General features: G+C 67.0%; 49 protein-coding genes, 2 tRNA genes and 1 other RNA gene (1 of these 52 running past the window's edge). 35 read left to right on the forward strand and 17 right to left on the reverse strand.

All coding sequences use genetic code 11. From position 1 onward, the window contains the following. Window positions 1–80 precede the first annotated feature (80 nt). Window positions 81–647, reverse strand: coding sequence for a dihydrofolate reductase family protein (locus tag ACP7AR_RS00005; RefSeq protein WP_426181113.1), 567 nt, complete (start codon window positions 645–647; stop codon window positions 81–83). Window positions 648–747: 100 nt separating this feature from the next. Then, window positions 748–1365 (reverse strand): LysE/ArgO family amino acid transporter, encoded by a 618-nt coding sequence (locus ACP7AR_RS00010; RefSeq protein ID WP_426181116.1) that lies wholly within the window; start codon window positions 1363–1365, stop codon window positions 748–750. 70 nt (window positions 1366–1435) lie between these two features. Between ACP7AR_RS00010 and ACP7AR_RS00015 the strand changes: the two genes are divergently transcribed. Then, window positions 1436–2323, forward strand: a complete 888-nt coding sequence (locus ACP7AR_RS00015) for a LysR family transcriptional regulator ArgP (protein WP_426181119.1) — start codon at window positions 1436–1438, stop codon at window positions 2321–2323. A 25-nt stretch (window positions 2324–2348) separates the two neighbouring features. On the opposite strand, the gene ACP7AR_RS00020 is transcribed toward ACP7AR_RS00015, so the two are convergent. Further along, entirely contained in the window at window positions 2349–3029 is a 681-nt protein-coding gene (locus tag ACP7AR_RS00020; protein ID WP_426181122.1) for a YqaJ viral recombinase family protein, read from the reverse strand. A gap of 88 nt (window positions 3030–3117) precedes the next feature. Then, the gene (locus tag ACP7AR_RS00025; RefSeq protein WP_426181125.1) at window positions 3118–4482 is read right to left on the reverse strand and encodes a glucose-6-phosphate dehydrogenase; all 1365 of its coding nucleotides are present in this window, start codon (window positions 4480–4482) and stop codon (window positions 3118–3120) included. A gap of 76 nt (window positions 4483–4558) precedes the next feature. On the opposite strand from ACP7AR_RS00025, the gene ACP7AR_RS00030 reads away from it, so the two are divergent. From ACP7AR_RS00030 to rplL, 3 genes are all read left to right on the forward strand, one after another. Then, window positions 4559–6349, forward strand: a complete 1791-nt coding sequence (locus ACP7AR_RS00030; protein ID WP_426181128.1) for a glycoside hydrolase family 15 protein — start codon at window positions 4559–4561, stop codon at window positions 6347–6349. 254 nt (window positions 6350–6603) lie between these two features. Continuing rightward, entirely contained in the window at window positions 6604–7092 is a 489-nt protein-coding gene (gene rplJ / locus ACP7AR_RS00035; protein WP_259063949.1) for a 50S ribosomal protein L10, read from the forward strand. A 49-nt stretch (window positions 7093–7141) separates the two neighbouring features. Then, on the forward strand, window positions 7142–7522 hold the full coding sequence (gene rplL / locus ACP7AR_RS00040) for a 50S ribosomal protein L7/L12 (protein WP_426181131.1): 381 nt from the start codon (window positions 7142–7144) through the stop codon (window positions 7520–7522). Between the two features lie 55 nt (window positions 7523–7577). On the opposite strand, the gene ACP7AR_RS00045 is transcribed toward rplL, so the two are convergent. After that, complete coding sequence (locus tag ACP7AR_RS00045) at window positions 7578–8582, reverse strand: LacI family DNA-binding transcriptional regulator (protein ID WP_426181133.1); 1005 nt, start codon at window positions 8580–8582, stop codon at window positions 7578–7580. Between the two features lie 271 nt (window positions 8583–8853). Here ACP7AR_RS00045 and ACP7AR_RS00050 point away from each other — a divergent pair, with 271 nt between their 5' ends. The 8 genes from ACP7AR_RS00050 to ACP7AR_RS00085 all read left to right on the forward strand — a co-directional run bounded on the left by ACP7AR_RS00050 (window position 8854) and on the right by ACP7AR_RS00085 (window position 17757). Then, window positions 8854–10173 carry an ABC transporter substrate-binding protein gene (locus tag ACP7AR_RS00050; RefSeq protein ID WP_426181136.1) on the forward strand — a complete coding sequence of 440 codons (1320 nt, stop codon included), beginning with the start codon at window positions 8854–8856 and terminating at the stop codon, window positions 10171–10173. 103 nt (window positions 10174–10276) lie between these two features. Continuing rightward, window positions 10277–11416: a carbohydrate ABC transporter permease gene (locus ACP7AR_RS00055; RefSeq protein ID WP_426181139.1), complete on the forward strand. Its 1140-nt coding sequence runs from the start codon at window positions 10277–10279 to the stop codon at window positions 11414–11416. Further along, a complete protein-coding gene (locus ACP7AR_RS00060) occupies window positions 11413–12390 on the forward strand; it encodes a carbohydrate ABC transporter permease (protein ID WP_426181142.1) in 978 nt (325 codons plus the stop codon). The genes ACP7AR_RS00055 and ACP7AR_RS00060 overlap by 4 nt, the downstream gene beginning before the upstream one ends. Window positions 12391–12430: 40 nt before the next feature. Continuing rightward, entirely contained in the window at window positions 12431–13813 is a 1383-nt protein-coding gene (locus ACP7AR_RS00065) for a cystathionine beta-synthase (RefSeq protein ID WP_426181145.1), read from the forward strand. A 63-nt stretch (window positions 13814–13876) separates the two neighbouring features. Then, complete coding sequence (locus ACP7AR_RS00070) at window positions 13877–15031, forward strand: cystathionine gamma-synthase (RefSeq protein WP_426181147.1); 1155 nt, start codon at window positions 13877–13879, stop codon at window positions 15029–15031. A 196-nt stretch (window positions 15032–15227) separates the two neighbouring features. Further along, on the forward strand, window positions 15228–16457 hold the full coding sequence (locus ACP7AR_RS00075; RefSeq protein WP_426187551.1) for a multidrug effflux MFS transporter: 1230 nt from the start codon (window positions 15228–15230) through the stop codon (window positions 16455–16457). A gap of 33 nt (window positions 16458–16490) precedes the next feature. Then, window positions 16491–17144: a phosphatase PAP2 family protein gene (locus tag ACP7AR_RS00080; protein WP_426181150.1), complete on the forward strand. Its 654-nt coding sequence runs from the start codon at window positions 16491–16493 to the stop codon at window positions 17142–17144. Between the two features lie 10 nt (window positions 17145–17154). Then, the gene (locus ACP7AR_RS00085; RefSeq protein WP_426181152.1) at window positions 17155–17757 is read left to right on the forward strand and encodes a GNAT family N-acetyltransferase; all 603 of its coding nucleotides are present in this window, start codon (window positions 17155–17157) and stop codon (window positions 17755–17757) included. Window positions 17758–17875: 118 nt separating this feature from the next. On the opposite strand, the gene ACP7AR_RS00090 is transcribed toward ACP7AR_RS00085, so the two are convergent. After that, window positions 17876–17963, reverse strand: a tRNA-Ser gene (locus ACP7AR_RS00090). Window positions 17964–18074: 111 nt separating this feature from the next. Here ACP7AR_RS00090 and ACP7AR_RS00095 point away from each other — a divergent pair. Further along, entirely contained in the window at window positions 18075–18971 is an 897-nt protein-coding gene (locus ACP7AR_RS00095; protein WP_426181154.1) for a rhodanese-related sulfurtransferase, read from the forward strand. A gap of 54 nt (window positions 18972–19025) precedes the next feature. Here the strand turns inward: ACP7AR_RS00095 and ACP7AR_RS00100 are convergent, their stop codons facing one another. The 4 genes from ACP7AR_RS00100 to ACP7AR_RS00115 all read right to left on the reverse strand — a co-directional run bounded on the left by ACP7AR_RS00100 (window position 19026) and on the right by ACP7AR_RS00115 (window position 26454). Continuing rightward, window positions 19026–21260: a transglutaminaseTgpA domain-containing protein gene (locus ACP7AR_RS00100; RefSeq protein WP_426181156.1), complete on the reverse strand. Its 2235-nt coding sequence runs from the start codon at window positions 21258–21260 to the stop codon at window positions 19026–19028. Beyond that, window positions 21247–22458 (reverse strand): DUF58 domain-containing protein, encoded by a 1212-nt coding sequence (locus tag ACP7AR_RS00105; RefSeq protein ID WP_426181159.1) that lies wholly within the window; start codon window positions 22456–22458, stop codon window positions 21247–21249. The genes ACP7AR_RS00100 and ACP7AR_RS00105 overlap by 14 nt, the downstream gene beginning before the upstream one ends. Before the next feature lies 1 nt (window position 22459). Next, a complete protein-coding gene (locus tag ACP7AR_RS00110) occupies window positions 22460–23437 on the reverse strand; it encodes an AAA family ATPase (protein ID WP_426181162.1) in 978 nt (325 codons plus the stop codon). 95 nt (window positions 23438–23532) lie between these two features. Further along, window positions 23533–26454, reverse strand: coding sequence for a DEAD/DEAH box helicase family protein (locus tag ACP7AR_RS00115; RefSeq protein WP_426181164.1), 2922 nt, complete (start codon window positions 26452–26454; stop codon window positions 23533–23535). 82 nt (window positions 26455–26536) lie between these two features. On the opposite strand from ACP7AR_RS00115, the gene ffs reads away from it, so the two are divergent. The 10 genes from ffs (at window position 26537) to ACP7AR_RS00165 (ending at window position 38715) form a co-directional block, all read left to right on the forward strand. After that, an RNA gene (gene ffs, locus ACP7AR_RS00120) (signal recognition particle sRNA small type) lies at window positions 26537–26633 on the forward strand. Between the two features lie 62 nt (window positions 26634–26695). Further along, the gene (locus ACP7AR_RS00125) at window positions 26696–27307 is read left to right on the forward strand and encodes a rhomboid family intramembrane serine protease (protein ID WP_426181167.1); all 612 of its coding nucleotides are present in this window, start codon (window positions 26696–26698) and stop codon (window positions 27305–27307) included. Then, window positions 27304–28005, forward strand: coding sequence for a hypothetical protein (locus tag ACP7AR_RS00130; RefSeq protein ID WP_426181170.1), 702 nt, complete (start codon window positions 27304–27306; stop codon window positions 28003–28005). The genes ACP7AR_RS00125 and ACP7AR_RS00130 overlap by 4 nt, the downstream gene beginning before the upstream one ends. Before the next feature lie 9 nt (window positions 28006–28014). Beyond that, window positions 28015–30135: a phosphate acetyltransferase gene (pta, locus tag ACP7AR_RS00135; protein ID WP_426181173.1), complete on the forward strand. Its 2121-nt coding sequence runs from the start codon at window positions 28015–28017 to the stop codon at window positions 30133–30135. After that, window positions 30132–31352: an acetate/propionate family kinase gene (locus tag ACP7AR_RS00140; RefSeq protein ID WP_426181176.1), complete on the forward strand. Its 1221-nt coding sequence runs from the start codon at window positions 30132–30134 to the stop codon at window positions 31350–31352. The genes pta and ACP7AR_RS00140 overlap by 4 nt, the downstream gene beginning before the upstream one ends. Window positions 31353–31484: 132 nt before the next feature. Further along, complete coding sequence (locus tag ACP7AR_RS00145; protein WP_426181179.1) at window positions 31485–32246, forward strand: HAD family hydrolase; 762 nt, start codon at window positions 31485–31487, stop codon at window positions 32244–32246. Beyond that, the gene (locus ACP7AR_RS00150; protein WP_426181182.1) at window positions 32243–34726 is read left to right on the forward strand and encodes a glycoside hydrolase family 65 protein; all 2484 of its coding nucleotides are present in this window, start codon (window positions 32243–32245) and stop codon (window positions 34724–34726) included. Before ACP7AR_RS00145 ends, ACP7AR_RS00150 begins: the two co-directional genes overlap by 4 nt. A 41-nt stretch (window positions 34727–34767) precedes the next feature. Continuing rightward, window positions 34768–36996 (forward strand): DNA polymerase III subunit gamma and tau, encoded by a 2229-nt coding sequence (locus ACP7AR_RS00155; RefSeq protein WP_426181185.1) that lies wholly within the window; start codon window positions 34768–34770, stop codon window positions 36994–36996. Then, a complete protein-coding gene (gene recR / locus ACP7AR_RS00160) occupies window positions 36996–37589 on the forward strand; it encodes a recombination mediator RecR (RefSeq protein WP_426181188.1) in 594 nt (197 codons plus the stop codon). The genes ACP7AR_RS00155 and recR overlap by 1 nt, the downstream gene beginning before the upstream one ends. A 40-nt stretch (window positions 37590–37629) precedes the next feature. Beyond that, window positions 37630–38715 carry a DMT family transporter gene (locus tag ACP7AR_RS00165; RefSeq protein ID WP_426181191.1) on the forward strand — a complete coding sequence of 362 codons (1086 nt, stop codon included), beginning with the start codon at window positions 37630–37632 and terminating at the stop codon, window positions 38713–38715. Here the strand turns inward: ACP7AR_RS00165 and ACP7AR_RS00170 are convergent. Then, entirely contained in the window at window positions 38651–39145 is a 495-nt protein-coding gene (locus ACP7AR_RS00170; protein ID WP_426181194.1) for a DUF2871 family protein, read from the reverse strand. The genes ACP7AR_RS00165 and ACP7AR_RS00170 overlap by 65 nt on opposite strands. 95 nt (window positions 39146–39240) lie before the next feature. Between ACP7AR_RS00170 and ACP7AR_RS00175 the strand changes: the two genes are divergently transcribed. The 8 genes from ACP7AR_RS00175 (at window position 39241) to ACP7AR_RS00210 (ending at window position 48045) form a co-directional block, all read left to right on the forward strand. Further along, window positions 39241–40470 carry a sensor histidine kinase gene (locus tag ACP7AR_RS00175; protein WP_426181196.1) on the forward strand — a complete coding sequence of 410 codons (1230 nt, stop codon included), beginning with the start codon at window positions 39241–39243 and terminating at the stop codon, window positions 40468–40470. After that, window positions 40467–41084 (forward strand): response regulator, encoded by a 618-nt coding sequence (locus ACP7AR_RS00180; protein WP_426181199.1) that lies wholly within the window; start codon window positions 40467–40469, stop codon window positions 41082–41084. The genes ACP7AR_RS00175 and ACP7AR_RS00180 overlap by 4 nt, the downstream gene beginning before the upstream one ends. A 93-nt stretch (window positions 41085–41177) precedes the next feature. Continuing rightward, the gene (locus ACP7AR_RS00185) at window positions 41178–42464 is read left to right on the forward strand and encodes an aspartate kinase (RefSeq protein ID WP_426181201.1); all 1287 of its coding nucleotides are present in this window, start codon (window positions 41178–41180) and stop codon (window positions 42462–42464) included. 107 nt (window positions 42465–42571) lie between these two features. Continuing rightward, window positions 42572–43642, forward strand: coding sequence for an aspartate-semialdehyde dehydrogenase (locus ACP7AR_RS00190; protein WP_426181204.1), 1071 nt, complete (start codon window positions 42572–42574; stop codon window positions 43640–43642). 58 nt (window positions 43643–43700) lie between these two features. Further along, entirely contained in the window at window positions 43701–45173 is a 1473-nt protein-coding gene (locus tag ACP7AR_RS00195; protein ID WP_426181207.1) for a malate:quinone oxidoreductase, read from the forward strand. Window positions 45174–45182: 9 nt separating this feature from the next. After that, window positions 45183–45836: a thymidine kinase gene (locus ACP7AR_RS00200; protein ID WP_426181209.1), complete on the forward strand. Its 654-nt coding sequence runs from the start codon at window positions 45183–45185 to the stop codon at window positions 45834–45836. 210 nt (window positions 45837–46046) lie between these two features. Continuing rightward, window positions 46047–46769, forward strand: a complete 723-nt coding sequence (locus tag ACP7AR_RS00205; protein ID WP_426181212.1) for a FadR/GntR family transcriptional regulator — start codon at window positions 46047–46049, stop codon at window positions 46767–46769. 10 nt (window positions 46770–46779) lie between these two features. After that, window positions 46780–48045 (forward strand): alpha-hydroxy acid oxidase, encoded by a 1266-nt coding sequence (locus tag ACP7AR_RS00210; RefSeq protein WP_426181215.1) that lies wholly within the window; start codon window positions 46780–46782, stop codon window positions 48043–48045. Here ACP7AR_RS00210 and ACP7AR_RS00215 read toward each other — a convergent pair. The 5 genes from ACP7AR_RS00215 to ACP7AR_RS00235 form a co-directional block, all read right to left on the reverse strand. Further along, window positions 48034–48876 (reverse strand): DUF1295 domain-containing protein, encoded by an 843-nt coding sequence (locus ACP7AR_RS00215; RefSeq protein WP_426181218.1) that lies wholly within the window; start codon window positions 48874–48876, stop codon window positions 48034–48036. The genes ACP7AR_RS00210 and ACP7AR_RS00215 overlap by 12 nt on opposite strands. A gap of 34 nt (window positions 48877–48910) precedes the next feature. Beyond that, a complete protein-coding gene (locus tag ACP7AR_RS00220; RefSeq protein ID WP_426181221.1) occupies window positions 48911–49666 on the reverse strand; it encodes an HAD-IIB family hydrolase in 756 nt (251 codons plus the stop codon). Between the two features lie 90 nt (window positions 49667–49756). Beyond that, window positions 49757–49833: transfer RNA gene (locus ACP7AR_RS00225), tRNA-Pro, on the reverse strand. A 59-nt stretch (window positions 49834–49892) separates the two neighbouring features. Beyond that, on the reverse strand, window positions 49893–50834 hold the full coding sequence (locus ACP7AR_RS00230; protein WP_426181224.1) for a metallophosphoesterase: 942 nt from the start codon (window positions 50832–50834) through the stop codon (window positions 49893–49895). Then, the gene (locus ACP7AR_RS00235) at window positions 50834–53413 is read right to left on the reverse strand and encodes a transglycosylase domain-containing protein (RefSeq protein ID WP_426181227.1); all 2580 of its coding nucleotides are present in this window, start codon (window positions 53411–53413) and stop codon (window positions 50834–50836) included. The genes ACP7AR_RS00230 and ACP7AR_RS00235 overlap by 1 nt, the downstream gene beginning before the upstream one ends. A 79-nt stretch (window positions 53414–53492) precedes the next feature. On the opposite strand from ACP7AR_RS00235, the gene ACP7AR_RS00240 reads away from it, so the two are divergent. Next, window positions 53493–53717 (forward strand): hypothetical protein, encoded by a 225-nt coding sequence (locus tag ACP7AR_RS00240; protein ID WP_426181229.1) that lies wholly within the window; start codon window positions 53493–53495, stop codon window positions 53715–53717. Continuing rightward, window positions 53714–54172, forward strand: a complete 459-nt coding sequence (locus ACP7AR_RS00245; protein ID WP_426181232.1) for a RidA family protein — start codon at window positions 53714–53716, stop codon at window positions 54170–54172. The genes ACP7AR_RS00240 and ACP7AR_RS00245 overlap by 4 nt, the downstream gene beginning before the upstream one ends. A 55-nt stretch (window positions 54173–54227) precedes the next feature. On the opposite strand, the gene acs is transcribed toward ACP7AR_RS00245, so the two are convergent. Beyond that, the gene (gene acs, locus ACP7AR_RS00250) at window positions 54228–56195 is read right to left on the reverse strand and encodes an acetate--CoA ligase (protein ID WP_426181234.1); all 1968 of its coding nucleotides are present in this window, start codon (window positions 56193–56195) and stop codon (window positions 54228–54230) included. A 351-nt stretch (window positions 56196–56546) separates the two neighbouring features. On the opposite strand from acs, the gene ACP7AR_RS00255 reads away from it, so the two are divergent. Both ACP7AR_RS00255 and ACP7AR_RS00260 read left to right on the forward strand, forming a co-directional pair. After that, complete coding sequence (locus ACP7AR_RS00255; protein ID WP_426181237.1) at window positions 56547–57551, forward strand: TadA family conjugal transfer-associated ATPase; 1005 nt, start codon at window positions 56547–56549, stop codon at window positions 57549–57551. Continuing rightward, on the forward strand, window positions 57545–57671 hold the start of the coding sequence (locus ACP7AR_RS00260; protein WP_426181240.1) for a type II secretion system F family protein. The gene runs 791 nt beyond the window's last position; only the first 127 of its 918 coding nucleotides appear in the window; its start codon is at window positions 57545–57547; its stop codon lies beyond the right edge, outside the window. The genes ACP7AR_RS00255 and ACP7AR_RS00260 overlap by 7 nt, the downstream gene beginning before the upstream one ends.

A 57671-nucleotide genomic window follows, 5' to 3' on the forward strand; every position in this document is an offset into this window, starting at 1 on the left:
CCCTGTGGGAGAGTAGGACACCGCCGAACTTCTTCTAAACAAAATGGCCACCCAACGCAGGGTGGCCATTTTGCGTTAACTCACCTGCCCGGAGGGCCGTCCAACACCGTCGGAACGTACTCGAGCAATTGAGTGCGGTGGTCGAATGTGCGCGTCTCGACGAGCTCGAGACTCACATCGGGATAACCGTCGAAGATGCGGTCGCGACCGCTCGCCCCGGTGATCACCGGGAAGATCACGACCCGGAAGCGGTCGACGAGCCCCGCGCCCAGGAGCGAACGGCACAGCGCGATGCTGCCGATCGTTCTTAGCGGCCGGTCCGACTCCTCCTTGAGGCGGCGAACGTACTCGACAGCATCCGTGTCGACGAGAGTCGAGTTGGCCCACTTGAGCGGCGCCTTCAGCGACGCCGAGAAGACGTACTTCTTGATGTCGTTGAGCACGTCGGTTCCAGGCTCGCCGCCCGCGGTGAGCTCGGACATCACGCGATACGTCGTCGCTCCCATCAGCAGGGGATCATCCTTGGTCGGCTCCTGCTCGAGCCATTCGAGATACTCGGGGCTCTCCATCCCCCACCATCCGGGCCAGCCGACGGCAGCGCCGTAGCCGTCGAGGGAGCAGATGAAGTCGATCGTCAGAGTGTGCATGTCATCTCCTTCGCTTCGCGCAGGAGTCTAGAACTTCCCCGAGCCGCGCGGAACCCTCACCTCGGTGTGCGGGTACGACGAACCTCGTACAGGCGACGCATCAGGCGCCGAAGAGAGGCGCCACGAGGCTGACGGCGATGGCGATCATCACCGTTGCGATCACCGCATCCAGGATCCGCCACGCCCGAGGTGTGTTCAGCCAGCGGGCGAGGCCTCTGGCCCCGAACCCGAGCGCGGTGAACCAGACGATGCTGGCGAGGATCGCCCCAGCCGCGAAGAGCCATCGTGCGTCGCCGTGCGTCGCGGCGATCGAGCCGAGCATCAACACGGTGTCGAGGTAGACGTGGGGGTTCAGCCAGGTCAAGGCGAACGCGATCGCGATCGCGGTGACCAGTCGTCCCGACCGCTTCTCATCTCCCGACGGATGCAGGGTCTCATCGCCGCGCCATGCCCGTCGCGCCGCGAGCAGGCCATAGGTGAGCAGCACAGCCGCACCGAGGACTCGCGCGGCGTCGACCAGCCACGGCACAGTCTCCAGCAGGAAGCCGAGTCCGGCGACGCCCGTCGCGATCAGGACCGCATCTGACAGAGCGCAGATGACGACGACGACCAGGACGTGCTCGCGGCGGATGCCCTGGCGCAGGACGAACACATTCTGGGCGCCGATGGCGATGATGAGAGAGAGACCGAGGCCGAGGCCTGCGAAGAACGAGAGCACGTTCCGAGAGTAGAAGCGCGTCGGCATAAGCACCAGCGAAGTGTTCTAACGAAGCATTAGCATGGCTTACATGGCGGCAATCTCACCGGAGCTGGCGTCGACGATCGCCGCCATCGTGGACGGCGGAAGTCTCGACGCGGCCGCTCGCAGTCTGCACATCACGCCCTCGGCTGTCAGCCAGCGCCTGAAGAGTCTCGAACAGCAGCTCGGCCAGGTTCTCATCGTGCGGGCACGGCCGGCGAAGGCGACGGCTGCCGGCGAGTCTGTTGTGCGCATGGCTCGTCAGATCGCACTGCTCGAACACGACGCGCTGTCGGCGCTCGGCCTCGATGCAGCGGGAGAGCGCGTCAGCATCCCTCTCGCAGTCAATGCGGACTCGATGGCGACCTGGTTCCTCGCACCCCTCGCCCGGCTTGCGGATGCCCATGGAATCGACTTCGATCTGCACCGGGATGATCAGACCTTCACGGCCAGGCTGCTGGAATCAGGTGAGGTCATGGCCGCCGTGACGTCGGAGCAGACTCCCGTCGCCGGATGCACGGTCGCACCGCTCGGCGTCCTCCGCTACGAGGCGATGGCGACACCGGCGTTCATGCAGCGGTGGTTCCCCGATGGCGTCACGGCGGCTGCACTGCAGCATGCGCCGTTCGTCGACTTCGACCGGCGTGACACGCTTCAGCACACCTGGCTGCGTTCGCGTGGGCTGGATGAGCGGGGCGTTCCTCGCCACTACGTCCCTGCGTCGCACGACTATGCGCAGGCAGTTCTGCTCGGACTCGGGTGGGGCATGCTGCCCGGTTCGCAGGCAGTGGATGCGGCGGCATCCGGAGCTGCGCTCCCGCTGGGCGGCGATCCGATCCACGTGCCGCTGTACTGGCAGCAGTGGAACCTGCGATCGTCGTTGCTGGATTCGATCGCCGCGGAGGTCATCGCGGAGGCAGCTGCGGTGCTGGACTGACTGAGCGCCGCCCTGCGGCTGTGATTCAATCGGCCAGAGCGAGGGCGCGGAACGCGTCGCGTTCGCGGAGGGCATCTCGGCGGCTGGCGGCCTCTGTCAGCGCTGCGGAGGGCGGACGCTGCCCGGTGGTGCGGTGGTAGAGCTCGTCGATCAGGCGTGTCGCGAGTGAGACCAGCTGTCCGATCTCGCGGTCGTCGCGATCGATCCACACGCATCGCGGCTCGTCATGGATCGGACGGAAGCTGTCGTGCTCCTCCCAGACGAACAGGGTGCGCTCCGCGCCGAGCACGTGCTGCTGCCACCACACCTGGCGGAGATACGTGCGGGGGATGGTCCGCCAGTTCTTGTTCGTGGTCTTGATCTCGGCAAGCAGGATGCGGCCGTCGGCATCCTGCACGATGCCGTCCGGGGTGGCGAGGTGGCGATGCTCTGACTCTGCGCGGAACAGAGCAGAGGACGGACGGATGCCGTGCGTGCCGGCGACCCAGCTGGCGATCTCCGGCTCGCGGCGACGACCATGATCGGTGTACGCGTTGCCTCCGAAGTGGGCACCGCCTCCGAGCTTCGCATCGGCCGCGCGGATGATCGACTTCTCTCCGGAGAGTCCTGCGACGTCCGTTGCGGTGATTCCTCGGGTCCGTGCTCTGAGCCAGGCGACCCGGTCACGGGAGTCCGCGACGATACGAGCCTGAAGTTCCGGAGTCACCATTCGAGGCTACCCGCGACCACGGACGAGCGAGACCAGCCGCGCCGATCCGAGGCGGTCAGGATCATCCGTCTTCGGCGACTGGTCGTCAGTCGACTGCCGGCCAGTCGCCGGGACCGCTTGAGCCTACGACGTACTCGTCCAGCGGTACCTTGTCGGCCTTCCAGGCATCGAGCACCGGTTGCACGATGCGCCAGCATTCCTCGGCGGCATCGCCTCGCACGGCGAGCACAGGGTCGGCATCGAGGATGCAGGAGAGCACCTCGGCGTAGGCCCGGAGTGCGCCGGGACCGAGCTGCGCCGACATCGTCGTCCGCTCCAGCTCGAACGGGTCCGCTTCGCCGTTGACATTGAGCTCAAGGGAGATCTCGGCCGTGCCGAGCGAGAACCGCAGAACAGCACCCTCCGCGTCGCCGCGGAGGCCGACAGGGACGTGGCGCACCGGACGGAACCGCACGACGATCTCGCGCGAGGGGTCGCCGATGGCTTTTCCTGAGCGCAACGTGATCGGCACACCCGCCCAGCGGGCATTGCGCACCTCGAAGGTCGCCGCGCCCAGCGTCTCGGTGTTCCGCTTCGGGTCCACGCCCGGCTCATCCGCGTACGACGGGAACTCCCGCCCCTCCACACTGCCGGCGGTGTACCTCGCGCGCCGGGAGTTGTGCACCGGATCGTCATCCCACACCGAGGTCGCGCGCAGCACTGCCGTCGTCGCGGCACGGAAGTCGACTTCGTCCAGTGTCGCGGGCTCCTCCATCGCGAACACCGCCAGCACCTGAAGGAGGTGGCTCTGGACCATGTCGACGAACGCCCCGGCATGGTCGTAATATCCGGCGCGCCCTTCGAGGCCCAAGGACTCGTCATAAGTGATCGAAACCGATTCGATGTCCGCCGCCGACCACAGCGGCTCGAGCACCCGGTTCGCGAATCGCACTCCGAGCAGATTCAGCGTGGTCGAGCGGCCGAGGAAGTGATCGATCCGGAAGGCCTGACTCTCCGGCACCAGCAGGGCGAGACGTTCGTTGAGCGCCCGAGCGCTGTCCTCATCGACACCGAACGGCTTCTCCAGCGCCAGTACGACGCCTTCGGGCACGTCGATGGATGCCATGGCATCGCACGCGGCGGCGGCGACGGAGGGCGGCACTGCGAAGTACAGCGCGAGCGGCGCCTTTCTTCCGGCGAGCAGCTTCTCGAGGTCGTCTGCGGCAGTGATGTCGGCGAGGTGGTACTCGGTCTCCACGCGAGACATCGCCCCTTCGGCATCCGCAGACGCGAACGCGGTCTGCACGACGTCACGCCATCTGTCGTCGGACCATTCGTCCATGCCGGCGCCGATCAGATGGACCGTGCGCGTGGGCTCCGTGACCAACAACTGGCCCAGCGCCGGCAGCAGGAGCCTGGATGTCAGGTCGCCGGATGCTCCGAAGATCATGAGTGTCGTGTGCGCGGCCATACGGCCCACCGTAGTCGGCGCGAGGAGATCGCAACAGGCCTGGATCGTCGGCGCCGTCACTGCCACAATCAGACGGATGCCATCTCCGATCGAAGACTACGCACTGCTCAGTGATTGCCGCACGGCGGCTCTCGTCTCCCGCGATGGCAGCATCGACTGGCTCTGCCTGCCGCGTTTCGACTCGCCGTCGATCTTCGGCGCGCTGCTGGGAGATCCGACCCACGGATGCTGGACGCTTCGGCCGATCGACGAAGAGGCGACCATGAGCCGCCATTATCTGCCGGACACGTTCATGCTCGTCACGCGGTGGGAGAGCGCCGACGGCATAGCCGAGGTGCACGAGTTCATGCCGATGAGCAGACACCGCACCGACGTGGTGCGACGGGTGATCGGCGTCTCGGGGACCGTCGCAATGCGCACCGAGCTGCGGATGCACTTCGATTACGCACGCGCGCTGCCGTGGGTGAGGCAGGTCGGAACCGAAACCGCGCCCGCGCTGAGGGCGACGGCCGGGCCGGACGCCATCATCGTCCGCGGCGTCGCACTCTCCGCCTCCGATCACGTCCACATCGGACGGATGGCGGTCTCCGAAGGTGAGCGACATGAGCTGACACTGACATGGTTCCGCTCACACGAGAGCGCACCCGATCCGCTCGACATCGAAGCCGCAGCAGCGAGAACCCGCTCCTGGTGGCAGGGGTGGGCGAGTGGAATCGAGCACGACGGACCACACCGTGATGCGGTGGTCCGCTCACTCCTGGTGCTGCGTGCGCTCACGAACAGGGACACCGGAGGCATCGTCGCGGCCGCGACGACATCATTGCCGGAGGACTTCGGAGGATCGCGCAACTGGGACTACCGGTACGTGTGGCTGCGCGATGCCGCGTTGACCCTCGAAGTGCTCATCTCTCACGGCTTCCTGCATGAGGCCCAGCATTGGCGACTGTGGTTGCTGCGCGCCGTGGCCGGCGACCCGGCTGAGGTGCAGATCATGTACGGCATCGCGGGGGAGCGCGACCTCGCCGAGCGCGAGCTCGACTGCCTTCCCGGATACGAGGGCGCGTCGCCCGTGCGCGTCGGCAACGGCGCCGTCGATCAGTATCAGGGCGACGTGATCGGCGAGGTGCTCGTGGCTCTTGAGGCTGCGCGTATCGCCGGACTCGAGGAATCCGCGTTCTCCTGGCCGCTGCAGCGCGCGCTTCTCGAACGGGTCATCGCCGGGATCGATCGTCCGGACAACGGCATCTGGGAGATCAGAGGCGAGCAGCAGTGGTTCACGCACTCCCGTGTGATGATGTGGGCCGCGCTCGATCGCGGAGTCCGCGCTGTGCGCGAGCATTCCATGTCCGGCGACGCAGACCGGTGGGCCGAGATGCGTGACCGGCTGCGCACCGAGATCGATGAGCGCGGCGTCCACGCCGACGGCTACTTCGTGCAGCACTACGGATCCGACGAGGTCGATGCATCGCTGCTCGTTCTGCCGCAGGTCGGGTACTGCGCAGCGGATGACTCGAGGATGACCCGCACGGTGGCGCAGATGGAGCGCACTCTCCTTCGGGACGGACTGCTGATGCGCTATCGCACGACGAGCGGTGTGGACGGGCTCGAAGGGGGAGAGCATCCGTTCCTCGCATGCAGCTTCTGGCTCGTCGAACAGTATGCCGCGAGCGGTCGGGAGCGCGACGCCGAGGAGCTGATGTCGCGACTCGTGGCACTTGCGAACGATATCGGCCTGCTCTCCGAGGAGTACGACGTAGAGGGGGCCAGGCACGCCGGGAACACTCCTCAAGCACTGTCGCACCTCGCGCTGGTCCGTGCGGCAGACGCGCTCGCCGGGCACGCCGGCCGCGCCGCCGACCGTCACTGAGCAGCCGACGCCGCCCTCGATTTGGGGGACGAGGTCGGATGCCGTATTCTTGGAGCAACCGAAGACCGCCGGTCATCGTGATGTGCGAAAGCACAACATGATCGAAGCACTGCTCAGCAGGGGCCCGCGCAGGTGTCACGAACTGTTCTCAAAGCTCCGTGCGCTTGCGCCGGAGCTTTTTTGTTTGGCTTGTGGGGTGGTCGAGGTCGATGCCCCACCACCGTGCGGCATCTCGTACCCACCAAGGAGTGACCATGGCGCAGAAGGATGCATCGGTTGCCGAGCTCACGAAGTCATTCGAGAACTCGAACGCCGTCCTGCTGACCGAGTACCGCGGTCTGACGGTTGCCCAGCTCAAGGAGCTGCGCAACAGCATCCGTCAGGACGCTGAGTACGCCGTGGTGAAGAACACGCTGACCAAGATCGCCGCCAACAAGGCTGGGATCTCTGCGCTGGATGACGACCTCAAGGGTCCGTCGGCCGTCGCATTCGTGCACGGTGACTTCGTCGCCACCGCGAAGGCTCTTCGTGATTTCGCCAAGGCCAACCCGCTTCTCGTGATCAAGGGCGGCGTGTTCGAGGGCAACACCCTCACCGCTGACGAGGTCAACAAGTACGCCTCGCTCGAGAGCCGTGAGGTTCTGCTGGCGAAGGCTGCGGGCATGATGAAGGCGACGATGGGCAAGGCTGCCGCGACCATCGACGCGCTTCGCGAAAAGCTGGAGACCGCACAGGCCGCGTGAGCGACCGGCGATCTCGTTTCACAAACCCCATCAATCTAGGAGACACATCATGGCTAAGCTCACCACTGAGGAGCTGCTCGAGCAGTTCGCCGACCTGACCCTCGTCGAGCTCAGCGAGTTCGTCAAGGCGTTCGAGGAGAAGTTCGACGTCACCGCTGCTGCTCCCGTCGCCGTTGCCGGCGCCGGTGGCGCAGGCGCTGCTGAAGAGGTTGAGGAGAAGGACTCCTTCGACGTCATCCTCGAGGCTGCCGGCGACAAGAAGATCCAGGTCATCAAGGCCGTCCGCGAGCTCACCTCGCTCGGCCTCGGCGAGGCGAAGGCTGTCGTCGACGGCGCTCCCAAGGCCGTCCTCGAGGGCGCCAACAAGGAGACGGCCGAGAAGGCCAAGGAGACTCTCGAGGCTGCCGGCGCGACCGTCACCCTCAAGTAACAGCGTCTCAACGCGTGTGAAGAAGACTCCGGGCTCTGCCCGGGGTCTTCTTGCGTCAGCGCGGGGCAGCGGAAGAGTTGCGAACGACGAGGGCGGATGCCGCCACGATGTGCTCGACGTCTGCTGCAGGTCGCTCCAACTGGCGCAGCAGCAGGTCGACAGCCTGCCTCCCCTGCTCTCGCGGCTGCTGCCGGATGGTCGTCAGGGCGAACATCTCGGCGTGCTGATGGTCGTCGATTCCGACCACGCTCAACTCGGTGGGTACGGCGATGCCGAGCCGTCGTGCGGCGATGATCGCGCTGATCGCTGTCTCATCGCATACCCCAACCACAGCGGTGGGGCGAGTGCGCCGATTGCCCAGGAGATCGACCGCGCTCTGGTACCCGCTGGGCATGTCGCTCGCAGCGGGGCTCACACTGATACGGTCGCTGAGCCCGGCGGCATCCATCGCCTCGCGATAGCCCTTCAGGCGGAGAGTATCTCCGAATCCCGCACGAGAGTCGTCCTCGCCCGCGCCGATGAAGGCGATCGCCGTGTGGCCGAGGTCGATCAGGTGCTCCGTCGCGATACGAGCGGCGGCGGCGTCATCGATCGACACCGAGCTCGTACCCGGGTGATAAGGACCGATGGTCACCAGTGGGCGCTCGAGGCCGGACAGCCTGTCCAGCTCACGGCTTCGCGGTTGGATCCCTGCAGCGATGATGCCGTCGAATCTTCGCCGCGGAAGCACCACGTCGAAGATCCGATCTCGAGCGGCTGAGCCGTCGGGGACGCCGTAGAGGGCGAGGTCGTAGTCGTGTGCGAGCAGGGCGTCCTGCACGCCGGTGAGCAGTTCCGAGAAGTACCAGCGACCGATCGTCGGCACGACAGCGCCGATCGTCAGGGTGCGCCCTGTGGCGAGGCTCGTCGCAGAGGAATGAGCGACGTACGCGAGTTCGTGCGCGGCGCGTGACACCGACTCCCTGGTCTCGTCCGAGACGTAGCCGCGTCCGCTCAATGCGCGACTCGCGGTGGCCTTCGAGACGCCCGCACGCGCCGCGACGTCCGCGATCGTGCTCATGCATCCTCCTCGATGTCCGAACGCGAACCGCCGTGCGTCCGTGCACAGCGTAGTCCGACTCTCCTGCGAAGGGAACCGGTTCCAGGTCACGGGAGAGGGAGCGCTCCCATGTCCATCGGGCGAGTGCGTTCAAAGGTTGTCAGCTTGTGATCTGGGCCCATTGTGCCGGGGCCGGTCTGGCCAGTAGGTTTGGCCTGGAATCGGTTCCCGATCCGCTCGCTCTCGGGCAGGCGGCACGCATGGGGACGTGAACTCGAAGAGGAGAAGTCACATGGGACTGTCACAGCGTAATCGGCGTCTCGCGCCGCTGGCCCTGATCGGCGCGGCGGGTTTCGCGCTCGCGGGGTGTGGGGCTCCCGGCGCGCCCGAGGGGGGCGACGACGGCGGCGATGGGGGAAGCAGTACTGTCACGATCTACGGCACCATCGTCGACGCCGAGGCCGAACTCCTGCAGGAGTCGTGGGCCGACTGGGCTGAGGAGAACGGCATCGAGATCAAGTACGAGGGCAGCCAGGACTTCGAGACGCAGCTCGGTACTCGCGCACAGGGCGGCAATCCGCCCGATATCGCGATCTTCCCTCAGCCGGGTCTGTTCGCCGACTTCGCTTCGCGCGACTTCCTCAAGCCTGCGCCGGAGGAGGTCGAGAAGAACGCGAACGAGTACTGGACCGAAGATTGGGTCAACTACGGCACTTATGAGGACACCTTCTACGGTGCGCCGCTGATGGCCAACGTCAAGGGCTGGATCTGGTATTCCCCGACCAAGTTCGCCGAATGGGGCGTCGAGGTCCCTGAGACGCTGGGAGATCTGACGGCGTTGACCGAAACGATCCAAGCAGCCACCGGTACTCCGGCCTGGTGCGCCGGTTTCGAATCCGGCACGGCGACAGGCTGGCCGGGCACCGACTGGATCGAGGACTACGTGCTGCGACAGGCCGGCCCTGACGTCTACGACCAGTGGGTCACCAACGAGGTGCCATTCACCGACCCGCAGATCAAGACGGCGTTCGACTCGGTCGGCGAGATCCTCTTGAACCCGGCGAACGTCAACGCCGGCTTCGGCGACGTGCGCTCGATCAACTCGACGGCGTTCGGCGACGTCGCACCCAAGGTCGCGGACGGCTCGTGCGCACTCACGCACCAGGCGTCCTTCCTCTCTGGTTTCTACCCCGAGGGCACGGAGATCGCCGAGGACGGTGACGTCTGGGCCTTCATGCTTCCAGGCGAGAGCGCGGATGAGAAGGCCGTGACTGGTGCAGGCGAGATCGTCGGCGCATTCAGCGACAGCGAGGCCACGCAGAAGGTGCTCGCTTACCTGTCCAGCCCTGAGTGGGCGAACAGTCGCGTCAGCCTCGGCGGCGTCACGTCGGCGAACAACGGGCTCGAGCCCGACGCCGCGCAAGACCCGATCCTCCAGGAGACCATCAAGATCCTGCAGGACCCCGACACCACGTTCCGCTTCGATGCCAGCGACCTGATGCCGGGTGCTGTCGGAGCCGGCACGTTCTGGAAGGGCATGGTCGCGTGGGTCAATGGCACCTCCACCGATGAGGTCCTCGAGCAGATCGAGACGGGCTGGCCTGCGGGCTGACCCGATACGGGCGGGCCGCCATCTCAGGCGGCCCGCCCGCTCCCGGTCCATGCGACGGGGCATGAACCGTTGATGATCTGCATGCTGTTGTAAAGGGGACTCCGTGACCGCGATCGAATTCTTCGGATGGATCGGCTCGCTGCCGCCGGTCCTGCAGGCGGTGGCCGTCGTCATCGCCTTCGGGCTGGTGGTCACCATCATCCTGCTGCTTGTCGACGTCGCACCCCGCACGGGGACGATGTACACCATCATCCGTCTGGCCATGTGCCTGCTGATCCCGCTGGCGGTGATGTGGTTCTTCCGTTCCTACTACTGGGCTATGGGTGTCGCGGTCGTGGTGGGAGCGGTGTTCTTCCTCCTCGATTACCGGTCGAAGGCAGGCAAGGGATATCTCATCCAGCTCGTCGCCTTCATGGCACCGGCGTTCCTGCTCCTGTTGGTGGGCCTCGTCCTGCCGTCGTTGCAGACGATGGTGGCATCGTTCATGAACTCGTCCGGGAAAACATTCGTGGGACTGGCGAACTACACGTGGATCTTCGGGCAGCCAGACGGCATACGCGTCGTGGTCAACACGATCGTATGGGTGCTGATCGTGCCGACGGTGTCGACCATCGTCGGACTCGCTTACGCGGTCTTCATCGACCGCACCCGCGGGGAGAAGATCTACAAGGTCCTCGTCTTCATGCCGATGGCGATCTCCTTCGTCGGCGCCGGCATCATCTGGCGGTTCATGTACGAGTACCGCGGCCCGCAGTACGAACAGATCGGTCTGCTCAATCAGATTCTTGTCTGGTTCGGGGGAGAGCCGCAGCAGTTCCTGCTCAATCCGCCGTGGAACACCCTGTTCCTCATCGTCGTGCTGATCTGGGTGCAGACCGGTTTCGCGATGGTGATCCTCTCGGCCTCGATCAAGGGCGTGCCGATGGAGCTGCTGGAGGCGGCTGAGCTCGACGGAGCGAACGCCTGGCAGCGCTTCATCTCCGTCACCGTCCCCGCAATCCGCCCAGCGCTCATCGTCGTTCTGACGACGATCTCTATCGCGTCTTTGAAGGTCTTCGACATCGTCCGGACCATGACCGCCGGAAACTACGAGACGTCGGTGCTGGCGAATGAGATGTACACGCAGTTCTCGAAATTCGAGGCGGGCCGCAGCGCCGCGCTGGCCGTGATCCTGTTCATCCTCGTGCTGCCGATCGTCATCTACAACGCACGCCAGATTCAGAAGCAGCGGGAGATCCGATGAGCGACACGATGAAGTCCAACGCTGTGACGAGCTCCACACCTACCAGCACGCGTGCGATAACCACGGGGGGCAAACTCAACGCCTCGGCAGGCCGCACCCGCAAGAAACTGTCGCGGCCGTGGGCGTCAGCAGCGTCCATCATCATCGCGGTGCTGTGGACGATCCCGACTCTGGGGCTGTTCATCTCCTCGTTCCGTCCCCGGGATCAGATCCTCACCAGTGGATGGTGGGAGTTCTTCCTGAACCCGCAGGTCACCGGCGAGAACTACGTCGATGTGCTGCAGTCAGGCACGACCCAGTTGACGATGATCGAGTCGTTCGTCAACTCCATCGCGATCACCATCCCCGCCACGATCGTGCCGCTGATGATCGCTTCCATGGCCGCTTACGCGTTCGCATGGATCGACTTCAAGGGGCGCAACTTCCTCTTCATCTTCATCTTCGCTCTGCAGATCGTTCCCATCCAGATGGCGCTCGTCCCCCTGCTGAGCACCTTCTCGCGAGGTCTGAACCTGTTCGGATTGCAGCTGACACTGCCGCTCGGCGCATCCGGGGGGTACGCACAGGTCTGGCTCGCGCACTCCATGTTCGCGTTGCCGCTGGCGATCTACCTGCTCCACAACTTCATGTCGGAGATCCCTGGTGAGATCATCGAGGCCGCACGCGTCGACGGCGCATCTCGCGGGCAGATCTTCTTCCGGATCGTTCTTCCGTTGACGATGCCGGCCATCGCGTCGGTGGCGATCTTCCAGTTCCTATGGGTGTGGAATGACCTGCTCGTGGCTCTGGTGTTCGCCGACGGCGGCGCGGCTCCGATCACGAAGCTCCTGGCGGAGATCACGGGAACGCGAGGAAACGACTGGCACCTGCTCACGGCCGGTGCGTTCGTGTCGATCATCGTTCCGCTGATCGTGTTCTTCGCCCTGCAGCGGTACTTCGTGCGCGGTCTGCTGGCGGGTTCGACGAAGGGGTAACACAGCCCTGCGAACAAGGCAGTGGTCGTACCCTGGGAGCATGGACTACGCCGAGCACATCGCCGACCTCGTCGGCGACACGCCCCTCGTGAAACTGCAGAACGTCACCGAAGGCGTGTCGTGCACGGTTCTGGTCAAGCTCGAATACCTCAACCCCGGCGGTTCCTCGAAGGATCGCATCGCGAAGCGGATCATCGATGCGGCGGAGGCATCGGGTGAACTGCGCCCCGGCGGCACGATCGTCGAACCCACCAGCGGCAACACCGGCGTCGGACTGGCGCTGGTGGCGCAGCAGCGCGGGTACACGTGCGTGTTCGTGCTGCCGGACAAGGTCGGCGAGGACAAGATCGATGTGCTGCGCGCATATGGCGCCGAGATCGTGATGACGCCGACGTCGGTGCCGGCGGACAGCCCCGAGTCGTACTACAGCGTCAGCGACAGGCTCGTTCAGGAGATCGATGGGGCCTTCAAGCCGAATCAGTACGAGAACCCGAACGGCCCGCGCAGCCACTACGAGACCACCGGACCAGAGATCTGGCGCGACACGGACGGCCAGGTCACGCACTTCGTCGCGGGCATCGGCACGGGCGGCACGATCAGCGGCACCGGTCGGTTCCTGCGCGAGGTGTCAGACGATCGCGTGCGCATCGTCGGCGTCGACCCCGAAGGCAGCGTGTACTCGGGTGGTACCGGTCGTCCGTATCTCGTCGAGGGGGTGGGGGAGGACATCTGGCCGGGCTCATACGACCCCGCCGTGCCGCACGAGATCGTGGCGGTCGACGATGCCGAATCGTTCGCGATGACGCGTCGGCTCGCCCGTGAAGAGGGCATCCTCGTGGGCGGATCCAGTGGAATGGCCGTCGTCGGCGCGCTGCGCGTGGCCAGGACTCTGCCTGCGGATGCCGTGATGGTCGTGCTCCTGCCCGATGGCGGTCGCGGCTACCTCTCGAAGATATTCAATGACTCCTGGATGCGCTCGTACGGATTCAGCGACGTCGAAGAGGGCGAGACGGTGGCGGATGTGCTCGAGGCGCGCATCGCTCTGCGAAAGGGACCGCACGCCGTCCCCGACCTCGTGCACGCGCACCCCAGCGACACCGTGCTCGACGCGATCAGCATGATGACCGAGTTCGACGTGTCTCAGCTCGTCGTGCTCAGCGCGGAGCCGCCGGTGATGATGGGCGAGGTCGTCGGCACGGTCGATGAACGCGGCCTGCTGGATCTGCTCTTCCGTGGCGAGGCGAAGCCGACTGATGCCATCGGCGCTCATGTCGGCGCGCGAATGCCGCTCATCGGCATCCACGCCTCTGTCGACCAGGCGCGCGCAGCACTCGCCGATGCCGACGCGCTGCTGGTGACGATCGACGGCAGACCGCACACTCTGCTCACCCGCCAGGACCTGCTCGCCTACCTCGCACGCTGAGCCCCCCGGGTCACAACGCGTAACAGGAGCGGACGCCGAGGCGGGCGGACGTAGGCTGAGGGCATGTCCGACCACTCCTTCGCCACCCGTGCCATCCACGCAGGCCAAGCGCCCGACCCGCTGACCGGCGCGATCATCCCGCCGATCTATCAGGCCTCGACGCACGTGCAGGACGGCATCGGCGGCTTCCGTGAAGGATACGAGTACAACAGGGCGGGCAACCCGACCCGCAGCGCGCTGGAGACGCAGCTCGCCGCGCTCGAGGGCGGGGCGAGCGCACTGTCGTTCGCATCAGGGCTCGCGGCGGAGGACGCACTGCTGCGCGGCATCCTCAAACCAGGCGATCATGTGCTGCTCGGCAACGACGTCTACGGCGGCACGTACCGGCTGCTCACCAAGGTGCTCGCGCCCTGGGGCATCGAGACCACCACCGTCGAACTCGGCGATGCCGACTCGATCCGCCAGGCGTTGCGACCAGAGACCAAGATCGTCTGGCTCGAGACGCCAAGCAATCCGCTGCTCAAGATCGTCGACATCGCCGCGACCGCCGAGATCGCGCACGCGGCCGGCGCTGTCGTGGTCGTGGACAACACCTTCGCCTCACCGGCGCTGCAGCGCCCGCTCGCGCTCGGCGCCGACCTGGTCGTGCACTCGACCACGAAGTACCTCGGCGGTCACTCCGACGTGCTCGGCGGTGCCGTCGTGTTCGCCGACGACCGCTTCCACGACCAGGTGAAGTTCCAGCAGTTCGCGGTCGGCGCCGTCTCGGCACCACTGGATGCCTGGCTCACGACGCGCGGTATCAAGACCCTGGCGGTTCGGGTGCGCCAGCACAGCGAGAACGCCCAGGCCATCGCCGAGTGGGCGCAGGCACGCCCCGAGTTCGAGACCGTGTTCTACCCAGGACTCGCCTCGCACCCTGGCCACGAGATCGCCGCGCGGCAGATGAGCGGATTCGGCGGGATGCTGTCGCTCGCGCTCGCCGCGGGTCCAGACGCCGCGCGCGCCTTCGCCGAATCGACCGAGCTGTTCCAGCTTGCGGAGTCGCTCGGCGGCGTCGAGTCGTTGATCGGCTATCCGCCGGACATGACGCACGCCTCGGTGCGCGGCACCGCTCTCGCCGTGCCGGAGAACGTCGTGCGGTTGTCTGTCGGCATCGAGGACGTGTCTGACCTGATAGCAGACCTCGAGCAGGGGCTGGCTCGCCTGAGCATCTGAGCGACTCTCCGATACAGGGGAGGGACGCGAGTAGCATTGAGGGATCTTGAACGATTCATCGCCGTCTGACGTGCCCACTTCCGATCCCGAACGAACGCCGACCGGCAGCATCCGCGCCATCACCGGCACGATCCGCACCAGCACGCCCACTGGCGCGATCCGGGTGCTCGGCCCGAATCCGGCGACTGCGCCGATCATGCTGCATCCCGGTGATGCGATCTCGCATCGCCGCCGGGTGCTGTACATCATCCTTCTCGGTGCGCTCACGGCGCTCGGACCGTTCACGATCGACCTGTATCTGCCTGCGTTCCCGCTGCTGGAATCCGATTTCCAGACGACGTCGGCGGCGATTCAGCTCACGCTCACCGGCACGATGATCGGGTTCGCGGTCGGTCAGCTCGTCGTCGGTCCGCTGTCGGACAAGGTCGGCCGCCGTGTCCCGCTGGTCGCGGTGACAGCGCTGCACGTGCTGGCGAGCATCGCGGCAGCCGTCGCCCCCGATCTGCTGCTGCTCGGAGGTGCGCGTGTGGTCATGGGCATCGGTGCTGCTGCGGGCGGCGTGGTCGCGATGGCGGTGGTGCGCGACCTGTTCGGAGGTCGCCGACTCGTGGTCATGCTCTCCAGACTCGCCCTGGTCTCCGGCGTCGCACCCGTCGTCGCGCCCCTGATCGGATCGTGGCTGCTGGGAGTGATGCCGTGGCGGGGCATCTTCGTCGTCCTCGCCGCTTACGGTGCGGTCATGTTCCTGGCAGCACTGCTCTTCATCCCTGAGACGCTCCCGAAGGAGCGACGGCATGAACGCGGCAGCACGACGATGTGGCAGCGATACCGCAGCGTCCTCAGCGACCGTGTGTTCCTCGGCGTCCTCGTCATCGGCGGTATGACCTTCTCCGGCCTGTTCTCGTATCTCTCCGCCTCTCCGTTCCTGTTCCAGGAGACGCACGGACTCAACGCCCAGCAGTACGGCTGGCTCTTCGCCACCAACTCGGTCGGGGTCGTGCTCGGCGTGCAGGTCGCATCGCGGCTCGCCGCACGGTTCGGCCCGCAGTGGGTGCTCGCGTTCTCCACCGCGGTACTGCTGCTCAGCGGCGCAGCGATCATCGTCTGCGACCAACTCGGACTGGGGTTCTGGGGTACCGTCATCCCGCTGTTCGTGTTCATGACGGCCTGCGGATTCTCGTTCCCCTGCGTGCAGGTGCTCGCACTCGACCGGCACGGCAAGGCCGCCGGCACGGCTGCGTCGATCCTCGGCGCGAGCAACAACGGCATCGCAGCGATCATCTCACCGATCGTCGGACTCATCTCAGCGGGTTCCGCCATAACCGCGACCACGATGGCCTCTGTCATGGTCGGCTGCGCCGTCGTCGGCACGCTCGCACTGTGGCTGATCGTGCGTCCGCGCACGGTCGGGATGCTCACACCGTAGCCGTCCGGCCCCCGCATGAGTGAGAATGGGCGGATGACTCGACGACCGGTACTGCTCTGGTGGGGCATCGGCGCGCTGCTCGCTGCGCTGGCCCTCGGTGCGGCGATGACCGCGCCAGGCCCCGATATTCCCTCGGCGATCGACAGTGGCTGGAACCAGCTGATGACCGGCATCCAGAGCCCGGCCATGGTGCGGTTCGGGGAGTTCATGAACGTCGTCGGAGGCGGGTGGGTCGCGACCTATCTGGTTCCGCTTGCGGTCCTGGCAGTGCTTCTTCTCACGCGGCGCTTGCGCGCCGCCTTGTTCGTGGCTGTGTCGTTGCTGGCCAGCGTCGCGGTGGTGCAACTGCTCAAGCTCCTGTTCGGGCGCTCCAGGCCCGAAGGGATGCTCGTGCTCTCCGATTACGGTTCATTCCCCTCAGGGCATACGGCGAACGCCGCCACGATCGCGGTGATCGCCATCTTGCTGGTCCCGCGCCTGTGGGTGCTGCTGCTCGGTGTGCTCTGGGTGCTCACGATGGCGTTCTCGCGCACGCTGCTGTCTGTGCACTGGCTGACCGACACGATCGGCGGGATGCTGGTCGGCGCCGGCACTGTGCTGATCGTGGGTGCGATCATGCTGACGTGGGTGCGGTCGCCGAGCGGCGCGCTGTCGAAGCACACGACCGATGACCCCCTGACATCATGAGGAGCCGGCTGTGACCAGCATCCGTCCGTACCGCCCCGAGGATCGCTCGGCGATGTTCGACATCTGCCTGAAGACCGCGGATGCCGGCGGCGACGCCACCGGCATGTTCAGCGACGACGACCTCTGGGGGCTGTTGTTCGCAGTGCCGTACGTCGAGCGGCATCCGGATCTCGCGTGGATCGTCGAAGCCGACGACGGTCGCGCGATCGGCTACATCGTCGCGACGGATGACACCGACGCGTTCGAGAGATGGTTTCGCGACGAGTGGTGGCCGCAGTTCGCAGAGCGCTTCCCTCGCCGAGACGCACCGGAGAGTCCGGAGGAGAAGATGATCGAGTACGGGTATCGGCGCGGTCCGGGGCAGAATCCGCACACGGAACAGTACCCCGCGCATCTTCACATCGATCTGCTGCCTGAGACTCAAGGACAGGGCCTGGGGCGAAGGCTCATCGAGACGCTGTTCGCCGAGCTTCGCAGGCGCGGAGTGAAGGGGCTCCACCTCGGCATGAACCCTGCGAACGTGGGGGCGGCGGCCTTCTATGAACGACTCGGAATGGAGCGTCTGCCCTCTGATGAGGGTTCGCGAAGCTATGGGGAGCGCTTCACCGGCTGAGACGTTCGGCGGTGACGGCGGGACTCCGTCGGTGTCGCTACGCGACTCCTCCTCCCCGAATCCCCAGCACAAGATAAATGCCTGAGGGGCCCCGCTGGCGCGGGACCCCTCAGGCATTTGGCGGTGACGGCGGGATTCGAACCCGCGGTTGCTTGCACAACACACGCTTTCCAAGCGTGCTCCTTCGGCCGCTCGGACACGTCACCAGGGAACAACCTGAACAGTCTATCCGATCGCCGGAGCCGCCTGTGCCAGCCAGGATCGGCGCCATGAGCGGGAAACGGGACTCGGCGGGCAGACGCCGGTAAAATCGCAGGGTGGCCACACCTAAGATCGTCCTCTTCTACGCGTTCGCGCCGCTCGCCGATCCCGAGGCGATCCGCCTGTGGCAGCGCGACATCGGTGAGGCTCTGGGACTGCGCGGTCGGGTGATCATCTCGAAGGACGGCGTCAACGGCACACTCGGCGGCGACCTTCCGGCACTCAAGAAGTGGGTGCGCTCGTTCCGCTCCTACCCGGCCTTCAAGACTGCTGACATCAAATGGAGCGAGGGCACAGGACTCGATGACGCAGGGCTCAGCGTGGACTTCCCCAAGCTCAGCGTCAAGGTGCGCGACGAGATCGTGTCCTTCGGTGCACCGGGCGAGCTGCAGGTCGATGAGAACGGGGTCGTCGGCGGCGGCGAACGGCTGAGCCCTGACGAGCTGCATGAGCTCGTGCAGTCGCGCGACGATGTCGTGTTCTTCGACGGGCGCAACGCGCTTGAGGCCGAGATCGGTCGCTTTCGCGGCGCGATCGTGCCCGACACCGAGACGACCCGCGACTTCGTCGAGCTGCTCGACTCCGGCGCCTACGACGATCTCAAAGGCAAACCCGTCGTCACGTACTGCACCGGCGGGATCCGCTGCGAAGTGCTGTCCAGCCTGATGACCGCGCGCGGGTTCGGCGAGGTGTATCAGCTCGAGGGAGGCATCGTCCGCTACGGGGAGCGCTTCGGGGACGACGGTCTGTGGGAGGGTTCGCTCTACGTGTTCGACAAGCGAGGCTCGGTGGATTTCAGCGACCACACCGCCGTGATCGGCACGTGCGTCGGCTGCGGTGCTCAGACCAAGCGCACGGCGAACTGCCCGGATGCCGCCTGCCGTAGCCAGTTCGTCGTCTGCGAGGCGTGCGATGCCGTGCACTGCGCTGAGCATGCGGCCGCGATGGCCTGAAGTCCGCGATGCGCTTTTCCCGGCGGGACGGCCTCGACCACGAGGTGGTCTCGATCACGAATAGGCAGCGACACGCGACGTGTCGAGTGCGAACAGGGAGCGCGGCAGCAGGAACGCCACGGTGCGGGAGCGCGCGTCGACCTGATGATGCAGGTCGGCGCTGACCCGTGACAGCGCCGGAGTGAGGTCGCCCGCCCGCTCCGGGCGGGGCGCGTAGCTCGCGCGCTCCATGGCGTCCACCAGGGCGTGCACCGCCTCAGCGTCTGCGCCGCGCTCGATCAGCCCCAGGCCCCGTGCACGCGGCGAGTCCGCGTCCGAGACCGGCAGACCGAGATCGGTCAGCGTGGCGCGCAGCTCCCGCCACGCGATGACGGCATCGCCGTCGCGCGCACGTGAGCGGCGCCACATCCGCACGAACAGTCGGATCAGCGCCGGCAGCAACAGCACCAGCAGCACCCCGGCGGTCACGAGCATCACCGGCAGGGGGTCGAGCCGCTGCAGTGAACCGCCGCCGGCGGCAGAGGAGTCATCCAGTTCATCGTCCAGCTCCGCCCCGCTCGTCGGAGCCGTCGTGGGTGCCGCGCTCGGTGCCGGGGTCGTCGGACCGGTGGTCGAATCCCCCTCGACGGATGCGGGTTGGAACGCGGTCGGCACGCCGAGTGACGCCGTCGGCTCGAACGGCACCCAGCCGATGCCCTCGAAGCGCACCTCCGGCCAGGCATGGAGCTGGTCGCTGCTGACCACGTACACGAACTCGTCGCCGCGCTTCTCATCCGCGAGCCGACCGGGAAGGTAACCGACCACGATCCGTACAGGCAGATCGAGCGACTGCGCCATCAAGGCGAAGGCACCGGCGAAATGAATGCAGTAGCCCGATTGGACCTCGAGGAACTCTGCGACAGCGTCCACCCCCGTACCGTCGAAGCCGCCGTCGACCGGGGCATCCAGCGAGTAGGTGAAGCCGGAGCGGAACCACGCCTGCAGCGCGATCATACGGTCGTAGTCGTTCTCGGCGTCCGCTGTCACTTCGCGTGCTGTCTCGGTGATCACCCTGGGGAGGTCCTCCGACGGCGTCTCGTCATCTGGGCCCAGCTCGGTGGACGAGGCGCGGATCTGCTCCAGCGTCGGCTGCACGGTCGCCGCCGTCACGGTGTAGTCCTCGCCTGCCGCATCCCTCGTCTCGGACACCACGGTGCGGTTGCCCGGCATGATCTCCCAGCCCGTCGAGGTGCCGGCGACCTTCGTCGCCGGATACGGCACCGGCAGCCAGGAGCTTGAGACACCGACGACGCGGATCGAGGTGCGTCGTTCCGCCGCGGCGATGTCGTCCGCCCATTCACCGTCTCCGAAGCCGTCGGTGAGGGGCTGGGTGTCACCCTCATCCGCGTGCCACACGCGTCCGTCGAACCCCGACAGCGTCGCGATGCGCAGATACGGAGCGGCTGCGGCGGTGGTCGCCAGCGTGATGACGTCGGTGGGCGTCGGACGGCGCAAGTCGTCGCCGAGACGCAGCGACGGATTGAGCGCGACCGCCGTACCGGCGCCGACCCAGTTGGCCGAGACGGGCAGCACCGGCGTGACGACGAGGGCGCAGGCTATAGCCGCTGCTCCTACACCGAGTGCGACTCCGGCGGACGCTCGGCGTGCGCGGCGGCGGTCGTGACGGGTGCTGTGGCGCAGCAGGAACAGGGTGAGGACCGCCAGCAGCACGAACCACGGGATGTTGGCATCTCCGAGAGAGATGATCGTCGGCGTCGCACCGATCGCGGCGACCAGGATCACGGCGAGCAGCGCGAGACGCTGGGAGACCAGGTGATCGATGAGGATCGTGATCACCGCGAACCCGATCGCGATCATGGTGCGAAGCGGCAGGGTGTCGTCGAGCGGCGCAGTACCGAACTGCACCTGCTCGAGCGCGTCGGCGGTGAGCGGAGTCAGCGCGCGAATCGTCGATGCGGTCGGGATGATCCCGAGCGCCGCCGTCTGCGGCAGCAGTATCGAGGTGAGAGCGCACACCGCGACGACCACCTGAGCGAGCAGAGCCAGGGCGTCCCGTCCGCGACGGCGAGCGCCCAGATAGCGCACAACGGCGCCAGTGGCTGCGACGACGATGATGACGGCGACGCTCACGAACGACCAGGTGCCGGCCGCGATGACCGACGTGTAGGGCCACAGTGCGACGAATCCCGCGCAGGCGGAGAGCAGCGCGATCGCCAGCGAGCGCTCTCGACGCTCGGCGGCCGCGAGGGCCTCGGTCCATGGTGCACGGCGCGCCTCAGCGGGTGACATGACCGCCTCCCGTCGCCATACGTGCAGGGAGGGCGTCTTCCCATGCCCCGGCGATGTCCTCTGCGAGCGACGCCGAGGACCATCCCCATCGAGAAGCCGCTTCGCTCGCGCCGGGGAGCGGGTCTGTCATGAGCAGGATGGGGGCCGAGGCCCCGACATGGCGCAGCAGCGCTGCATCCTCTTCATCGATGCGTCCCGTGATCAGCACCAACGGCCCCGGAGGGGTGCCGTCGAACAGCGTGACGATGTCGCGCGCCTCACCCTGCGGCCTGACCATCGCGAGCGCAACGAGGAGTCCGTCCCGATCGTCCTCGTGACCGCGCAGTCGGCCGAGCACCGTTCCTGCCGAGTCGAGGACATCGACGCTGTAGCCTTCCTGCACGAGGTGAAGCGCCACCGATGCACAGGCGGAGACGGCGGCCTCGAAGGCAGGGTCGACGGACGGCCCCTGACGCTCCCACCGTCTGGCCGTGCGATCGAGCACCACGAGCGCATCCGGGCTGGATTCCTCTTCTTCCTGGCGCACCATGAGGTCTCCGCGATGGGCTGTGGCCCGCCAGTGGATGCGGCGCATCGAATCGCCGGACACATAGCGCCGAGGGGACAGATTGTCGCTGCCCTGCCCGAGTCTGGTCGTCGATGTGTGAGCGGTGCCGCCGGCTGCTCCGATGTTCGAGCTGAGCGGGGCGAGCGGCACGACCTCCGGAACGACGGTGACAGTACGGGTCTCGCCGAACTCCTGCACGCGTTGCGCGAATCCGAACGGGTCGACAGTGTGCAGCGACAGCGGGCCGACAGCCCACACGCCGCGGCGCACACCCGTGATCGCGTAGCGGATGCTGGTGCCGTTGTCGGTGGGGAACTCTCCCGTGGCGTCGCCGGACACCGCTGGAGGAAGGCGGTCGCGCCAGATGCCGTGCGGAATGCGCAGCGAGCGCAGATCGAAGCGCACCGCCACCTGGGATTCCTCACCGACGGTGAGCAGGTCGGTGGAGATGCGCCGCGTCACCGGACCGCCGCGCCGAGGGACGTGCACGACGAGCACGGCGAAGACGACGAGCAGGAACAGCAGCATCGCGACGTAGAGCAGGATGGGCGCCGCCACCAGATTCGCCGCGATCACGAACAGCAGACCGGCCAGGAGCGCGGCAACGCCCCTGCCAGTGAGAACGCGACGTCGAGGCACGGCGGGGCTCACGTCAGAATCTGGCTGCCAGCGGCACGCGCACGCGGTCCACGATCTGAGCGAGCGCGGCCTCCACCGGCTGCGCCCCTGCACGGTGCACCCCGCGGGCAGGGAGCAGGCGGTGGGCGAAGACCGGCACGATCAGAGCGGTGAGATCGTCAGGGATCACGAACTCGCGCCCGTCAAGGGCGGCCCAGACCTTGGCTGCGCGCACCAGCTGCAGCGTCGCTCGCGGGCTGGCTCCCAGATGCAGACTCGGGTCGGTACGGGTGGCCTGCGAGAGTGCGACGGCGTACTCCTCGACGGCGGGCGAGACGTGCACGGCGCGAGCGAAACCGATCAGGCGCCTGATCGCGAGTGCGTTCGCGACCGGGGTTATCGCGGAGAGCGGATTGACGCTGTCTCTTTGGCGCAGCATGAGGGCTTCTGCCGCGGCATCCGGATAGCCCATCGAGATGCGCATCATGAATCGGTCGCGCTGCGCCTCGGGAAGCGCGTAAGTGCCCTCCATCTCGAGCGGGTTCTGGGTCGCGACCACGAGGAACGGATCGGGGAGCGGGTGCGTGCGGCCGTCGACCGTGACCTGCCCCTCTTCCATCGCCTCCAACAGCGCGGACTGTGTCTTCGGGGACGAGCGGTTGATCTCGTCGGCGATCACGATCTGCGCGAACACCGCACCCGGCTTGAACTCGAACTCACGGTCGACGGGGTTGTACACCGAGACGCCGGTGACGTCGCCAGGCAGCAGATCAGGAGTGAACTGGATGCGACGCACCGTGGCGTCGACGCTCGCTGCGATCGCTCGGGCGAGCATCGTCTTGCCGACGCCGGGAACGTCCTCGATGAGAAGGTGCCCCTCGGCGAGCAGGCAGGCCAGCGCGCTACGGACCGCGTCGGGCTTTCCATCGATCACCTCGCCGACGGATTCCAGGATCGCGGACGTCTGCGTCCGGAACTGCTCGGCCGTGATCTCGGGTCCGGTGTCGTCCATGCGTTACCTCTCGCCCAGGCGCTTCTGTGCGCGTGAATTGATCGTAACCCTCGTGAGCGACGTCCGCGCCGACGGATTCCCCGTCCGCATCGGTGTCACCCCCAGATCCGCGTGCGCGGCGATGTCGGATCGAGTCGGCTCGGAGCGCTGCGGGCGATGCGGAGGAGGGCCGCCCCTTCGAGACCGTTCAGTTCGTGCAGTGAGCAGCTGCCGACGCAGCGCGCCCAGTGCTCGCTGAACCGCTCGGCGTCGGCCCGGCGCCGCCCGAGCATGCGTGGCACGGGAAGAAGAGTCCGGCCGGGGGAGAGACGGTCGGCGAGCCAGGCCGACGGGCCGAACCTCCCCGCGGCGCCCTGGTCGATGCGCAGGAGGAAACGCGGGGTGCGGACAGGCGAGAACAGCTCTTCCAGCGCATCGGCGACGATCCGTCGATCGGACTCGCTCCCGCCGACCTCGATGCGGACCCGCTCGGAGCCGCGCGCCTCGGTGCGCACGGTGATCGTGCTCTCATCGATCTCGCCGATCCTTCGTGCCTCGTGCAGACTGCGGGCGACGGCGACTGCCGCGCCGAGGTAGACGCCCTCAGGCCGTGCGCTGGTGCGCAACGATCGGACGAACGCCGGCGCGCTCAGCGCCGCGGCGATCAGCAGGCCGCCCGCCGATGCCACGGCGAGACCTGCGGCTGGGGCGATGGAGATGACGCCGGTCTCGCTCAGTATCGCCGTCATGGTGCCGACACCCAAGGCGCCGAGAACGAGCCTCATCGGTGCGCGTGCGACGAGGGTCGGTGCAGTGCGCAGAAGCGAGGACGCGCGCAGGCCGTTGCCCAGGGACACGGCTTCTCGCTCGCGGGGCACGTAGGGGTCACCGACCCGCCAGTGCGCGTGCGTCTGGGCTCGCGGCGGGAGAGGCGATGTGCTGAGCACGTTCAGCTCTTCGATCGTCGCGGTGCTGTCCTTGCGCAGCACGCGATCCAGCGCACCCGCCGCGTCGGTGGTCAGCGCGTGCTCGAGACCGGCGACGATGCGGGTGGAGTCGTCGGCGTCGAGTCCCCACAGATGGCTGTGCTTGCGTCGCACGCGGCGAGGCTCCGCGAGGTCATCGAGCGCCACATCGGCGGGGATCAGGCACGAGACGGACCAGTTATGGGCCACCTTCTGCGGCCAGGCAGGATCGAGGCGGAGGGTGCGGCCGCGCAGCTGCTGCGTCGCCGACGAGGTCGCGACCGCTGTCAGGTCGATGAGCGTGTTCACAGCGGGACAGTCCCAGCCCTCGCCGAGCAGACCCCGCGTTCCCACCAGCACCCGGACATCTCCGCGCCGGATCAGCTCGGACACGGCGGCGACGATCCGACCGCTGCCGATGCCTGGGACCCGAAGGGCACGAACCGCGCCGACACCGTCAGATATCTCGACCTGCGCGCCCAGCAGTGCGGTCAGCGCGGTTGCGAGTGCCGATGCGTCCGCCTCGCGCACGCGCAGGTGTTCCGCGGTGATCAGCACCGGCCGCATCGCGGCTGTCACAGGATCGTGCGCGAGCAGGTCGAACACGCGCAATGCGCCGGCCGCGTCATCGCCGGCCTGGCCGCGGTGATTTCCATGGACGACGAAGTCGGTCACGACCACCGCGCGGATTCGGTCGGCGTCGGCGCTCTTCACCTCCAGCCGAAGGATGTCGACGGCCGCATGATCCTTCGCCGCGGAATACGCCAGCGTCGTCTCGACGGGGTTGCGCCCGCGTCTGATTCCCCGATCGGTGAGGTGGTACCCGAAGTCGGAGAGAGAACGTCGCAGATACTCCCACTGCGCCCTGGCCTCGGGGCCTGCCAGCAGGCGGGTGTGCGCGAAGCGAGCGAGAACGGTGAGAAGGTCATCCGTCGTGCAGCGGTCGAACAGCGCGGTCGGCAGAGGGAGGGCGAGAGGATGTTGCGGCGCGATCTCGCGCAGCACCACAGCGCACGAGCGCGTGAGGGTGAAGTCCTCGGCGAGTGCGCGGTCGAGTCGGATCAGAGGATCCTCGTTCGCATCGTCCTGCCCACCGACACCGCCTGGTTGCATCTGAGCCTCGAGGAAGGAGATCCCGTCCGGTGGCGACAGCACCTGGAACATCAGTTCGTGCAACAGGGTTTCGTGACGGCGGATGAACGTCGCCTCGGCAGGGGTGGGCTCGGTGAACCACACGTGATCGCGATACGGCGCGAGGTGGCCCTCCTTGACGACGGCCGGCGTTGGCACCTCGTAGTCCACGTCGCCGAGCAGCTGGTCGTAGTTCTCGAACTCCGACTCGTCATCCGGTGACGGCAGTGTCGCGGTGAGCCCGATCAGCAGCACTGTGCCGCCGTTCTCACGGATGCGCCCGGCGAGGTAGGCGACCACGAGCGCCCAGTGATCGAGCAGATGGTGACACTCGTCCAGCACGATGGTCCGGATTCCGGCATCCACGATCGAATCCATCAGCGCGACCGCGTTCGGATGCAGGACGCTCGCCAGCTCATCCGGGCGCTGCCTGGCGAATCGCCCGCGCAGGCGACGCACCCGCCGGCGGATGCCGCTGCGATACGCCGACGCGTTGTCCACCGCGAGCTCTGCGAGCCAGGTGGCGGCGTCCGCCTCGCTGCGTCCGGCCGCGACCAGCTCATCGATCCAGGCGGAAAGGGCCAGATCCTCGAACGGTGAGCCGTCGCCGGTCACACTGAGCAGTTGATACGTGAGCACCGTGAGATCGGCCAGGTGAGCGGGGTCGTCGGAGACCGATTCCGGCTGCGGCGCCAGGTCGCGTGCGGCACGGATCCACTGTCGCCTGATCGTGTTCGTCGGGGTGAGCACGAGTGCACGGTGCCCCTCTCGCGCGGCGAGCAGCAGACCCAGCAGCGTCTTGCCGGAGCCCGGCGGTGCCACGACGTGCAACGGCCCGCTTCCCCCCGGAGCCAGACGGTCGAGCACCTCCGCCTGATATGTGCGCAGGGTCCCGGTGAAGCGCCACGACGCCAACGGGGCAGCATCTGAGGACAGACCCATATGCCCCCAGTCGCTCGAATGCCGTGGTGTCGAGCCTATCCGGCGTGTGTTCGTGTCTCCGCCGAACGCCGGGTAGACTGTTCGAGGCTCTCCGCGTGGCAGCATCCAGGCCAATTCCCCCAGGACGGAAACGTAGCAAGGGTAACCGGGCTCTGCTGGGTGCGCGGAGGGTCACTTCTTTTGCCTGAGCAAATTCTCGCATCGCGGCCTTCTGTTCAGCTTCGCCTGCGAGGATCGTGGTGTGAGCACCTCCGCCAGACCAGCGCGTTCCGCCGCCCTCGCGCGCTTCGCCTCGCCGCTCGCACTCGTGGCGCTGATATGGGCGATTCAGATCCTCGACGCCGTACTCCCCGGTTCATTCACCGGATTCGGACTGAGGTCCTGGGATCTCGGCAGCCTGCAGGGAATCGTGCTCGGGCCGCTCCTGCACTCCGGGTGGGCGCACCTGATCGGCAACACGTTGCCGTTGCTCGTACTCGGCTGCCTCATCGCCATCGAAGGCGCCGGCCGATTCTGGATGGTCACCGCAGTCTCCGCCGTCGTCGGCGGTATCGGCACCTGGCTGTTCAACGCGCCGGGCACTCTCACGGTCGGTGCGTCAGTGCTCGTGTTCGGCTACTTCGCGTACGTCATCGTGCGGGTCTTCTCGCCACGACCGATCGCACACCGCATCGCGTACGCCCTCATCGCTCTGATCGTGCTCGTGCTCTACGGCGGATCGATGCTCGCCGGCATCGTGGGTGTCGGCCCCGGCGTGTCATGGCAGGCGCACCTGTTCGGGGCGATCGGCGGTGGCATGGCCGCGGTCGCCGGAGCGCGTCGCCCACGCGGTCAGGAAGCGCGCGGCGCGTGAACGCCCGTTCGCAGGGCGCCGCCGTAGCCAAGAGGCGTCGTACGGCCGTGAGGAAGAAGGCGAAGCAGCGCGCGACGAGGCGCCGCACCGTCGGCAGAACCGGGACCACTCGAGCGCGGCAACGGCGTCGGCGCAATGTGCGACCCGTCATCCTCACGCTCGGTGCGCTCACCCTTGCGGCGCTCCTCATCGTGCTCGTGCCGATGGCGACCTCACAGGATCCCGTGGCGGTGTGCATGGACACTCCCGAAGCACTGCCGGCCGAAGGCGTGGCCGGATGGCAGGGGGAGCAGCTCCACAACGCCGCGGTCATCGTCCGCACGGCTTCGGAGAACGGCTTCAGCAGAGACGGCCAGATCCTCGGTGTGATGGCGGCCATGGGCGAGAGCACACTGCACAACATCGACTACGGCGACTGGGAGACGTCCGGATTCACCAATCCGGACGGGACCCGCACCACCAGCATCGGACTGTTCCAACAGCAGGAATGGTGGGGGAGCGTCGAGACCAGGATGGATCCGGCGGCGTCTGCTGCTCTCTTCTACGGACGACTCGCCGGACTCGCCGAATGGCAGGACATGGATCCGTCCTACGCGATCCATCGTGTGCAGATCAACTCCGACCCGAATCACTACGCCCGATTCGAGGATGACGCCACAGCCGTCGTCGAGGCGCTTTCCGGACCGTGCCCGGCGTAGGGTGGCAGCGTGGCGCGGAGCATCTACATCACCTCGGCTGAGGGGCACACTGGCAAGTCCACCATCGCACTGGGCGTGCTCGACGCGCTCATGCGCGTGACGCCGAGGGTCGGAGTATTCCGCCCGATCGCGCGTTCTTCCGCCGAACCCGACTACGTGCTCGAACTACTGCTCGCACACGATGGCGTTCATCTCGACTACGACGAGAGCATCGGCGTCACGTACGACGACGTGCGTGAGGATCCGGACAGAGCGCTGGCGACCATCGTCTCGAAGTTCAAGGCCGTCGAGGCGCAATGCGACGCTGTCGTGATCATCGGCAGCGACTACACCGACGTCGCGAGCCCGGCCGAACTCGGCTACAACGCCCGTATCGCCGCGAATCTCGGTGCCCCGGTGCTGCTCGTGCTCAGCGGCCGCGACCAGCAATCCAACGCGGAACAGCTCGGCACCTCGACCCCGCGCACCGCCGACGCGGTCGGCCAGATCGCCGCACTCGCGCTCGCGGAGCTCAATGATGAGCGTGCAGAGCTCTTCGCCGTCATCGTGAACCGCGCCGACCCCGACGCCCTCCAGCAGAGCATCGATGCGATTCGTTCCACGCAGACCGATCACACTCCGGTGTGGGCGATCCCTGAGGATCGCACACTCGTCGCGCCGTCGATCCGCGGCATCCTCGCCGCCGTCGACGGGACGCTCATCAAGGGCGACCCCGACCTGCTCACCCGCGAAGCGCTGAGCGTCGTGGTCGCCGGCATGTCGATGGTCAACGTGCTGCCGCGTCTCACCCAGGATGCCGTCGTGGTCATCCCCGCGGATCGCACCGAGGTTCTGCTGGCGACGCTGATGGCCGACGCGGCAGGAACGTTCCCGTCGATCGCCGGCATCATCCTGAACGGACCTTTCGCGTTGCCCGAGTCGATCGAGCGACTGCTCGACGGGCTGGCATCCACTGTTCCGATCATCGCGACAGACCACGGCACCTACGACACCGCCGTACGTGTGATGGGCGCCCGCGGCCGACTGGCAGCCGACTCCCGTCACCGTTACGACCGCGCGCTCGGACTGTTCCAGACCCACGTCGACATCACCGAGCTCGCGACGCAGCTCGGACTCGCAGAGGCCCACGTGGTGACGCCCCTGATGTTCGAGTACGGGCTCATCGAGCGGGCCAGCGCCGACCGCAAGCGCATCGTGCTTCCCGAAGGTGAGGACGATCGCATCCTGCGTGCGGCATCCAGCCTGATCGCGCGTGACGTCGCAGACCTGACGATCCTGGGTGATGAGGACGACATCCGCGCCCGCGCGACCGAACTCGGTATCGACATCGGCGCGGCGCAGGTCATCAGTCCCACTGATCCCTCGTACGTCGAGCGGTTCGCACAGGAGTACGCCCGTCTGCGCGCGCACAAGGGAGTCACGCTGTCGCAGGCTGCGGACACCGTCACCGACGTGTCGTACTTCGGCACGCTCATGGTGCACCTCGGTCTCGCCGACGGCATGGTCTCCGGCGCGACGCACACCACAGCGCACACGATCCGCCCGTCGTTCGAGATCATCAAGACCCGTCCTGGTGTCGAGGTGGTCTCCAGCGTGTTTCTGATGGCGCTCGCCGACCGTGTCCTGGTCTACGGCGACTGCGCAGTGATCCCGGATCCGACCAGCGTCCAGCTCGCCGACATCGCGATCTCATCGGCGGCGACCGCACAGCAGTTCGGTATAGAGCCGCGCGTGGCCATGCTGTCGTATTCGACGGGGGAGTCGGGATCCGGCGCCGATGTGGAGAAGGTGCGCGAAGCCACCGCGCTCGTGCGCGAGCGCGCGCCTGAACTGCCGGTCGACGGGCCGATCCAGTACGACGCGGCGGCGGACGCCGCCGTCGCCAAGGCCAAGATGCCGGATTCTGCTGTCGCGGGGCGCGCGACGGTGTTCGTCTTCCCCGACCTGAACACCGGCAACAACACGTACAAGGCGGTGCAGCGCTCCGCCGGCGCCGTCGCGATCGGTCCCGTGCTGCAGGGACTGAACAAGCCGATCAACGACCTTTCGCGCGGCGCGCTGGTCGACGACATCGTCAACACGGTCGCCATCACCGCGATCCAGGCACAAGGCGCGGAGGCGGCGCGATGAGCGTCGTACTCGTCGTCAACAGCGGCTCCTCGTCGCTGAAGTACAGCCTGATCGACATGGACCGCGAAGCGCCGCTCGGTGAGGGCCTCATCGAGCGCATCGACCAGGACGCCGGCGCGATCTCGCACACCATCCGGCGACTGAGCGACGGTGATGCGGCGCCCACCGTGCTCGACGTCACGAAGAAGAGCGAGCGGACGATCGCCGACCATGATGAGGCGTTCGCCGTCATGCTCGAGCAGTTCGAGACGTACGGCCCCGCTCTCGCCGAGCATCCGCCGCTGGCCGTGGGACACCGCGTCGTGCACGGCGGCGCGCGATTCTTCGCGCCCACGCTCGTGACGGATGCCGTGGAGCAGTCGATCGGTGAGCTGGAGGTGCTGGCACCGCTGCACAACCCGGCGAATCTCGCCGGCATCCGCGCCGCGCGCGCCGTGTTCGAGGACGTGCCGCACGTTGCGGTCTTCGACACAGCGTTCCACCAGACGCTGAAGCCCGCGGCGTACACGTACGCGATCGATGCGGCCTTCGCCGAGAAACACCGCATCCGCCGCTATGGATTCCACGGCACCAGTCACAAGTATGTCAGCGAGGAGGCTGCGGCGTTCCTCGGCCGTGATCTCACCTCACTGCGCCAGCTCGTCTTCCACCTGGGCAACGGCGCCTCGGTCACGGCGATCGATGGCGGGCGCTCAGTGGAGACGTCGATGGGGTTCACGCCGCTCGAAGGGCTCGTGATGGGGACGCGCTCGGGTGACCTCGACCCTGCGGTGCTGGTGCACATCGCCCGCGTGGCCGGTTATTCGACCGACGAGATCGACACGCTGCTGAACACCAGGAGCGGGCTGAAGGGCCTTGCCGGGCACAGCGACATGCGCGACATCCTCGCCGGCCTCGATGCAGGGGAGGCGTCGGCAACGCTGGCCTTCGACGTCTACGTCCATCGCCTTCGTGCCTACGCCGGCGCCTATATCGCGCAGCTCGGCGGTGTCGATGTCATCTCGTTCACCGCCGGCGTCGGTGAGAACGCCGCCCGTGTGCGCGCCCAGGCGCTCGACGGCCTCGGGTTCCTCGGAATCGAGATCGACCAGGCTCGCAACGAGACGCGCAGCCACGGCATCCGCCGCATCTCCACCGACGCATCGTCGGTCTCAGTGCTGGTCGTGCCCACTGACGAAGAACTCGAGATCGCACGGCAGACGCTCAGCGTGATCTGAGCCGGGACGTGCCCGGGGATCTGAGTCGGGACGCGACCGAAGAGGGGTTATGCCCGCGAAGGCTGCGCCATTACGCTGGCATGGTGGCACAGTGAGGTGCCGGTCCCTTCGCGCGAAACTCTGGAGGCCCGCATGCCCGAATCTCTGCCAGACCTCAGCCTCGCCGAAGGCATCCTGTTCGATCTGGACGGGGTGCTGACACCGACCGCCGAGGTGCACATGCGCGCCTGGCAGGCGGTGTTCGACGAGGTGTTCGCCCAGTGGGGCATCACCCCCGCCTACAGCGACGCCGACTATTACGCGTACGTCGACGGCAAGCGACGCTATGACGGCGTCGCGAGCCTGCTGCACAGCCGCAACGTCGAGGTCCCATGGGGCGACCCCGGCGACGCTGCGGACGCGCAGACGGTCTGCGGCATCGGCAATCGCAAGAACGACGCTTTCGCCGCTGCTCTCCGCAGTGGCGGAGTCGAGCCTTTCCCCGGTTCGCTCGCCCTGCTCGAGGCGCTCAGAGCAGCGGGTTCGCCGATGGGAGTCGTATCGAGTTCCTCCAACGCCGAAGAGGTGCTGTCGACCGCCGGCATCCGAGAGTTCTTCACCGTCGTCGTCGACGGCAACGTCGCTGCGCGTGAGGGGCTCACCTCCAAGCCCGCGGCAGACATGTTCCGTGCCGGTGCCGAGCGACTCGGCGTCGCGCCCGCATCGAGTGTGGCTGTCGAGGATGCCGTGTCCGGCGTCGCATCGGCCGTCGCATCGGGCTTCGCCGCGGTCGTCGGCGTCGATCGCGGGGCGGGCGCAGACGCTCTGCGCGCGGCCGGTGCGACATGTATCGTCGATGACCTCGCCCTTCTGCTTCCCGGTGCATCTGGCACCCACAACCCGGAGACCGAATGATCGATCGCGACCGTTTTCCCGTCGACCCGTGGCGTCTGACCGAGACGCGCTATGCCGAGGACGGCGTCTCCGAGACGCTGTTCGCCGTCGGCAACGGCTACCTCGGTCTGCGCGGCAACCACATCGAAGGTCGTGGCGCACATGAGCACGGCACATTCCTGAACGGTCTGCACGAGACCTGGCGCATCCGTCACGCCGAGCAGGCATACGGCTTCGCCGAGGTCGGTCAGACGATCGTCAACGCTCCGGACGCCAAGATCATGCGCGTGTACGTCGACGATGAGCCGATCTCCTTCGAGGAGTCGGAGGTCAGGGACTACTCGCGCTCGCTCGACATGCGCACCGGCATCGTGGAGCGCAGCTTCATCTGGGAGACGCCGTCGGGAAAGCGCATCCGCATGCGCGACGAGCGCCTGGTCAGCTTCGAGGAACGCCACCTCGCGATCCTTCGCCTGGAGATCACGGTCGAGAACTCGGATGCGCCCGTGACGATCAGCTGCCAGCTGCTGAATCGTCAGGACGGTGGCAGCGTCTACGGCGGGACGCCGCCTGGCGCCAAGAAGGCGGGGTTCGACCCGCGCAAGACGGAGAAGATCACCGAGCGGGTGCTGCAGCCCGTGGAGTACTGGCAGGACGGACTTCGTTCCGCGCTGTCGTATCAGACCACGGAATCCGGAATGACCGTCGCCGTCGTCGCGGACCATGTCATCGAGACGGACAACGACTACAGTGCACGCATGCTCGTGGAGCAGGACGTCGCCAAGAACGTCTTCCGCGTGCAGGCCAAGGGCGGTGTCCCGATCCGCATCACGAAGCTGGTCAGCTACCACACGTCGCGCGGCGTGCCGGCGCGCGAACTCGTCGATCGCTGCCGACGTTCGCTCGACAGGGCGCGCATCGAGGGCGTCGACGAGCAGTTCCATCGCCAGAAGGAGTGGCTCGACGCGTTCTGGGAGCGGTCCGATGTCGTGATCGAGGGACACGATGATCTGCAGCAGGCCAGCAGATGGTGCCTGTTCCAGCTCGCCCAGGCGTCGGCGCGCGCCGACGGATCCGGTGTGCCGGCGAAAGGGCTCACCGGATCGGGGTACAGCGGCCACTACTTCTGGGACACCGAGATCTACGTGCTCCCTTTCCTCACGTACACGACTCCGCAGTGGGCGCGCAACGCCCTGCGCGCGCGTGTGCTCATGCTGCCGGCCGCACGCCGCAGAGCCGCCCAGCTGAACGAGGCGGGAGCTCTGTTCCCCTGGCGCACGATCAACGGTGAAGAGGCGTCCGCGTACTACGCCGCCGGCACAGCCCAGTACCACATCAACGCCGACGTCAGCTTCGCGCTGGGCAAGTACGTGCGAGCCACCGGCGACGTGGACTTCCTGTGCCGCGAGGGCGTGGACATCGCGGTGGACACCGCACGGCTGTGGGCGACCCTCGGGTTCTGGCGTGGCATGAACGGCGACGCGACCTTCCACATCCACGGCGTCACCGGACCGGACGAGTACACGACGGTCGTGAACGACAACCTCTTCACCAACGTCATGGCGCGCTACAACCTGCGCTACGCCGCACGCGTGGTGCGGGAGATCGCAGCCAATGCTCCGCGTGCGTACGACGCGCTCGTCGAGCGCACGGGGTTGGACGCCGGCGAGCCGGACGCATGGGATCGCGCCGCTGAGGCGATGTTCATCCCGTTCAGTGAGAGCCTCGGCATCCACCCGCAGGATGCGATGTTCCTCGAACGCGAGGTGTGGGATCTCGATCACACACCGGACGACCAGCGCCCGTTGCTGCTGCACTTCCATCCGCTCGTGATCTACCGGTTCCAGGTGCTGAAGCAGGCCGATGTCGTGCTGGCGCTCTTCCTGCAGGGCAACCACTTCACGCCGGAGGAGAAGCTCGCGGACTTCCAGTACTACGACCCGCTCACGACGGGCGATTCGACCCTGTCGGCGGTCGTCCAGTCGATCCTCGCCGCGGAAGTCGGATATCAGGATCTCGCCAGGGAGTACTTCGAGCATTCTTTGTTCGTCGATCTGGGCGATCTGCACCAGAATGCCTCGGACGGCGTGCACGTGGCGTCGGCCGGCGGTGTCTGGACCGCGCTGGTGTGCGGTTTCGGCGGCATGCGCGATCACGCCGGCGAGCTCAGCTTCGACCCACGGCTGCCCGTCGACTGGCCTTCCTTGTCCTACTCGTTGCAGTGGCAGGGCACGGCGCTGAAGGTGAAGGTCACCCGTGACCAGCTTCGGGTCACCGTGCAGAGCGGTGAACCGGTGACGTTCACCGTGCGCGGCGTCGAGTACACGGTGTCGGAGTCTGACGACGTCCTCGTCGCGCTGGCGGACCAGGGGCCGGTGCTGGAGGGGCGCCCGACGCTCGGTCAGTTCGAGGACGCACGAAGGGATGACGGGACCCGCATCTCGGCATCCGTGCCGGTGGTGACCAGCGCGATCCCGGTGATCAGCGTGTTCGAGGATTGAACAGCGACCGCAGTGTCGGCGGCACGCCGTAGGCTGGACGGGTGACCACAGCCCTGTACCGCCGTTACCGGCCCGAGAACTTCGGCGAGATGATCGGGCAGTCCCAGGTGACCGAACCGCTGATGACGGCATTGCGCAGCGATCGGGTCGGCCACGCGTATCTGTTCTCAGGGCCGCGTGGCTGCGGCAAGACCACCTCGGCACGCATCCTGGCGCGCTGTCTGAACTGCGCAGAGGGCCCGACAGACACCCCGTGCGGCACCTGTCCCAGCTGTGTGGAGCTGTCGCGCGCCGGTGGTGGGTCCCTCGATGTCGTCGAGATCGACGCGGCCAGCCACAACGGCGTCGACGATGCGCGTGATCTGCGTGAGAGGGCGACGTTCGCCCCGAGCCGTGATCGGTTCAAGATCTTCATCCTCGACGAGGCGCACATGGTCACGCCCCAGGGCTTCAACGCGCTGCTGAAGCTCGTGGAAGAGCCTCCGGCGCATGTGAAATTCATCTTCGCGACGACCGAGCCCGACAAGGTGCTCGGCACGATCCGATCCCGCACGCATCATTACCCGTTCCGGCTCGTGCCGCCGGCGGCGATGCTCGAGTACGTCGAGAAGCTGTGCGCTGAAGAGGGCGTGCAGGTCGCTCAGGGCGTGCTGCCGCTGGTGGTTCGCGCCGGCGGCGGTTCGCCTCGAGACACGTTGTCGCTGCTCGACCAGCTCATCGCCGGCTCCGACGGCGACTCGGTCGCCTATGAACGGGCGGTGTCGCTGCTCGGCTACACCCACGGTGCGCTGCTGGATGAGATCGTCGACGCGCTCGCCGCGGGAGACGCCGCAGCCGCATTCCCGGCGATCGATCGGGTCGTCCAGACGGGGCAGGATCCGCGACGCTTCGTCGACGATCTGCTCGAGCGCCTGCGCGATCTCATCGTGATCGCCGCAGTGGGTGCAGGTGCAGGCGCTGTGCTGCGAGGTCTGGCCGAAGACGAGCTCGCGCGCATGCGCACGCAGGCCACTGCCTTCGGCGCCGCGCGCCTCTCGCGCACCGCCGACGTCGTGAGCGCCGCTCTGGACGACATGACAGGGGCCACATCGCCCCGACTGCACCTCGAGCTCATGATCGCGCGAGTGCTGAGCGCAGCAGGTGAAGGCGCTTCTGCGCCCGCTGCGGCGCCTGCCGCAGTCGCCCCGGCCGCATCACCGGGTGCGGCCGCTGCCGCGCCCGCACCCGCTCAGCCGGTCGTGTCACCCCGACCGGTCGCTGAGCCCGTCGACGCGCCCGCGCCCGCGCCCGCACCCGCCCAGACAGTGGCATCGGTTTCCCCGGTCGACTCGGTTCCGCCGGTTTCCCCGGCCGACTCGGTACCGCCGGTCGCGTCGGTTCCGCCGGTGGTTGAGCCCGTCGACGCGTCCGTGCCCGTCGAGCCGGTGGCATCCGCGCGGCCGGTCGACGAGCCTGTGGAGGCCTCAGAACCCGCACGATCCGGGCCGGTGGACTTCGACCGTGTCCGCTCGTCATGGCCGGCCATCCTCAAGCGCCTCGAAGGCGTCAGCCGCGCGGCATGGCTCACGGTCACGACCGTGCAGCCGCTCGACTACGTCACCGAATCCGAGGTGCTGACGCTCGGTTTCGCGAGTCCGCAGGATGTCAAGTCGTTCAAGGGCTCCACGCCCGGCCCCGGCCCCTCCGACCATCTGCGCACCGCGATCGAGCAGGAGCTCGGTGTGCGCGTGAAGTATCTCCCGAAGCCGCTGCCTCCGACGGCGCTCTCCGAGTCGGCCGCACCCGCACAGACACGCACGGCGCCGCCGTCGGCTGGTCGAGGGCCATCATCTAGCCAGAGTTCTCCGCAGGAGTCCGCCGCGCCCGCTTCGGTGACGGAATGGGCGGTCGCATCGATCCCCAGCTCCGAGCAGCAACCTGTCGCTCTGCAGCCGCAGTTCCCGGTCGATGATGAGCCGGCCGAAGTCGAGGCCGCAGCATCGGCGCCCGAGCCGCCGCAGGACGGCGCGGTCGATCATGATCTACCGCCTCTGCCGGACGACGCGGATGCTCCGGACGACGCGGATGCTCCGGACATCGAGCCGCCGTACGAGCCGCCGATGCCACCGCAGCAGGCACCTCCTGCTGCGCCGCAACGTTCCGCGCCCGTCACCACCGAACGCGCCCCAGGTGGCGGCGTGCAGCGCTATGGCGAAGCGGTCATCCGCCAGGTGCTCGGCGCGACGTTCGTGCGTGAAGAGCCCTATGAAGCACCGACGAGGTTCGCCTGATGTACGACGGCATCGTTCAAGAGCTCATCGACGAGTTCGGTCGGCTGCCGGGCATCGGCCCGAAGTCGGCGCAGCGCATCACGTTCCACATCCTTCAGACGCCCACGTTCGACGTCGCCCGTCTCGCGGAACTGCTCACCGACGTCCGCGAGCGGGTGCGATTCTGCGAGATCTGCGGAAACGTCTCGGAGCAGGATCGCTGCGCGATCTGCCGCGATCCGCGTCGCAATGCGGCGCTGATCTGTGTCGTGGAAGATGCCAAGGACGTCTCCGCCATCGAGCGGACTCGCGAGTTCCGCGGCCTGTATCACGTGCTCGGCGGAGCGATCAGCCCCATCGCCGGCGTCGGACCCGATGACCTGCGCATCACCCAGTTGATGTCGCGTCTCGCCGACGGCACCGTGCAGGAGGTCATCCTCGCGACGAACCCGAACCTCGAGGGTGAGGCGACGGCCAGCTACCTCAGCAGACTGCTGACCACGATGCAGATCACGGTGTCGCGTCTCGCGTCGGGTCTCCCGGTGGGCGGCGACCTCGAGTACGCGGACGAGGTCACCCTCGGTCGCGCCTTCGAAGGTCGACGGACGTTGTGATCCTCCTCTCGGCGCCCGGAAGCACCGCGGCAGTGGGCGGATGAACGCCCACGGGCGCTTCACGCGAAGAGGCTGGGTCCTGTTCGCGATCATGGCCTTCGTCTGGGGCATCACGTACCTCTTCATCAAAGAGGCGGTTCACTCGTTCACCCCGCCCGCCGTCGTCGCAGGGCGCACGCTGCTCGGCGGGCTGATCCTGCTGCCCTTCGCCATCCGCAGCGGCGCGCTGAAGGCGGCGTGGAAGCACTGGCCGTGGGTCCTCGCATTCGGCCTGGTCGAGATGGCAGGACCATTCCTGCTGCTCAGCCACGCCGAGACGCAACTGCCATCGGGACTCACCGGGCTGCTCGTCGCGACCGTGCCACTGTTCGCAGTCATCATCGCCTTGCTGCGGGGCGACCGCACCGTCCTCGCTCCGATGCGCCTCGGCGGGCTTCTCCTCGGCTTCGTCGGCGTCGGGATCGTCGTCGCCGGTCCCGGACTGTTCCCTCAGGGTCAGGCGAGCGTCTTCGCGATCGGCGAGATCCTGCTCACGGCGCTGTTGTACGCCATCGCGCCGTTCATCATCGCCCACAAGCTCTCAGACGTACCCTCGATCGGCACCATCACGCTCGCTCTGTTCGCGATCGGCCTCGGCTACCTGCCGGCTGCGCTGCTCACGCAGCATGAGGTGCCGACGATCCGCTCGACCGTCTCGCTGGTTCTGCTCGGTGTCATCTGCACCGCGCTCGCGTTCGTCGCGTTCTTCGCGCTCATCCGTGAAGTCGGACCGGTGCGCGCGCCCCTGTTCACCTACATCAACCCCGTCGTCGCGATCGTGCTCGGAGCGATCGTGCTCGCCGAGCCGATCACACCGGGGCTGCTGATCGGGTTCCCTGTGATCCTGGCTGGTTGCTGGTTCGCCGCGACCGGTGGATGTCTTCGTGCGCGCCCCACCGATGCCGACCCCGCAATCGTGTCCGCGGTGCCACCCGCATCGGCCGTCGCGGACGTCACCGCCATCACGGACCCGTCCGTGACGGATCCGTCTGTCACGGATCCGTCTGTCACGGAGGAGGCCGTCACGAACCCTGACGGGCCGGTTCCGCGGCGATCGGCCCCAGACGGATCGCCGTCCGCAGGCTGAGCAGCAACAACACGAGACCCGCGCCGACGAGCATGTGGCCGAGGCCCGCGATCCCTGCGATCATCTTGGAGGATTCCAGGTCCTGCACCTGCAGCATCCCGTGCCAGACCAGCATCGCGGCGGTCAGCGCGACCCCGGCGTTGTAGGTCCAGAAGAACCAGCGGAACAATCGGCTCGCCGACAGCGAGAACACCTTCTCCAGGGCGAGCACGATCAGCAGGACGATGAGGCCGAGCGTGAGGATGTGCGTGTGTGCGAGGCCCAATTGGCCCATCAGGCCCTCCGGGTAGCCGTTGGCCTTGGTGAACTCGCGGTAGAAGAGACCGGCGGCGAGACCGACGAACGTGTAGACGGCGACGGCTCGCAGGAGCAGAAGCTGGGCGGCGCGCTGCGCGCGTGATGTGATGCGGGACTCAGTGTCAACAGTCATGTCTTCAGCCTGATCGTCGCGCCCGCGAACGGGATCCATCGAATGATCGATCTTGCCGCCCGGCATCCCGCGTACGAAAGAGAGAGAATCAGATCATGTCCGCATCAGCAGTCGCAGACCCCGTTCGGGGGCGGATGCTGCGCTCAGCGCGCTTCGCGCTGCACCTGATCACGGTACTGCTGGCTGTCGTGACCGCATTGCGTGCAGCCGCAGTCGATGCGCCGCTGCTGCTCGCGGTGCTGCTCCCAGGACTGTTCCTGGCCTGGTACGGAGCCGGTGCCGCGTTCGCCCGCGGACGCTTCGCGCGATGGTGGCTGTTCGGTCTCGGTCTCATCTGGATCGCCATGCTCGCGGTGTCCGCCGAGTTCGTGTGGCTGTCCTTCCCTCTGCTTCTGCTCGCCGGGCACCTGCTGCGCGCATGGGTGTCGGTGGTCTTCGCGGTGCCGGTGCTCGCCGCCGCGATCCTCGCGCCGATCCTGCATCAGTCGCCCATCTCGTTCGCGCACATCGCCGGCCCGCTGCTGGGCGGCGGTTTCGCGCTGGCGATCTCGCTCGGATACGACGCCCTGCTGCGCGACGCCGTCGAACGGGACCGACTCATCGCATCACTCGTGCGCGCCCGCGACGAGATGGCTGCGCTGCAGGAGGAACTCGCACGCACTCAGCGCGAGGCCGGCGCAGCTCAGGAGCGCACTCGGCTCGCACGCGACCTGCACGACACGATCGCTCAGGAGCTGAGCTCGATGGTGCTGCTCGCCCGCAGCGGGAACGCCGAGCGGATGCCGCAGATCGAATCCCTCGCGCAGCACTCGCTCACCGACCTGCGCCGCATCGTCGCAGCGCTCGCGCCGGCCGAGCTCGAAGGTTCGGCGCTCGCGGCGGCGATCGAACGGATGCTGGACGCTCTTCACGTCGACACCGGCATCGAGGTCGAACTCGAGGTGGACCCCGCGCTGCCCGCACTGCCCACACCCGTCGAGGTGGTGTTCCTGCGCGTCGCGCAATCCGCGCTCGCGAACGTGCGCCAGCATTCCGAGGCCGGCAGGGTCGATGTGCGGCTCACCATGGCAGGAGGCATTGCAAGGCTGACCGTCTCGGATGACGGCATCGGCTTCTCAGAACCGGCGGCCGCAGCGGGCGGTTCGTCGTACGGCCTTGCGGCGATGCGCTCCCGACTGCGAGAGTTCGCCGGCGAACTCGAAGTGCGTTCCACGCCAGGAGACGGCGTGGTGCTGGTCGCCTCGGTACCGGTCTCTTCGGTGCCGGCCTCTTCGGTGCCGGTCTCGCCGGCGCCGGTCTCGGCGTCGGGGGAGGAGCCGGAATGAGCATCCGGGTGCTGCTGATCGATGATCATCCCGTCGTCCGCGCGGGGCTCCGCTCGATCGTCGACGCACGTGGGTTCGCCGTGGTCGGGGAGGCATCGACGGGTGAGGAGGCGCTCGCCATGACACCCGTGCTGCGGCCGGACGTCGTGCTGTGCGACCTGCGTCTGGGAGACGGCATCGACGGTGTCGAGACCACCGCGGCACTCAGACGGATGCCGGATGCCCCTGCGGTACTGATCCTCACCACCTTCGATCATGACGCGCAGATCATCCGCGCGCTCGAGGCCGGGGCCGCCGGATACCTCCTCAAGGACGTCGACAACGACACCATCGCGCGTGCGATCATCGACGCGGCATCGGGAGCGATGGTGCTCACTCCCGGTGGAGATGAACGGCTGATCGCCGCGCTGCGCGCTCCGCGCGTGACGCTCACCGAACGAGAGCGCGACGTGCTGATGCTGGTGGACGAAGGAGCGGCGAACAAGGAGATCGCCGCTCGACTGTTCATCTCCGAATCCACGGTCAAGACCCACATCGTGCACCTGCTGGAGAAGCTCGGCGTCGCCAGCCGCACAGCTGCGGCCAGCGAGGCTCGCCGACTCGGACTGCTCTGAGCGTCAAGGATCCGTCACATACGCGGATCGGAATACGCGACGAAAGTACAATGGCCCGTGGGCGGATCTGCCCGAGATCCCTGGGAGTGTACGTTGGCCCTCATTGTGCAGAAGTACGGCGGCTCATCCGTCGCCGACGCCGAGAGCATCAAACGCGTCGCCAAGCGCATCGTCGACGCGCGACGTGCGGGCCATGATGTCGTCGTCGCGGTGAGTGCCATGGGCGACACGACGGACGAGCTGCTCGAGCTGGCGAACGAGGTCGCACCCATTCCTGCGCCGCGTGAGATGGACATGCTGTTGAGCAGCGGGGAACGCATCTCGATGGCCCTGCTGGCGATGGCGATCCATTCGATGGGGTTCGATGCCCGTTCGTTCACCGGCAGCCAGGCGGGCATGATCACGGACGACCACCACGGTTCGGCGCGGATCGTCGATGTGACGCCGGTGCGGCTGCGCGAAGCGCTGGACGAGGGCGCGATCGTGATCGTCGCCGGCTTCCAGGGGTTCAACCGCGACACACGTGACATCACCACGCTCGGTCGCGGAGGTTCGGACACCACGGCGGTCGCGCTCGCCGCGGCGCTCGACGCCGATGTCTGCGAGATCTACAGCGACGTCGACGGCATCTACACGGCAGACCCACGCGTCATTCCGCGTGCGCAGAAGCTCGATCACGTCTCCAGCGAAGAGATGCTCGAGTTGGCAGCGAACGGCGCGAAGGTGCTGTACATCCGAGCTGTCGAGTTCGCGCGCCGACATGGCGTGCTCATCCACGCTCGTTCGACGTTCTCGTCGAGCGAAGGCACGTACGTTCTGGTCGAGGGCATGAAGAACCCTCGCGAAGCCGAGGGAGCAGCAATGGAAGAGCCGATCGTCGCAGGTGTCGCCACCGAGTTGGGGCAGGCCAAGGTCACGGTCGTCGGCGTGCCCGACGTCCCGGGCAAGGCGGCCGAGATCTTCAAGATCGTCGCGAAGTCCGGCGCCAACGTCGACATGATCGTGCAGAACGTGTCGGCGGCCGCCACCGGTCGCGCCGACATCTCATTCACCCTGCCGAAGGGCGACGCCTCCCCGGCGCTGAAGGCGCTCGCGGCCGAGCAGTCCGACGTCGGCTTCGACAGCCTGATCCACGACGACCAGATCGGCAAGCTCTCGGTCGTCGGCGCGGGCATGCGGGTGCACTCCGGTGTCTCGGCGACGCTGTTCGAAGCGCTCTCCACCGCCGGCATCAACATCGAGATGATCTCGACCTCCGAGATCCGCATCTCGGTGGTGCTGCGCGGCTCCGATCTCGCGGATGCCGCCCGCATCGTGCACACCGCCTACGGCCTCGACGGTGAGGACGACGCCGTCGTGCACGCCGGTACCGGACGCTGAGCGGGTAGACTCGCGAGAACCCTGACATCGGCGCCAGGCGCGGCATCCGCATCCAGACGCCGTGCCTCGTGCCTCGTTCGCAGTACTGCACGACGCCAAGGAACCTCATGACTCACATCTCCGACTCAGGACACTCCGTCGCCATCGTCGGCGCCACCGGCCAGGTGGGCACCGTGATGCGCGAGATTCTCGCCGAACGCGCGTTCCCGATCCGTGAGCTGCGTCTGTTCTCGTCCGCGCGCTCTGCCGGTAAGACGATCGAGTTCGCCGGCGTGGACGTCGTCGTCGAGGATGTCGAGACCGCCGACCCCGCTGGCGTCGAGATCGCACTGTTCTCCGCCGGTGCGACGGCCAGCCGTGCGTACGCCGAGCGGTTCGCCGCCGCGGGTGCTGTCGTGATCGACAATTCCAGCGCCTGGCGGAACGACCCAGAGGTGCCTCTCGTGGTGAGCGAGGTCAATCCGCACGCCATCGACGAGCGTCCGAGAGGCATCATCGCGAACCCGAACTGCACGACGATGGCGATCATGCCCGTGCTCAAGCCGCTGGCGGAGGATGCCGGCCTGGAACGACTCATCGTCAGCACCTACCAGGCGGTTTCGGGCTCCGGTCTCGCAGGTGCGCAGGAGCTGCTCGACCAGGTCGAGGCTGCAGTCGGCCAGGGTGACGTGCTGCGTCTCGTGCACGACGGCTCGGCCATCGATTTCCCTGAGCCGGAGAAGTACGTCGCGCCCATCGCGTTCGATGTCATCCCACTGGCCGGGTCCGTCGTCGACGACGGCTTCAACGAGACCGACGAGGAGAAGAAGCTCCGCAACGAGAGCCGCAAGATCCTCGAGCTGCCCGATCTTCGCGTCGCTGGGACCTGCGTACGCGTTCCGGTGTTCACCGGCCACTCGCTCTCGATCCACGCGGAGTTCACGCGCGACATCACCCCGCAGCGTGCAGCCGAGGTGCTCGCCGCAGCGCCGGGCGTCGTGCTCGAAGAGGTCCCGACGCCGTTGAAGGCCGCGGGCAACGACCCGAGCTACGTCGGCCGCATCCGTGCCGATCAGTCCGCCCCGGAGAACAAGGGCCTCGTGCTCTTCGTCAGCAACGACAATCTCCGCAAGGGTGCGGCACTCAACGCCGTGCAGATCGCCGAGCTCGTCGCCGCGCGTCTGGCCGTCGCCGCTTAGTCTGCGCAGAACCGCTGCCGTGGTTCGCGTCTTCCGGCGCGCGAACTAGACTGGTTCGGTGACTGAATCCGTCGACGTCGTCCTCATCGGTGGTGGCATCATGAGCGCCACACTGGGCACCCTTCTGCACGAGCTGCAGCCAGACTGGAAGATCGTCGCCTTCGAGCGACTGTCTGATGTGGCCCAGGAGAGCTCCAACCCGTGGAACAACGCCGGCACCGGCCATGCGGCGCTCTGCGAGTTGAACTACATGCCGCAGAACAACGGCGGTCCACTGGATCCCGCCAAGGCCGTCTCGATCAACGAGCAGTTCCAGCAGAGCCGTCAGTTCTGGTCATCACTGGTGTCCAAGGGCGTGCTCGACGAGCCCTCGACCTTCATCAATGCGACCCCGCACATGACATTCGTGCGCGGCGAGAAGGATGTCGCGTATCTCAAGGCGCGCTACGAGGTGCTCAAGGAGCAGCCGCTGTTCGAGGGCATCGAGTACAGCGAGGACTCCCGGGTCATCAACCAGTGGGCGCCGCTGCTCATGCAGAAGCGCCGCAAGGGCGAGCCGTTCGCGGCGACCAGGGTGCCGGCCGGCACCGACGTCGACTTCGGTGCCCTGACGCATCAGCTCTTCGACCACCTCTCAGGCAATGGCGTCGAGCTGCGCACGAACCACGAGGTGCGAAATCTCAAGAAGCAGAAGGACGGCAGCTGGCAGGTCTCGTACCGCCACGCTCTGGGACACACGCCGGGCGAGCTCAACGCGAAGTTCGTCTTCGTCGGCGCAGGCGGATGGGCGTTGAAGATGCTTCAGCGCTCCGGCATTCCCGAGATCAAGGGCTACGGCGTCTTCCCGATCGGCGGGCAGTTCCTCAAGACCACGAACCCCGCCGTCGTCTCGCAGCACAAGGCGAAGGTCTACTCCCAGGCATCCGTCGGCGCACCGCCGATGTCCGTGCCGCACCTGGACACCCGTGTCGTCGACGGAGAGGCCTCGCTGCTCTTCGGCCCGTTCGCCACGTTCAGCCCGAAGTTCCTCAAGAACGGCTCGATGTTCGACATCGTCAGCCAGGTGCGCACGCACAACCTGTGGCCGATGCTGCGCGTGGCGTTCGCGAACCCCGATCTGATCACGTACCTGGTCGGCGAGCTGCTGAAGAACCATCGCAAGAAGGTCGATGGGCTGCGTGTGTTCATGCCGACAGCGAAGGACGAGGACTGGTCCCTCATCGATGCCGGCCAGCGCGCGCAGGTGATGAAGAAGGATGCCGAGAAGGGTGGCGTGCTGCAGTTCGGCACCGAGGTCGTCTCGGCCGCCGACGGATCGATCGCCGGTCTGCTCGGCGCATCGCCTGGGGCATCGACCGCCGTGCCGATCATGCTCAACCTGCTGAAGAAGTGCTTCCCGGAGCAGTACACCGGATGGGAGCCCGCGCTGCGCGAACTCATCCCGACGTACGGTCAGAAGCTCAACGAGAACGAGGCCGCAGCAGACGAGTCCATGACGGCGACGGCAGCCGCACTCGGCATCTCGAGGTAGCAGCGCACCGTGTCGAAGCTGTACTTCCGCTACGGCGCGATGAACTCCGGCAAGTCGACGGCTCTGCTTCAGGCCGCGTACAACTACGAGGAGCGTGGGCAGCACGTGCTGCTCGCGAAGCCGACCATCGACACCAAGGGCGCCAGCCAGGTGGAGAGCCGTCTCGGCATGACCCGCGAGGTCGACTTCCTGATCCCGCCGGACGGTGATGCACGCGCGCTGTTCCAACGCGAGCGTGAACGGATGCAGCAGCACAACGACGAGAGCCTGATTCCAGGCGAACCCGTTGAAGTCGCGTGCCTGCTCATCGACGAGGCGCAGTTCCTCACGGCGGAGCAGATCGACGACCTGTTCCGGATCGCGGTGGTCGACGGCATCCCCGTGATGGCGTACGGGATCCGCAACGACTTCCTGACCCATGCCTTTCCGGGTTCTGCGCGCCTTCTCGCGATCGCGCATTCGTTGGAGGAGCTCAAGACGATCTGCCGCTGCGGACGCAAGGCCGTCTTCAACGGTCGCGTGATACACGGCCGTTTCGTGTTCGACGGCGACCAGGTCGCGATCGACGAGGGAGCGGCGAGCGGAGCGCCGGCCGATGTCGTCACCTACGAGTCGCTGTGCGGCGACTGCTACCTGCAGGAGTCCGGCGGACGCCTGGGCTGAGCCGCCCGACTCCACGACTTCTCCCGCATAACTCCGGAGATTTCTGCGTGTGCGGCGTCGAGCCGTGCCTCTGTTGCATCAGAACGCTCGATTCTCCGGAGTCATGCGGTGAACGGGCCGTCACGCGGACGTCCATCAGCACCCGTTTGCGTGGTCTGACCACACGGAGTACATTGTGGTCTGACCACAGTTCGTGACGAAGGATGCATGATGGCGGATGCTGCGCAGACCACACGCGCCTGGCGCGTCGTGCTCGAGCACATCGAGCGTGATCTGCTCGACGGACGTCTGGGTCCAGGCGACCGGCTGCCGTCGGAACGCGATCTGGCCGCCGACCTCGGCGTCGGCCGCTCGAGCGTCCGCGAGGCGCTGCGCGTGCTCGAGGTCATGGGGCTGATCCGTACGGCGACCGGCTCAGGGCCGCAGTCGGGCGCGATCGTCATCGCCACGCCCTCCGGTGGCCTGGCTGCCCTGCTGCGGTTGCAGGTGGCCGCACAGGGCTTCGCGCTGGGTGATGTCGTGCGCACCCGTCTCGTGCTCGAAGACTCCGTCGTGACCGATCTCGCCTCCGGCACGCGCGACACGAGCGCCGCGCACCGGCTGCTCGACGCGATGGACGCGGACGGCCTCACCACCGCCGAATTCCTCGCCCTCGACGCGCAGCTGCACCTCGCTTTGGCCGAAGCCGGCGGCAACACCGTGATCGCCGCGATGATGGCCGGCCTGCGCACTTCCATCGAGTCCTACGTGCTCGCCGGGTCGGCGGCGATCGACGACTGGGATGCCATGGCGACCCGCTTGCGGAGCGAGCACCGTGCCCTGATCGCCGCGATCGACGAGGGCGCCGCGGATGCCGCACGAGACCTCGTTCACGATCACATCACCGGCTACTACACCGCAGCCGGTCTGACCTTCGCGCATCGCCCTCATTGAAAGGAAGACCATGGTCACCCGCCAGGTTCCCAAGCCCTCAGAGCTCCTTGAGCTCATGAAGTTCAAGAAGCCAGAGCTCGACGGACGCAAGCGTCGCCTCGACGCCGCCCTCACGATCGACGATCTGCGCACGATCGCGAAGCGCCGGACGCCGAAGGCGGCATTCGACTACACCGACGGAGCGGCAGAGGGTGAGTTGTCGCTCACGCGCGCACGTCAGGCCTTCCAGGACGTCGAGTTCCACCCCGGAATCCTCAGACCGGCGCCCGACGTGGACACCTCCGTCGACATCCTCGGCGGCCCCAGTGCCCTGCCGTTCGGTATCGCCCCGACCGGCTTCACGCGTCTCATGCAGACCGAGGGCGAAGAAGCGGGTGCGGGTGCGGCAGCGGCCGCCGGCATCCCGTTCACGCTCTCGACGCTCGGCACGACCTCGATCGAGGGCGTGAAGGCCGCGAACCCGAACGGTCGGAACTGGTTCCAGCTGTACGTCATGCGGGATAGGGAGATCTCCTACGAGCTCACGCGTCGTGCCGCCGCCGCAGGTTTCGACACTCTGCACTTCACTGTCGACACCCCTGTCGCCGGCGCCCGTCTCCGGGACAAGCGCAACGGGTTCTCGATCCCGCCGCAGCTCACCCTCGGCACCATCGTCAACGCGATTCCCCGCCCCTGGTGGTGGTGGGACTTCCTCACCACCCCGAAGCTCGAGTTCGCTTCGCTCAGCACGACCGGCGGCACAGTCGGCGAGCTGCTGGATGCCGCGATGGACCCGACGATCAGCTACGACGACCTCGCGGTGATCCGCGACATCTGGCCGGGCAAGCTCGTCATCAAGGGCGTGCAGAACGTCGAGGACTCGGTGAGACTGCGCGATGCCGGCGTCGACGGCATCGTGCTGTCGAACCACGGCGGCCGTCAGCTCGACAGGGCGCCCATCCCGTTCCATCTGCTGCCGAAGGTGCGCAAGGAGGTCGGCGACGATTTCACCGTCATGGTCGACACCGGCATCATGAACGGTGCCGACATCGTCGCGGCTGTCGCCCTCGGCGCGGACCTCACACTCATCGGGCGCGCCTATCTGTACGGACTGATGGCCGGCGGGCGGCAGGGCGTCGACCGCACGATCGCGATCCTGCGCACCGAGATCGAGCGCACCATGAGACTGCTCGGCGTCGCATCACTCGCCGAGCTCGAGCCCGCGCATGTCACGCAGCTCACCCGTCTCGTGCCTGTGGGAGGAGCTGCGACGCAGGCGGCGGTCTCAGCCCGCTGAGCGCCGTTCCCGTTGCCGTGCGGCACGGGGAGGAAGGGGCACGAGCATCGAGGTCGTGCGCCGGTACTCGGCGTACTCGGGGTATCGGGACGCCGAGATCGATTCGGTGAAGATCGTCGAGCCGATGAAGAGCGCGGTCAGAAGCAACGGCCCGATGATCGTCCAGTTCAGCGCTCCTCCGAGGAAGTCCGCACCGGATGCCACCGCCGCTGCCGCGCCGATCGCATAGAACACCCACCACTGGGCCTGCTCGAAGAAGAAGTTCGGATGCCGGCTGTAGCGGAACAGCCCGTCGGTGAGGAATCCGGATGCCTGGCCTGCAGCCTTGCGACGGTGGAAGTTCCACTGCTGCTGGTCGGCGATCGTCTCGCCGACCAGCAGCCCGAGGAAGAGCGCGGTGAAGGCGGCATCCCAGGCAGTGAACGGGGCCGGATGCTGCAGCGCGACATACGCCGGGAGCGTGATGAGAACCAGCAGCGTCATCTGGAATCCGATGATGAACAGCAGATTGAACGCCTGGAACTGCCATGGTCGCATCCGACCGCGCAGGATCGCCCACCGGTAGTCTTCGGTGCCGGTGTATCCGCCCTTGCGAGCGAAGTTGAAGGTGAGCCTGGCGCCCCAGGCCGTGCCGAGAAGCGCCATCACGACGAGACGTGTCGCGTCCACGTCGGAGGTGAGTGCGGCCACCGCGAAGATCCACACGTAGACGACCGGCACGATCGACCAGGCGCGGTCCACCCAGGAGGTGTCACGGGTGAACAGCGACAGCAGCCAGCACACCGCGCTGGCAGCTGTCGCGACGAGGACGGTGAGCGTCAGCGGATCCATGCCGCAATGCTACGGCCCTCGTGCGGAAGCCCGGTCACAGCGTCGGGATGAGTTCGTCCAACTCGGCTGCGGTGTCTTCCCATCCCGACACCGCGATCGAACGAACGCCGAGGGCCTTGACGGGGTAGTCGTTGCCACCCTCGTCGAGCCTGTCGCCGTAGAAGAGCATGTCGCTGAGGGGGATGCCGGTGTGCTCGGCGAGAGCCTTCATGCCATGGGCTTTGTCGATGCCGGCGAGGGTGATGTCGATCGAGGTCGACCCGCCGGATCGGACCTCGAGTGCGGGAAGGCGTGCGGCGACCGCGTCGCGCAGCCGCGCCCGCTTGGCGCCGGAAGGATCCCAGGCCCGCTTCGCGTCGTGCGGCGCCTGCTGACCGAGGGCCGAGAATGTGATCTGCGAACCGCGATCTTCAAGGATCTCGCCCCAGGGGTCCTGCTCCCACAGGCCGAGTCTGTCCGCTTCCTCTCGGAGCGCCAGCAGAGCGGCGGATTTCTCGTCCTCGGACAGGTCGTGCGCATAGACGGTGTCGAATCCTTCGCCATCATGACGCAGATAGCGCGTACCGCACGTCGGCAGCAGGTGAAGGCGGGCGAGATCGGCGGGGTCGGCATCGCCGAGCTGAGCGATCACCTGGACGCGGAACTGCTGTTCATTGCCGCCGGAGATGATCGCGACGTCGACAAGGCGCAGCAGCTCGAGCAGTTGTGCGGCGATCTTCGGGTCGATCGCGCTCTTGGACGGCGCGAGGGTGTCGTCGAGGTCGAAGGCGACGAGGCGGGGCGTGGTCATGGTGTCTCCAGCCTATTCGAGCGATGCGGGGCGGCCCGCCTGCTCCGGAAGTGAAGAAGGCCGCCCCGGAGGGCGGCCTTCTTGCAACAGTGGTCGGGGTGACAGGATTTGAACCTGCGGCCTCTTCGTCCCGAACGAAGCGCGCTACCAAGCTGCGCCACACCCCGTTGCAACCGTTTGAGTCTACAGGGAAACGCCCGTTGAGCCGAATCGATGCTCTCCCGCGTCACGCGGGCGTGTTCCGTGCCGTGAGCGTCAGCAGCGTCGCCTCAGGGCGACACGCGAAGCGCACTGGAGCGTAGATGGAGTGTCCGCAGCCGGCGCTGACATTCAACGGGATGCTGCGACCGCCATGGCTCCAGGTGCTGAGCCCCTTCGCCTGCTTCAGTGGGATGTCGCAGTTCGCCACGAGCGTGCCGAAACCGGGGAGGCAGACCTGACCGCCGTGGGTGTGACCACCGAAGATGGCCTGAGCCCCGAGGTCCGTGAACGAGTTGAGCACGCGCTGGTAGGGCGCGTGAGTGACGGCCAGCAGGGGAATGCCGGCATCTCGAGCACCCAGGGACGCGATGGCCGCGGGCAGAGCGTCGAGCTCATCCCAGGCCCGGTGCGCGTCGTCGACGCCGAACAGGTCGATGTCGGCGCCGGCCACTCTCACGCGCGCTGCGGTGTTGTTCAGGGCTGTCCAACCGAGTTCATCGGTGAAGTACGCGTCGAGCGCGTCCGTGTCGAGGTGCTCCGGCTCCTGATGGCGTTTCGATGGGCCGGAGAAATAGCGCAGAGGATTGCGCGGAGAGGGGCCGTAGACATCGTTGGAGCCGTGCGCGAAGACGCCGGGGATGCCGGCGAACGCGTCGAAGGATCGTCGGATGCCCTGCAGCCCGTCACGGTGCCCGAGATTGTCGCCCGTGTTGACGATGAGGTCGGGTTCCAGCTCGGCGAGCGACGACAGCCAGTCCTGTTTGCGCCGCTGCCATGGTGCCATGTGCGCGTCTGAGACGTGCAGCACACGGATCGGCCGGCTACCGGGCGGGAGCGCCTCAGCGGATGCCTGGCGCACTGTGAACAGGTAACGCTCAATGCCTATGCCCCACACCGCACAGGCCGCGCCGACAGCCCCCACCGCGCTGAGTGCGATGAGGGCCGGGTGCGTCCGTGATCCAGTCACTACGTGCAGGTGATGGTGATCTTGGCGGACTTCTTCGTCGCCGAGTTGGCCGCAGGGCTCGTGCCGGAGACTTCAGCATCGGGCGCGGAACACGATTTGTGCTGACTCACCTTGCTGAAGCCGGCTGCATTCAGAGCGGCCTCCGCCTCGTCGGGCGAAGACCCGGAGACATCTGGCACGGTCGCGCCGTCGCCGTTGCTGGGCGAGATCGTGACAGTGGTACCGCCGGCCACCTTCCCGGCAGCAGGATCCTGCGCGGCGACGAGATCCTTGGCGAGATCGCTGTCGACCGCTGGGCCGACAGTGACCGAGAACCCGGCGTTCTGCAAGGTGGAGGTGGCCTCGTCGATGCTCATTCCCACCACGCTCGGCAGGTCGGTGAGCACCCTTCGGGTGAGGTTCGAGTCCGCGGCGGGGAACTGCTCCCCGCCGCCGAGCGCCTGATTCGCAGCAGACTGCATGTCGCGGGCGATGCCGTATCGCAGGTTCTGGAGAGCGGTGCCGTTGAAGTACCGGTTCCAGATCGAGGTCGTGGAGTCAGGTCGTCCGACCCACACTGCGGTGGTGGCCTTGGTGCTCGACTCGATCATCATGGTCGACCACAGCTGGTGGGATCCGGTCTTGCCGATGAGCGGCGTACCGTCCCACGGGTTCGCCTGCGACCCCGTGCCGCCGTTCGCCATCACGCCCTGCAGCGCGTAGGCGGCAGTGGCGGCGATCTCCGGCTCGATGACCTGCGAGCACGAGGAATCAGGGATGGGAAGTTCCGCACCGGACTGGTCGACGATCTTGTCGATCGCTCGCGGCGTGCAGTAGATGCCCTTGTTGGCGACCGTCGCGTATGCTCCTGCCATCGCCAGCGGCGCGATGTTCTTCGAGCCGAGCACGTCGTACGGAACGTTCTGATAGGTCGTCTTCACCTGTTTCTGCGCGTCGACGTCATACGTGGTGACACCCATGCGATCGGCCACGCCGTTGATGTCGCAGAGGTCGAGCTTGGCGGCCATCGAGAAGAATCCGGAGTTCAGTGAATCGCGCGTGAACTTCATGGGTGTGCCGTAGTACCCGCCGCTGTTGCCGAAGTTTCCGACGTCCTTGGTGTCCAGCGTGGACGTGCTGTTGTCGCAGCTCGCGTTGAACTCGAGCGTCTGATTGCGCCCGTTGATGACCTCGTTGACCGAATGGCCCTTCTCCAGCCAGTCGATCAGTGTGAAGAGCTTGTAGGTCGAGCCGACGTGCACGCCGATCGATCCGCCGTGCGACTTGTCGGAGGCGTAGACCAGCCCGGTGTAGGCCGGATCGTCCGTCTCGGTCTCGCGGAAGTTCGTGTTCTGCGTCATCGCAAGGATGCGGCCGGTGGACGGCTCGACCGTGACACCGGCCGCGCCGAGCCTGTCTTCGTCGTACGTTGCCGGTACCCGATCGCGAAGCGCGATGATCGCGGGCTCCTGGATGCGCATGTCGAGTGAGGTGTAGATGTCCAGGCCCTTGCGCTGCAGCGACTGCTGCCGCTCCTGGGGAGTGTCACCGAAGGCGGGGTCGCTGAGCACGACGGTCTTGACGTACTGGCAGAAGTAGGCGTTGTTCCCTGCGGCCGCGCAGCCCTGCGTCGGGTACTTGATGGCCGGCGTGATGGGCGATTCGAGCGCCTCGTTGTACTGCGCCTCGGTGATCTTGCCGTCGTCGTACATCCGCTGGATCACGTAGTCGCGACGGTCCTTCGTCAAGGCCCAGCCGTCTGCCTCGCTGTTCACCGGATTGCCGTCGGTATCGGTCGCCGAGCCCGCCACCTTGTCGATGCGGTACCGGTTCGGGTTCTGCACGATACCGGCGAGCGTCGCGGCCTGCGCGACGGTGAGGTTCGCCGAGGTGGTGCTGAAGTAGTACTTCGACGCGGCCTCGATGCCGTAGACGGTGCCACCGAAGCTGGCGATGTTCAGGTAGCCGAGCAGGATCTCGTTCTTCGAGTAGTCCTTCTCGATCTGGATGGCGTAGCGCATCTCCTGCAGCTTGCGCTCGATACCGTCGGTTCCCACCGCGTTCGTGGCATCCAGCCAGCACTGCGCGGTCTTGTCCGCGTAGTTCTCGTCACCGGGGAGCACCTTCTGCTCGCACTGCTGCACGAGAACGTTCTTCACGTACTGCTGGCTGATCGTGGAGGCACCGCGCGATGAAGTGCCCTGCACGTTGTCGATCAGTGCCTTCGCGGTCGCGCCGAGGTTCACCCCGCCGTGCTCGTAGAAGCCCTTGTCCTCGCTCGAGAGGATGGCGTCGTACATGACGGGTGAGATCTGGTCGAACTCGACCTGGGTCCGGTTCTGGTCGAAGAACGTCGCCATCGCGAAAGTCTTGCCGTTCTTGTCCGTTCCGTAGAACGTGCTCGGCTCCATCGGAGCGTCGGGCTTCAAGTACGACGGCAGGTTCTCGAACAGGTCGAGAGCTTGGGATCCGGCGGCTCCGGCGACGGCGAGGGCGGGGGTGACCGTCGCGGTGACCAGGACCCCGGCGACAGCGCTGAGCCCGATCAGGCCGAGGAGGCCGCCGAGCACGCCTTTCGCCGTGCGATTCTTCTGAGGCATACGCTAGATCGTAGGGGAGTTCCCTGAATACCGCCTTTGACGCTCGGGCGTGCCGATCGTCTCTGACCGCAGGAGTGCCATGACCACGTGGGAGTACCTCACCACCCCGCTGCTGATCCACAACACCGCCGCGATCCTCAACAACTGGGGAAAGCAGGGTTGGGAGCTCGTGCAGGTCGTCCAAGGCCCGGAAGGTGGCCTCGTGGCCTACTTCAAGCGGCCTGTGTCGCAGGACGGATCGAACACGGCCGGCCTGGCAGCCGCAGAGCAGGCCGCACGTCAGTTCGAAGGCGGGGCCGCATGAGCGTCGCCGCCCGCCTCGCAGAGCTCGAGATCCAGCTGCCGGACGTCGCTGCTCCCGTCGCGGCATACGTTCCGGCCGTGGTGCACGCAGGGCTCGTCTACACGTCCGGACAGTTGCCGTTCGCGGCAGGCGCCCTCCCGGCGACCGGCAAGGTCGGCGCAGAGGTCACAGCGGAAGACGCCAAGACCTACGCCCGCACCTGCGCGTTGAACGCCCTCGCGGCTGCTGCCGCCGCCGCAGGCGGGCTCGAGAAGATCGGCGGCGTGCTGCGCGTGGGCGGCTTCGTGGCATCCGATCCGGCCTTCAGCGGCCAGCCGGGCGTGATCAACGGTGCCAGCGACGTGCTCGGCGAGATCTTCGGCGAAGCGGGCGTCCACGCCCGTGCCGCGGTCGGCGTCGCAGTGCTGCCGCTGGACAGCCCGGTCGAGGTCGAGGTGACCTTCACCCTCGCCTGAGGCAATGAGAAGGTCCCCGCATCCGATGGATGCGGGGACCTTCTCATTGGGTCGGCTACTTGACCTGCGCCGAGATGATGCTCATCACGGCCGTATCGGCGAGCGTCGTGGTGTCGCCGACCTCGCGGCCTTCTGCGACATCACGCAGCAGCCGTCGCATGATCTTGCCGGAGCGGGTCTTGGGCAGCTCGCCGACGATGTAGACGTCGCGAGGGCGCGCGATCGCGCCGATCTGCTCCCCGACCCATTGGCGCAGCTGCGTCGCGAGGCCGGCGGCATCGTGCTCGGAGAGGTAGCTCTCCTTGATGATCACGAATGCGACGACGGCCTGACCGGTGGTCTCATCCGATGCGCCGACCACTGCGGCCTCTGCCGTCGCCTCGTGCGCCACGAGCGACGACTCGATCTCGGCGGTGGACAGCCGGTGGCCGGAGACGTTCATCACGTCATCCACGCGTCCCAGCAGCCACAGGTCGCCGTCCTCATCGAGCCGCGCTCCGTCGCCGGCGAAGTAGTAGCCCTGCTTCTCGAACTTGTCCCAGTACGTCTCCTTGTAGCGCTCCGGGTCGCCCCAGATGCCGCGCAGCATGCTGGGCCAGGGCTCGGTGATCACGAGCAGACCGCCGTTGCCGTTGCCGACCTCTTCGCCCGTTTCATCGACCACGTCGATCGTGATGCCGGGCAGAGGCACCTGCGCGGAGCCGGGCTTCGTCGCGGTGACGCCGGGCAGCGGCGACACCATGATCGCTCCGGTCTCGGTCTGCCACCAGGTGTCCACGATCGGGGTGTCACCTCCGCCGATGACCTCGCGGTACCACATCCAGGCCTCGGGGTTGATGGGCTCGCCCACCGAGCCGAGCAGGCGGATGGAGGACAGATCGAACTTCCGAGGCACGCTGCGGCCGATCTTCATGAACGAGCGGATCGCGGTCGGCGCGGTGTAGAAGATCGTCACGCCGTACTTCTCGATGATCTCCCACCAGCGGCCGGGATGCGGGGAGTCCGGGGTGCCCTCGTAGAGCACCTGGGTGGCGCCGTTCGCGAGGGGCCCGTACGCGACGTAGGTGTGGCCGGTGATCCAGCCGACATCGGCCGTGCACCAGAACACGTCCGTCTCGGGCTTCAGATCGAACACGTTCCTGTGCGTGTAAGCCGCCTGGGTGAGGTAGCCGCCCGACGTGTGCAGGATGCCCTTCGGCTTTCCCGTGGTGCCGGATGTGTAAAGGATGAACAGCGGGTTCTCGGCGGGGAAGGCCTGCGCCTCATGATCGGGGGATGCCGCGGGGACGGCCTCATGCCACCAGACGTCGCGTCCCTCGACCCAGTCGACATCGTTCTCGCCGCGCTTGACGACGAGAACATGCTCGACGGTCTGCTGCACGCCGTCGCCTCGGTCGCTGAGGGCCTGGTCGACGGCGGGTTTGAGCGCCGAGACTCGGCCCTTGCGATAACCGCCGTCCGCGGTGATGACGGCCTTCGCGCCGGCATCGTCGATGCGTGAACGCAGGCTGTCGGCGCTGAAGCCCCCGAAGACGACGGAGTGGACGGCGCCGAGTCGCGCGACGGCGAGCATCGCTGCGACGGCCTCGGGAATCATCGGCAGGTAGATGGCGACGCGATCTCCGGGGCCGACTCCGAAGCCGGACAGCACGTTCGCGACGCGCTTGACCTCTTCGGTGAGCTCGGCGTACGTGATGCGGCGCGAGTCGCCCGGTTCGCCCTCCCAGAGGATCGCGACGCGTTCGCCGTTGCCGGCTTCGACGTGGCGGTCGAGGCAGTTGTAGGCGACGTTGAGCTCGCCGTCGTCGAACCACTTGGCGAACGGGGGAGTGGACCAGTCGAGAACGCGGGTGAAGGGTTTGTGCCAGTGCACCAGGTCGCGGGCCTGCTCGCCCCAGAACGACTCACGGTCGGCGCCGGCACGCTGATATATGTCCGGCTGAGCGACGGCGGCTGCGGCGAACTCCTCAGAGGGCGGGAATCTGCGGGTCTCGTCGAGGAGATGATCGATCTGGCTGCTCACGGCATGCGCTCCTTTGCGGCGGGACGAGATCGTGCAGAGCGCACGACCATGACACGGTGAATCTAGTCTGCGCCTGTTTTCGTCAATACCGCCGAAAGTCGGTAGCGAGACCGGTTTTGTGAGGACGGCTGCCGTGCGTACACTCGACGACAGCCGCAATTTGATTCGGCCTCGGCGTGCCCGTCCCGTCCGGACCGGTGCGCCTCTGGGCGGCATCCCATTCCCCCCATGAGGTGCCGCCCTTCTCTGTGTCCTGCAGTCCTTCTGCACGATTCTGCGAACGCGGCGGGTTGCGCACAGCACGTGCGATCCGGCGGCACACGCTCGCGCGACGGCGCATAACGTCGGGGTATGTCACAGCCGTTCATCATCCAGCCGCGCGACTCCGCGCCTGCACCAGACGGCGACCGCGCCCTCCCTGTCGATCTGGATGCCGCGTTCGGGCCGCTTGCCGAGCACTGCGTCGACCCCCGAGTGACAGACGTCTTCGTGAACGGCGCCGACGGGCTCTTCGTCGATCGAGGCGACGGCGCGGAGCGGGTGGCGGGGTGGGCCGCTTCCGAGCGCGAGGTGCGCGACCTCGCCGTCGCGCTGATCGGCGCCGGGGGTCGTCACCTCGACGATCAGTCGCCCTGCGTCGACGTGCGGCTCGCATCCGGAATCCGGGTGCACGCGGTGCTCGCGCCGGTGTCGACGTCCGGCACTGCAGTGTCGGTGCGCATCCCTCGCGTGCGCGCAGCCGACCTCGATTCACTCGCGGCGCTCGGGGCGTTCGATCCATCGCAACAGGCGTGGCTGGAACAGCTGGTCGCAGAGCGCGCGAACATCCTCATCACCGGTGGTACAGGCACGGGCAAGACGACGCTGCTGGCCGCTCTCCTGCACAGCGTCTCCGCCGCCGAGCGCATCGTCACGATCGAGGATGTCGCAGAGCTGCGCCCTGTGCACCCTCATCACGTCGCCCTCGAGGCGCGGCAGGCGAATCTGGAAGGAGCGGGGTCCATCACGCTGGCCCGCCTCGTCCGCGAATCGCTTCGCATGCGACCCGATCGGCTCGTCGTCGGCGAGTGCCGTGGAGAAGAGGTGCGTGAGCTGCTCTCAGCGTTGAACACGGGCCACGACGGCGGCGCCGGCACGCTCCACGCCAGCGGCCTCGTCGATGTGCCGGCCCGTCTGGAGGCGCTCGGTGCGCTCGCCGGCATGGACGCCACGGCTCTCGCCCGACAGGCCGTGAGCGCGTTCACGGTCGTCGTGCACCTCGCTCGCGGTGGCGACGGCGTGCGTCGCATCGCCAAGGTGGGGCGTCTTCTGCTGCGCGCCGATCGGCTCGACATCGAAGAGGTGCGGCCGTGGTGACGCTCGTCTCGACGCCGCGGCGGCGGCCGGCGAAGATGACGGACTCCGGTGCGGAAGAGGCCGCGGTCTCGGTGCGCACGCTCGCCGTGCTGCTGCAGGCGGGCGCGGTTCCCCTCAACG

Origin of the sequence: Microbacterium sp. TWP3-1-2b2 (assembly GCF_049896145.1) — a bacterium.
GTDB lineage: Bacteria > Actinomycetota > Actinomycetes > Actinomycetales > Microbacteriaceae > Microbacterium.

Excerpts from the sequence above, each read along its gene's own strand:
- ACP7AR_RS00190 (WP_426181204.1), top strand. The coding sequence starts at position 42,572 with ATGACTCACATCTCCGACTCAGGACACTCCGTCGCCATCGTCGGCGCC.
- ACP7AR_RS00140 (WP_426181176.1), top strand. The coding sequence starts at position 30,132 with ATGAGCGTCGTACTCGTCGTCAACAGCGGCTCCTCGTCGCTGAAGTAC.
- ACP7AR_RS00145 (WP_426181179.1), top strand. The coding sequence starts at position 31,485 with ATGCCCGAATCTCTGCCAGACCTCAGCCTCGCCGAAGGCATCCTGTTC.
- ACP7AR_RS00030 (WP_426181128.1), top strand. The coding sequence starts at position 4,559 with ATGCCATCTCCGATCGAAGACTACGCACTGCTCAGTGATTGCCGCACG.
- ACP7AR_RS00150 (WP_426181182.1), top strand. The coding sequence starts at position 32,243 with ATGATCGATCGCGACCGTTTTCCCGTCGACCCGTGGCGTCTGACCGAG.
- ACP7AR_RS00005 (WP_426181113.1), bottom strand. The coding sequence starts at position 647 with ATGCACACTCTGACGATCGACTTCATCTGCTCCCTCGACGGCTACGGC.
- ACP7AR_RS00080 (WP_426181150.1), top strand. The coding sequence starts at position 16,491 with ATGACTCGACGACCGGTACTGCTCTGGTGGGGCATCGGCGCGCTGCTC.
- ACP7AR_RS00050 (WP_426181136.1), top strand. The coding sequence starts at position 8,854 with ATGGGACTGTCACAGCGTAATCGGCGTCTCGCGCCGCTGGCCCTGATC.
- ACP7AR_RS00220 (WP_426181221.1), bottom strand. The coding sequence starts at position 49,666 with ATGACCACGCCCCGCCTCGTCGCCTTCGACCTCGACGACACCCTCGCG.
- ACP7AR_RS00025 (WP_426181125.1), bottom strand. The coding sequence starts at position 4,482 with ATGGCCGCGCACACGACACTCATGATCTTCGGAGCATCCGGCGACCTG.
- ACP7AR_RS00245 (WP_426181232.1), top strand. The coding sequence starts at position 53,714 with ATGAGCGTCGCCGCCCGCCTCGCAGAGCTCGAGATCCAGCTGCCGGAC.
- ACP7AR_RS00165 (WP_426181191.1), top strand. The coding sequence starts at position 37,630 with ATGAACGCCCACGGGCGCTTCACGCGAAGAGGCTGGGTCCTGTTCGCG.
- rplJ (WP_259063949.1), top strand. The coding sequence starts at position 6,604 with ATGGCGCAGAAGGATGCATCGGTTGCCGAGCTCACGAAGTCATTCGAG.
- ACP7AR_RS00110 (WP_426181162.1), bottom strand. The coding sequence starts at position 23,437 with ATGGACGACACCGGACCCGAGATCACGGCCGAGCAGTTCCGGACGCAG.
- ACP7AR_RS00015 (WP_426181119.1), top strand. The coding sequence starts at position 1,436 with ATGGCGGCAATCTCACCGGAGCTGGCGTCGACGATCGCCGCCATCGTG.
- ACP7AR_RS00115 (WP_426181164.1), bottom strand. The coding sequence starts at position 26,454 with ATGGGTCTGTCCTCAGATGCTGCCCCGTTGGCGTCGTGGCGCTTCACC.
- ACP7AR_RS00235 (WP_426181227.1), bottom strand. The coding sequence starts at position 53,413 with ATGCCTCAGAAGAATCGCACGGCGAAAGGCGTGCTCGGCGGCCTCCTC.
- ACP7AR_RS00175 (WP_426181196.1), top strand. The coding sequence starts at position 39,241 with ATGTCCGCATCAGCAGTCGCAGACCCCGTTCGGGGGCGGATGCTGCGC.
- ACP7AR_RS00180 (WP_426181199.1), top strand. The coding sequence starts at position 40,467 with ATGAGCATCCGGGTGCTGCTGATCGATGATCATCCCGTCGTCCGCGCG.
- ACP7AR_RS00215 (WP_426181218.1), bottom strand. The coding sequence starts at position 48,876 with ATGGATCCGCTGACGCTCACCGTCCTCGTCGCGACAGCTGCCAGCGCG.
- ACP7AR_RS00240 (WP_426181229.1), top strand. The coding sequence starts at position 53,493 with ATGACCACGTGGGAGTACCTCACCACCCCGCTGCTGATCCACAACACC.
- ACP7AR_RS00210 (WP_426181215.1), top strand. The coding sequence starts at position 46,780 with ATGGTCACCCGCCAGGTTCCCAAGCCCTCAGAGCTCCTTGAGCTCATG.
- ACP7AR_RS00060 (WP_426181142.1), top strand. The coding sequence starts at position 11,413 with ATGAGCGACACGATGAAGTCCAACGCTGTGACGAGCTCCACACCTACC.
- ACP7AR_RS00065 (WP_426181145.1), top strand. The coding sequence starts at position 12,431 with ATGGACTACGCCGAGCACATCGCCGACCTCGTCGGCGACACGCCCCTC.
- recR (WP_426181188.1), top strand. The coding sequence starts at position 36,996 with ATGTACGACGGCATCGTTCAAGAGCTCATCGACGAGTTCGGTCGGCTG.
- ACP7AR_RS00070 (WP_426181147.1), top strand. The coding sequence starts at position 13,877 with ATGTCCGACCACTCCTTCGCCACCCGTGCCATCCACGCAGGCCAAGCG.
- ACP7AR_RS00170 (WP_426181194.1), bottom strand. The coding sequence starts at position 39,145 with ATGACTGTTGACACTGAGTCCCGCATCACATCACGCGCGCAGCGCGCC.
- ACP7AR_RS00045 (WP_426181133.1), bottom strand. The coding sequence starts at position 8,582 with ATGAGCACGATCGCGGACGTCGCGGCGCGTGCGGGCGTCTCGAAGGCC.
- ACP7AR_RS00075 (WP_426187551.1), top strand. The coding sequence starts at position 15,228 with ATGCTGCATCCCGGTGATGCGATCTCGCATCGCCGCCGGGTGCTGTAC.
- ACP7AR_RS00255 (WP_426181237.1), top strand. The coding sequence starts at position 56,547 with ATGTCACAGCCGTTCATCATCCAGCCGCGCGACTCCGCGCCTGCACCA.
- ACP7AR_RS00100 (WP_426181156.1), bottom strand. The coding sequence starts at position 21,260 with ATGTCACCCGCTGAGGCGCGCCGTGCACCATGGACCGAGGCCCTCGCG.
- ACP7AR_RS00205 (WP_426181212.1), top strand. The coding sequence starts at position 46,047 with ATGGCGGATGCTGCGCAGACCACACGCGCCTGGCGCGTCGTGCTCGAG.
- rplL (WP_426181131.1), top strand. The coding sequence starts at position 7,142 with ATGGCTAAGCTCACCACTGAGGAGCTGCTCGAGCAGTTCGCCGACCTG.